This window comes from Pedobacter sp. N23S346, from assembly GCF_048515415.1.
Classification (GTDB): Bacteria; Bacteroidota; Bacteroidia; order Sphingobacteriales; family Sphingobacteriaceae; genus Pedobacter.
Genome location: NZ_JBLYEE010000020.1, coordinates 1 through 57671, shown reverse-complemented (window position 1 = coordinate 57671; position 57671 = coordinate 1). Strand labels below are relative to the sequence as shown.

Sequence of the window (57671 nt, the reverse complement as noted above, 5' to 3'; positions counted from 1 at the left end):
TTATAGCGATGCTCCTGTTGGCGTGAATCAGTCAGATCGTATATAATTTGCTGCATTTTGATCAGGCTGTTCTCTACTTTTACTATAAGTACTGGAAAACGCTTCATTCCCTTCTCTGGTAACTGTTTCAACATTTCTATAGTCAGGCCAAGGCTGGTTAGTGGTGTTTTGATATCATGAGAAATCGTATCCAGGAGAAGTTCATGCTCAGCAATTAGTTTCTCCTGTTCTTTCAGGTCGCGTATGCGCATGGTAATTTCTACAAAGGTAATGATCACCCCGTTTGTCTTTTTATTCTTTTGAACGATGTAAGGAAGAATGTTCATTTGGTACCAGCGGAGATCGGTGGTCTGGATTTCCTTTTCCAAAACCTCGCCGGTATCGATCACGTGATGTATATTCTCAATAATCGTCGGAAAGCGGAAATTTTCTTTGATATCTTCAATAGGCCTGCCCAGATCTGAGAGTTTGAGACTGAACTGACGCATGGCAGGCGGAGTAAACTTTCTTAAGATCAGGTGTGCATCGATGAAAAGTTGTGGTATGATCGTGTTTCTGAAATAATTCTCCAGTTCCTCATTCAGTTCAATCAGCGTACTGATCTTTTCGGTTTTGTTCTGCATACAAATTTGCCTACCGGATCAGTCCAGAGCGGCGGGTTACAAGGTACAGAATAAATCCGGCTCCTCACCAATACCTCAAGCTGGCTTTGTATTTAAGCAGTATGCATTTTTTATCGAAACCTTTTTTAAGCCATGAATGGCCTAAACTTAGATAATAAAAACAATGTATGATATATCTGGTTATGTCATTATACTTACTAACCATCTTTGATCATGGCCAAGCGCATCGTAATAATCGAAGATGATTTAAATATTATGGAACTTCTGGTCTACCTTTTCGAAAACGAGGGTTATCATGTTAGTTCTTTTACTAAAAGTCAAACAGCAGCTGATATTGGTCTGCTTTCTCCAGATGTGGTGCTGCTTGATGTTAATCTTGCCGGATCACCCAAACGCGGCGATGAAATTTGTGCAGAACTTAAAGGGTTGGCTTTAACTGAAAAATTGCCTGTATTCTTACTTTCAGCAGAAAAAAACCTGCAATCGATTGCTACAAATTGTCGTGCTGATGACTATTTATCTAAGCCTTTTGATATAGACAAACTACTTATGAAGGTGAAAAATGTACAATTATGATTTTTAATAGTGGTTATAAAAAAGGCGAAGAAGGCAAAAGGAATGGCTAGTGCAAATGACAAACCGCATACCAATTGAATTGGTTGGCAATCCTTTTAAGCTAAATGGAGAACTGCTCAAATTGGGCATCATTATAGCTAATATGTTTCAAAAACAGCGATTTGGCTCAACTGAATGATCAATACAAAATAAAAAAATGCAGGCAAAATGTAATTACCTGCATTTTAAAGATTAATGAAATGCTTACGCTATTGTAACATTCACCGCATTTTCACCTTTTTTTCCTTGTTGTACTTCGAAGTTCACAACGTCACCTTCTCTGATATCATTCTTCAACCCTGAAACATGAACGAAAATTTCTTTTTTACTACCATCTTCAACGATAAAACCAAAACCTTTTGATTCATTGAAGAATTTTACTGTACCTGTTGCCATTACTGATGTTTAATGTTTATAATAGATTATTTAATGCAATTTAAACAAATAAATCATTGAAATCACTTTTCATTAAATATTTCTAAGTTCAAAATGCGCACTATCTTTCGCTTCATTTAGAAGCATTAAAATATTCCGGCCAATTTTAATGGTAACGCAAACACATCAGCGATCAAATAACTTATCAATTTTACTATGAATCGAAACATCAATTACCCGATGCAACTCCATCAATAAATCAGTAGAAATTGGTGGTTGATTTGGATAGGCGTGTTTCTTTAAAAGGTTTCTTAATGCTAAATTGATCCTTTTCTCACCAATTAATTCATTTAATTTAGCCATCACCACCAGTCCCTTTGAATAATACAGATGGGTATCCTCTGGCCTGGCCCTAAATAGCGGCACCTCCTCCCCGAAACCACGTTCATTCAGATAAATCTGCTCGTGGATTTTGACTTTGTCCCTTACCGCATCAATGCCCAGATATCGATTAGCCAGCACCAACTCGGTGTACATGGCAAGCGTTTCGGTTAATACCTTCGAACCCTCCCGCTCATCTGGTGCCAGCTGCGCATTTCCCCACCACTGATGGGATAATTCATGTGCGGCAAGTTCATTGATCACATTCTGGCCTCGGTCAGTACGAAGATTATTATGAAAAATCAGTTGTTCAGTCATAAATATAGTAGCCGGATAAGCAGTTCCGGCGAAGCCATCTGTAAAAGAAGATACTTCTGCAAAGCGAATGGTCTTATATGGATATGGTCCAAAATTAGTCTGGCAATAATCTAGTGTTCTGGCCGCATTTTTAATGAGATGCGCAACATTCTCAAAATGTCGCTCATCATAATAAACCTCAATATTTATTCCCTTAAAGCGCATCTTCTTTAATTTATAGGCCGCAGCAGAAAGGCCAAATCGAAAAGGTATTGGACCCGCCGACTGATAATGAAAATAATTACGCCCATTTGATTTCCATTGCCCGGCCAGATTGCCTACACCTATTACCCTTTGACCTATGGGTACAGAAACCGTCATGTCCAGATTAATAAAATCATTCCGCCCCCGTGGTGCCTCGAGTTTTATTAATGGGGTAGGTTTAGGCAAACTCCTTTTTCGCCGCTCAGCAGCACTACTTATCTCTTTATCCGGTTGATAACCAAATCGTGGAAAATAATTGCTAATGCGTAAAAAGGTACCATTTTTAACGATTGCATTAAAGGGCTCATGACCAATGAAACCATTCCATCCAGATCCAAAAGAGAAGCTAAAAATAGCACTATCACCTGGCATCAGTGGTTGATGCAGTTGAACCATCCCATTTTTTTTACTTAAAACTTCGCTCCTGGCCCCAACCTGATAGACTACTTTCTCTACCTGGATCGCGTTATGAAAATCTAGTAGCAACTGGCTGATGGGCAGCTTCCACTTGTTCTTTAAAACATAAACGCCTGACACATGATAAGTATTTTCAGCTGGGTAAAGGTCTATTCTGGTCTTCACACTGGTGACCACCGGCTGAGCGATATTGCTAAATTTACGGTAGTTTCGTTCATAAGTTTCTAGCTTTCCCATTTCCTGATCGGCGCTAATCTTTGGGCTTTTCCTGTAGATGTAGATTCCGCTGAACAACATGATTAGTAAAGGTATGGCTAAACTAAACAGCTTTTTTAGTGATAACCTACTTAAGCTAAAAGCCTTAGCCATCCACAGTAAACTTATCAGGCCAATTCCAAAAAGCAATCTCCAGGAGAAGCTGACCAAATAGTTATCCCATCCATTCATCTCACTATACCTGGCCGAGTAGGATGCCGCAAAGCGCAGTAAAGGATTGGTTATTCCTAATGTTTTACCCAAAGAAGTAGCCAAAACTAATATAAAAACACTGCTGATGAGTAAGCCGGTCCACCTTAGGTTGATTATCTTTTGCAAGAGCAAGGTTATTCCAATACAAATCACCAGTGGAACATCAATCAGCCAATACAGGGTAAAATAGATTTGCCAATCTATCCTTACGTAGTCAAACAATACCTGAAAAGCAATGCCGGTGATGATAATAATAGTAGTTAGCAAAATAATTATAATGGAAAGCGAGATCCACTTGGAGAGCAGCAGCAGGATTGGTGGAGTAGGTGTACTGCATTCAATCAGATCAAACCTTGCTTCCTTGCTTTTCCAGTAAAGTTCATGCGCATAAAACAAGATGACCAGTATCAAAATACCTGGCAAATTGAACAGGATGCGATTGATCATCAAAGTGCTGGTTGCATATTGCTGAGGCAAGCGAATGCCCTGATCAATGCTTCCATAAAATTCCATGGATAAATAAAATACCAGGCCAAGAGAAATCAGCACAAAGGGAATACTTTTCACCAACACTTTAAATTCCATGTTCACCAGACTTTTCAGGGCTTGATAATTACATTTCCATCCATGGGGGTGGCTTATGAGATATTTGTAAGGCAGATTTAAAATCACTGCTTTATCCTCAACTGCCTTATTTCGCTGATCGCCACTGTTCTTAATCCTCAGCTGGAAGCGCAGAAAGACCACTGATAAAATCATTAATGATAGAAACAGATAGCCAATTCTATTCAATAGCAGATCTCCACTTAAGCCAAACACCTCATTATTTTTCTGCACCACCGTCCATAAATTGGTCTGCTCATAAAATGCCGAGAGACCAAAGGGATCCAGTTGGGCGGAAAGCCTGAGGGCTTCTTTGGATTGCGGAAGACCGGAAGCCATCATTGGCGAGCCGGAATAGGTCAGCATTACCAGGTAAATGATATAGATGAAGAGGCCCGTTAAATACACCATCAGCTTACTGCGCAAACTCCAGGCAACCGAGCTAACCAATACAGCGCAGAGTAAGAGATTCGGGAACCCCAATATTAAAACAGGCTGAAGGTAATACCAAAGATTAAATGCACGGTAAGAAGCACGATCAGTGTCGGCTAAATGCCCGGACAAATACCCGAATATGAGCAGGCTGAAACAAAGCAGGCCCAATAGCAGCACGGTAATGAAACGGCTCAACAGATATTCAAACCTGGTTATGGGTGTTGCATACAGGACCAGACTGAATCTGGAATCGTGTTCTTTAAAAAGAATCTGTGCAGCAAGCAGCGTAGTGATAAAGATGTTGCACAAACTCAACAGGCCAATCATATTGGCAATGGCATATGGAGAATTGCAGTAAATTTCACTACCTGGGCTGAAAGATAATTTAATGCCGATAAAAAATCCCAATGCAAACAGTAAAAAAAAGACAATATAAATGCCGGGCTGCTTTAAAAAAGCGCCCAATTCAAATTTCAGTAAAGCTATCATGCGTTAATTCGTTGATTGAAGCAAATGAAAATACACATCTTCTAAAGTTACTTTGGCAGGTTCAAATCCATGACCAGGATCTTTATCTGCATAAGTATGAACGAGCAGTTCCCCCATACTTAAATGGGCAGAAATGAGATCAAAGTTTTGCTCGTAAACAGCTCTTTGTATCTTAGGAATGGTTTTCTGCCAGAGTTTACCAGCCATACCTGAAATAAAATCAACTGGCTTTCCTTGTGCGATGATTCTCCCCTTGCTCATCACAGCCATTTGGGTACAGAGGTTCTTTACATCTTCCACTAAATGAGTGGACAGGATTACGATCTTTTCCTCTCCTATTTCACTCAGCAGATTGTTAAAACGGTTGCGCTCCTCAGGATCAAGGCCAGCGGTAGGCTCATCCACAATAATAAGTTGAGGATTTCCAAGCAATGCCTGGGCCACCCCAAAACGTTGTCGCATTCCCCCGGAAAAAGTGTGCACTTCCTTATTCCGCTGTGCATAAAGATTGGTCTGCTGTAGTAAGGCCAATACCTGCTCTTTCCGATCTGATCCATCTGCCAATCCTTTAAGTGTGGCAATATGGGTTAACAGATCATAGGCAGATACTTTTGGGTAAACGCCGAAGTCTTGCGGTAAAAAACCGAGGTCTTTTTTTACTGATCCGGGGTCATCTAAAATGCTGGTACCGTTAAAACAAACCTCTCCCCCGTCTGCCTGCTGCAGGCCTGCAAGGGTTTTCATTAACGATGACTTTCCCGCCCCATTTGGACCGAGCAGACCGAACATGCCGTTGCCAATTTCCAGCGACAAGCCATCCAAAGCCTTGACCCCATTTTTATAGGTCTTGGTTAGATTTTTAATAATAAGTGAATTCATATTTCTATAATTTTTGGGCAAAAGGGTGGCCCTCCCATCTTGCCGAGGGTTTAATAATTCATCATAAAAAGCTAAAAAATGCTAATCCGCTACATACTCCAGTACATCTCCAGGCTGGCAATCTAACGCCTTACAGATCGCCTGGAGCGTATCAAAGCGAATCCCCTTTGCCTTGCCGGTTTTTAATACCGACATATTGGCCTGGGTCATCCCGAGCAGTTCGGCCAGTTCTTTGCTCTGCATCTTCCTTTTGGCTAGCATCACATCTACATTTACAACAATCGCCATAATTAAAGAATCAGATCGTTTTCATTTTGCAATACAAAACCTTCCTTAAAAATAGCCGCCATAAAATAGGTGAACACACCCAGCAGCATATGTAAAACCACCAGAACTACCATAGGAGATTCGATTCCATAAAACAACGAAATTGCAAAGGCTGAACTTATGGGCAGCACCAGGTTACCGAGATAAAACCTTTTTAGCTGTCGGATACCATAAGCCGTAAACAGTTTAGGAAGCGTGAATACCTTAAATACATTCCCCACCAGAAAAAAGAAGAGCGCATAAAGTGCCAATAACAGCAAAAACATTAAGATATAATCCCGGTCATATGTACCTAACAGATAAGGAACACGGGTAAAGGGATAAAAAATCTCAAAGCGGTGATTCCCCTCGAGAAGATTCAGGGACCATCCGGTAGATAATGCAATCAGCGAGAGCAGAAAAGACAGCGCATAGCCTAAAGCTAAAATCCTGCTCAGGGCTAAAAGTATTCTGGCAACAAATCGAACAGTTTTCATACATTTTGAATTAATTACTGCAATTATACTATTAATTATCGTAAAACAATAATTAATCAAATATTTACTAATGATTTATTAAGTAGTAGTTATCTTAAATTTTCATATGCTCAAGCTTTCCATTATGCCTGTTAACGATGAAACCAATAGTTTTGAAAGACCATTTATAAATAGAAAAAATTTGTTATTGAAAATATTCAATTTATTTGCTATTTCGTACAACGCTGCATACGTTTGGAAGTACAATAATATAATGATGAAAGTAGTAACGATTTCCTCCCTAAGAACCAACATGAAAAACTATTTCGATGAGGTAAGCGCAACAGAAGACGTTCTGATTATTCCTCGTAATAATAATGAAGATGATGCAGTTGTTGTAATTTCGATCAAGGAGTATAATGCGCTTACTGAAACTTCCCACCTCATGTCAACTGTTGCAAATTGCAAACGCCTTGAAAGCGCTATCAACCACCTAAATCAAGGCAATACTAAATTATTTAATCTCGAAGGCTAACTATACTACAATAGTATGAACTTAGCTTTTACACCTGAGGCCTGGGAAGATTTTGAATATTGGATGGACAATGATCAAGAAGCTGTAAATTTATTCAATGTCGGTTTCACTATAGTGACAAATAAATACGCGGAAAGACTTCGACAGTTTTAAAATAAATCTCAAGAGACCTACGAAGTTTCCCCAACACACAAAGGCCAACTAAACTTCGTAAGTCAAATCAAATGCGAAGTCTCAAAGGCCCAGAGCGCTGAAAGACTTCGACAGTTTTAAAAATAAATCTCAAGAGACTGACGAAGTTTCTCCAACACAGAAAGGCCACCTAAACTTCGTAAGTCGAATCAAATGCGAAGTCTCAAAGGCCAAGAGCGCGGAAAGACTTCGACAGTTTTAAAATAAATCTCAAGAGACTGACGAAGTTTCTCCAACGCACAAAGGCCACCTAAACTTCGTAAGTCGAATCAAATGCGAAGTCTCAAAGGCCAGAAGCGCGGAAAGACTTCGACAGTTTTAAAATAAATCTCAAGAGACTGACGAAGTTTCTCCAACGCACAAAGGCCACCTAAACTTCGTAAATCAATTAACTTGCGAAGTCTCAAAGGCCAGAAGCGTTGAAAGACTTCGACAGTTTTAAAATAAATCTCAAGAGACTGACGAAGTTTCCCCAACATACAAAAGCCAACTAAACTTCGTAAGTCGAATCAAATGCGAAGTCTCAAAGGCCAAGAGCGCGGAAAGACTTCGACAGTTTTAAGAATAAATCTCAAGAGATTGACGAAGTTTCTCCAACACAGAAAGGCCAACTAAACTTCGTAAGTCGAATCACAGGTAATATTCTATTAAAACTATTGATAAGATTCAATTGTCATATAAAGGATGAATGATGTCGTATCTAAGCGAAGATCGGCAGGCCAGGTAAAATTCATTTTCTTAATCACAAATTCTAGATGCAAGATCAGTTTCAGGTACTACAAAATAAAATTAAAAATTTAGAGGAGCAATTGGCAATTATGGCCGATGCTCAGAAAGAAAAAGATAGTTTAGAAGAGGAATATCGAAGCAGCCAAAAACGTTTCAAAACGATTTTTGATGAATCTGTTATTGGTAATAAAATTATTGATGATACACTCAAGATTATCAAAATAAACGGAGCGCTACTGAATATGTTAGGTTATGAGGAGCATGAGATGCTGGGCAAACAAATAACTGCATTCTCCCATCCTGACTATCGCGAGCATTGGAAAGACCTACAGCATAGTATCTGGACCACTTCGATGGCATCTTTTTGCTTTGATACCTGCCTGTTGAAGAATGATGGAAGTACATTATGGGTTCACATTACAACGATACTGATTGAAGATGGTGGAGAAAATCTTGGATATACCATTATTGAGGACATTTCTGAAAGGAAAGAACTAGAGCGGCTTAAGGAAATCGTTAATGAACAAAAACAACGGCAGCAAATCGCTGAGACGATCTTAGAAACCCAGGAAACAGAACGCCGCCGTATCTCCGAAAGTTTGCACAATGGCCTGGGCCAGATGTTATACGGAATTCTGCTTAGTTTTAAGCAAATTAAAACCGTTCCGGAAACTGATGTACCAGGGAACGACGTAGCTAAAAATTACACACTTAAATTGATAAATGATTGCATAAAAGAATGCAGAAAAATCTCACATAATCTGGTACCAACCGTACTGGAACATTCGGGTTTAAAAGAGGCCATTACGAAGATTTGTACGGAGTTAAGTGGAGATGTAAAATTCATCTGCTACCTGAATTTATCACCAAAAAGGCTTAATAATATACTGGAAGTAGCCATATATCGCATTATTCAGGAACTGATGTTAAATGTTGTAAAGCATGCACAAGCTCAATTTGCCAAAGTAGTGCTGAATATTGAGGATACTACGATTCAAATAGCAGTAGAGGATAACGGAAAAGGATACAGAGAAAATGATTCTGGCAAAGTTGGAATCGGGCTTCAGATGATCAGAAGTAATATTGCCCTTCTTAGTGGAACAATGAGCATCTCCGCTCCAGATAACAACGGCACCAAAGTCAACATCCTGATTCCAAAAAGAGTGGATTAAAAATAAGACCTTCGCTTTTGCGTTCAGAATTGGAGATTGATCCTGGCTATGGTATATTAAGTTTTAATGACTCATTGCTAATAATTATTTTATGGACGTTGCCCATATCCAACTGCTTTATTTAATCAAGCGATCAGCTGATAGCGTTACTGTTCCTTTTAATTCCAGATGATCAGATGATCCACCAATCAAAAGCTGAAAATTACCTTTCTCTGCAACCTGCTGGTTATCTGAATTAAACAACCCAAAATCGTCAGCAGGGAGCTTAAATTGAATGGTCTTTTCCTCCCCTGCTTTTAAATGAATCCGTTTAAATTGCTTTAATAATTTATTCGGCACCACAACCGAACTGATTTCATCTTTAACGTACAATTGCACCACTTCATCTCCATCTCTATGGCCTGTATTTTTAACTTTAAAGGTTACCATTACTGAAAGTTGATCTTTATCTTCCGCTTTTGATACCTTTAAATCAGCATAACTGAAATTGGTGTAACTTAAGCCATATCCAAATGGAAAAAGCGGTTTTGCTGTCCCTTCTACATAATCATGCCGCGAAGAATTCTGGAAACTATAGTAAACGGGCAACTGCCCTACAGATTTAGGCACAGAAACAGGCAATCGTCCTGCCGGATTGTAATCACCAAAGAGTACATCTGCTATTGCATTACCGCCCTGCATACCTGGGTACCATGCGTTAATGATGGCGGGCACATTTTCTACAGGCCAGTTGATATTGAGCGGCCTGCCTTGAATTAAAACCAGCACTACTGGCTTACCTGTTTTAATTACAGCTTTAAGCAATGCCAGCTGTTTACCCATCAGGTCCAAAGATTCTCTGTCAAAACCTTCGCCACTTTCAATATCACTTTTATTTTTCTGGTCTATAGCCGCTGCCCCGGTTTCCAGGTATGATGTTTTAAAATCTCTGGCACTAGAACCGCCCAAAACAATAACTGTTACCTCAGCTTGTTGTGCGGCCAGAACGGCCTCATCAATATTGGTATTGTTGGTATCTCTAATGCCACAACCCTTCACGTAATTGATGATAACATCTTTGGGAAATTTATTTTTTATCCCGTCTAAAACCGTAACAATGTTCTCTCGTTTCTGCGTAGCGGTATAATCGCCCAATTGATTATACAGGTTATCTGCATTTGGGCCAATCACCGCAATACTTTTTAATTGTTTACTTAGAGGGAGTAACTGGTTTTGGTTTTTGAGTAGAATAATAGATTCTGAGGCGACCTGTCTTGCGAGTTTAATCGCCGCAGCATTATTCACCATTGTTCTGGCTAGTGCAGGATCGGTATATGGATTTTCAAACAAACCCATCTCAAATTTTTTAGTAAGCACACGTGTTACCGCTTCATCTATTCGTTCTATTTTTACCATACCAGATTTAACTGCAGCAATTAAGGGTTCAGAAAAAACCACTGCGCCTAAGTCTGCGTCTATCCCGGCATTCATCGCCAGTGCAGCAGCTTCGGTATAAGTAGGCGCCAGATGGTCTATATCCCTAAGCCCATTAATGCTATAAAGATCTGAAACAACCAAGCCTTTAAATCCCCATTGGTTTCTCAGCAAGGTTTTAAGCAATGCCGAATTGCTACTATTCGGAACGCCATCAATGGAATTATAAGCGGTCATGATTGAACTCACGTCAGCTTTTACGGCGGCTTTAAACGGCGGGAGATAACTTTGAAGCAATTCTCTTTTCCCTAAGTTTACAAAACCTCCGTTATGGCCACCTTCTGGTACGCCATAAGCAATAAAGTGTTTAAGCGTAGCCATGATATTTTCTCCACTTTTAAGGTTGTTATTTTGAAACCCCTGCACCATTGCAACCCCCATTTTGCTGGTGAGGTAGGTATCTTCACCATAGGTTTCTTCTACCCTAGACCACCGTAATTCTCTGGCCAAATCTATAACAGGACCATAACCAATGTGACCGCCCTGTAACCTGGTTTCCTTTGCAATCACACTCCCCATCTGCTGAATTAACTCTGGGTTCCAGGTACTGCCTTGCCCTATAGCGGTGGGGAAAACCGTTGCTCCAATGGCCATGTGTCCATGCGGACATTCTTCTGCAAAAAACAAAGGAATCTGCAACCTGCTGTTTTCAAGATTCCATTTCTGGAGCGCATTAGTTGCCAGCGAAGCGGAATAAGGATCAAGGCCGTTTTCCAAAGTTTTTTTGGTCCAGGGATCAGCACGTAAAGTTGCCCAAAGCATGCCAATGTGTTGCTTTTGGATCGCATCCTTAAACTTATCAGAAGGACTTATTGTTTCCTTTTTATCGTACATCTCCCAACCTAACAATACGTTAAGCTGCCCGATTTTTTCTTCCAGAGTCATTCTGGAAATTAAATCTTTCACCCTGATGGGGATGGCCAGTTTAGCATTTTTATAGGGTTTTACCGATTGTTGGGCATTAAGGGTTAAGACCAGAAAACAGATAAATGATATAGATAATGATAAACCTTTGAGGAACTTCATGATGTTGCTTGAATTTTGTTTTTTGTAAACTACAATAGTTGTCTGTAGAACGGTTGTGTTATAAGATATAAAAAATCGGGTAAATCAGTCATTAATATTTCCATCAAAATACACTCCTGCTCCCGCTCTTCCAGTTTGGGGCTAATCATACAAAAATGGCCGCCAGGTAGGCCGCCATTTTAAAAATATTGATAATGTTTTAGAAACTATTTAATAAATGAAGATCACTTGCGAAGTTTTGGTGGCCTTTGTTGTTGGAATAATATTTCGAAAGTTTCATATAATGTCATCAAAACTTACGAAATTCTTCAGCGCAAAGGCTTTGGAAATTTCGTAAGTTGATAACTTCTTAAAAATTACTTGTTGTGGTTGTATCCCACCATAAGCGTGAGGCAATATCGTCTCTCCCAGAGTTTAAAAAAGTAGCAGCCTCTGCAACTGCTGCAGTATTTCCTGTTCGCTCTGCAGGTACAAACACCAATCGTTTTATCCATTGATCAGATGCAACAACTCCCCAATCAGGGCTACTGTCGTTTTTAGCTATATGCGGAATTTTAGGATAACCTGTTCTTCTAAAATCTACCCAAGCCTCTAAAGTATTGGTAAAAGTAGCTAAGTATTTTTGCGTAATAATTTTTTCTAGTTTCAGTTCATTAGAATCTCCTGCATTCCAGGCTACTGTAATGCTAGAAAGTGCTGTAAAACTGTTTCTGCTATCTTTTGGATCAATATAGTTGATGGGTTTGCTTGTTGCATCAGCCAAATATGCGTCAACACCTGCTGCTCCCCAATCTGCAAAAGAAAGGCGTACGCCATCTTCATAATTTGTTTTAGCATCACCAGCATTTGCCCAGCCTCTTAATGCCGCTTCAGCTTTAAGAAAGGCTATTTCTGATGCAGTGAACCCTCTTCTTCTTTGTACCGATTTAAAATCTGCACTCACCGTAGAAAATGAAACCCTGTCATCTTTGGCATTTAAAAATGCTCCGCTACGAATCCCTTTATATTTGTAAGTAGGATGGTCAGTCACTAATGTGGCATCGCTCACTTCATTAAAATATTTAGAGATACGTCCATCTTTTAAACCCACCATGAAAGATTCCATAGTTGCGCCCATACGCGTATCGTTCCAGTCAAAACTAATCATGGAAACCGGCATTACATTGCCATTTAAAGGTATCAGGAAATTTTCGGCATTGGTACTTATTAAGCCGGCTGGATCTGCTAAGGCTTTTTCACCCTGTGTTTTAGCAACAGTTGGGCTAACCTTTACAATACGCATGGCCAAACGAAAACGTACTGAATTGATTAATTTTAACCAGGCAGCAATGTCGCCTCTGTAACTTGGGTCAAATTTAACAAATCCTGTGTATGTTGGGTTCGCTTTAAAATTTGTCTCTATCTGATCTAACTGGGTAAACATGTTATTATATAAATCAGACTCTTTATCGTATTTAATTGAGCCCAAGCCCGCAGTTCCATAGTTAGCATAAATTACGGGTCCATGTAAAGCTGTTAATTTAGAAATTGCTAAAATTCTAACCAACTTTGCCCAATCGCCAAACAATGGTAAGTTTTTTTCCTGAGCCAGTTCGATCACCTGTTTGGATGGAGACATTACGCTACCATAAATACGGTTCCAGTAGGCATCAATCCAACGCAAATAATAAGTCGTGTTGTTTACATTCCCAACATAAGGTGTTGGCGTGCCCATATAACCCATCCAGTTATCATAACACAAATCTTCTTCAATTTGATGCCCCATCAGGTTAAATAACATCACTGAAAAAGAAGAACCTACTAAATTAAAATCCTGCTCTAACAATTTATCTGTTATTTGATTGGGATTGGTGTTTATCTCTTCGAAATTCTTGGTGCAGGAATTGAATAAAATCAAGGCAAGCACCACTAAACATATTTTTTTCATCACTTTAAGATATTAAAAGTTCAACTTAAGATTAAAACCGTAAGAACGGGTAGCAGGAACTGCGAAAACATCATTTGCCTGGTTACTGTTGCTCGTACTCATGGCTTGCTCAGGGTCAAATGGTGCTTTTTTATAGAAGAAGAACAAGTTACGGCCTATTAACGAAACAGATGCCGACTTAATGGCCGAACCTTTGATTGGTATATTGTAAGCTAATGATACCTGCGCTAAACGAACATTGGTTCTGGAGAACACATAAGGTTCCATAATTCCATTTCGATCACCTACTACGTTATAATACACTTCCGGGTCGATTGAGGTAACGGGTGTATTTCCCTGAATAGCATTTATTGGCATCGTTGGTCCGGCATCGCGAATATCTCCGGTTCTTTTACTTACGCCGTATGAATCTAAGAAGGCTTCTGTTTTAGAAAAGGCAACACCACCAAACTTAGCCGTTACCAATGCACTTAAGCTTAGATCCTTGTAAGTAAAAGTATTATTCCAACCAGTGATAAAATTTGGGTTTAAATTCCCAACATATTCCTGATTAGCCGTTCTGGTTGGCTTTCCATCAGCATCTAATATGATTTGGCCGGCTGCATTACGGGCAAGCTTAAAAATATATAAATCATTAAAAGAACCACCAGATTTAATGATTGAATTAAATCCTTCATCATTACTACCTACCTGGTATTCTGGGTTTTCAGCAATAAGCTGTACAATTTTATTTTTGTTCTGCGATAAATTCAGTGTGGAATTCCACTTAAAGTTATCATTTTTTATAGGGTCTCCACCAAATGTCAGCTCAAAACCCTGGTTGGTTACTTTACCCGCATTTATATAATAAAAGGTATAACCAGAGCCCGAAGGAGCTGTTAATGATAAAAATTGACTGGTGCTTGTATTTTTATAATAGGTAAAATCAAGATTTAATCTGTCGTTTAAAAAACGGGTTTCTAAACCAATCTCATTACTGATTATTTTTTCAGGCACTAATGTTGCAAAAGGAGTTTGTGTATTCCTGTTAATGCCACCAATGCCATCTGGCCCACCTGCACCACCTATGACATTCCCTGGATTTACAATATTATAGGGTACTTCATTACCAACTTTTGAGGTTGATGCCCTTAATTTTAAGAAACTAATTTCTTTAGGCAGCGTAATCATCTGGCTTATTATTGCCGATAAACCAGCTGAATAATAAAAATAGGAATCATTTCCAGTAGTAGCCAGTGTAGAGGCATAATCATTACGACCAGCCAGATCCAAATAAATCATATCCTTAAACCCTAAAGAGGCATTTGCAAACAAACCTTGTTTTTGTACCCTGCTGTAAGTTTGGTTGATCACTAAATTATAGGGCAGGTTTGCAAAACTAAAGAAGTTAGGGTACTGAAGTGGTACGGTACCATTGCCAAAAGTCATCCCATCATTAAAGGTATAATCCTGGATGCTGGCACCCAATACACTATTTAAACTGAATTTACCAAAACTATTATCATAGCTTAAAATCGCATCACCATATAAGGCTTTATCATTATACTTGGCATAATTCCAGGTTCCATTGGAGCTTACACTTACAGAGTTACCGCCTGCAGCATAACGATAATCCAATAGTCTGTCATTGTAATCTATGTTTCCGCGTACATCAAACTTAAAGTGTGGTAAAAAGGCATAAGATGCTTTTGCCGTTGCGATCACCCTGCTGCTGGTGGTCAATTTTGGGTCGTTATTTAATTCCCAATAAGGATTGTTTTGTTTTTCTTCCGAAGAATACCAGTTTTGTCTGTTTAAATTCCGGGTGGCATCAAAAACCTGGTAATTCGTTTTATAATCCTCAAAGTTTCTTTCACGTGCAAATAAATATAATCCTGTTAATGGGTTGTTGTAGTAACCTGCACCAGGACGATTTTTCGACCTTTCATAAGAAAACCTTACATTTCCACTTAGTGTAAGCTTATCATCAAATAATTTTGTTTCCTGACTTAAAGTTACATTATGCTTGTTATAGGTACTGGTGGGTACAATACCTGTTGCGTAATTATTTCCATAAGAAAAATAAGTAGTTGTTCTTTCATTTCCGCCAGATACGGATACCGTGTTAATCGTGTTTACACCTGTTTGAAAAAAATCATTGATGTAATTACTCTGGTAATCTCCTTTTGTTTTAGACCAACTTCTGTCATTTCCGCCTACAGCTCCGTAATTAAACTGAAATTCTGGCATCGTTGCTGCACTGCTAAAATTTGTTGTAGAATTTAAAGCAATAGCAATTTTTCCTGCCTGGCCTTTTTTGGTGTTAATTAAAATTACACCATTTGCGCCCTGGCTACCATATAAAATGGCTCCGTTTGCCCCCCTTAAAATAGTTACTGATTCAAAATCATCCTGATTTAATGCAGAAAGACCATCTCCACTATCTGTTCCGCCGTAAGAACCGGGCTGCCCGCCTTTATTGTTCACCACCGGAACACCATCAATTACAAAAAGTGCTTCACTACTTCCAGCAATTGATTTAGAGCCCCTAAGCACTGTTTTAGTGGAACCACCTACACCAGAATTACTAATTCCAATATCAATACCGGCTGCCTTACCACTTAAGGCTTCCATAAAATTGGGGCTTCCAGCCTTGGTAAGTTCCGCACCACCAATTTGTTGTGCAGCAAAGGTTAGTGCCTTTTTCTCCCTTTTTACCCCTAAGGCAGTTACCACTACCTCTGATAAATTGCCGAATGATTTTAACTTAACAGTTACGGTACTTAAATTACTGATATTTACTTCCTGAGATTCCATTCCAACATACGAAACCACCAGAATGGTAGCGTCATCCGGAATATTTAAGGTAAACTTACCATCAGCTCCGGTAAGGGATTTAACATTAGTACCTTTAACCACAACGGTAGCGCCAGGAAGTGGGATTCCGGTATCATCGGTTACCAATCCAGTAATTGGTTTAAATGATTTGTGACTGAACTTTCCTAAATTATTTACAGTAGAGAACCGGGGTGGGATGACATTTGTATCGGTTACAAATCCCCCGGCGTTGGCTGCATTTTGTAAGCCTAGGGTAGCAACTCCAAGGAGTGCTAATCTTAATGCGCCTCTGGTCATGCTAGAAAATGTTATTTCTACGGCACCGATAGGGGAATAAATTTTCCTCATTTTCATACACTTTATTGGTTTAGTTTAGTTAATTCTTTTCTTTAATCCATTTAAAGGATCATCATCAAGCAATCCCCTTTATCAGGAGCAATCTTATGTTTATGAATAAAATTCATAAAACGTTTTACCTAATTATTCAAAATTTCACCCTTACTTGTAATTGACTTGGTTATGATCAATTAGAACAGTAATTTGAAATTTAAATTGGTAATAGTTGTTAATTCGCTGGTTAAAACGATATTTAATTTGGTTGGCACAATTTAGTAAAAATATAGATACATTGAAATTAATTTATTATTTATTTCTAATGTTTTAAAAGACGTCGTTTAACAACTAAAAAAACAACTTTCAGCGGGAAATTTTAAACGGAAAAAACTTGATATCTGGCTAATTAGAATTGGCTTTCTTAAACTCATTTTTGAATCATCATTTTTCTGTTATCAGATCTATAGATGTGAAACAAAAGAAATCACTAGTCCTGAAAAATTGATACAGGATTAATAATATGTACCATCCTGGCTTTATGATTTTATAAATTTCATAGCTCTAAATAAAAATTAATTACAGCTATAAAACACGTTATGAATGATTATTTTGGCACACGATGAGGAAAATCACACACTAAATTGGTTTGAATTTCTAACAAACATCTGGATATCGCTTTTTAAAGGAAATGCAGCAATGATGCAAGCACTCTAAAATTAAAATTTGCAAATAAAGATTAAAAACTATTGATTAATTGATCAGTAACCTGAGTTAAAAATCCCTCCAGACTCAAATTTATTTCAATAAGCGACTAATCCTGCCCAAGCATTTTTCTAATCTCATGCTTATCTTCCCCAGATGGAAAAGCACGTAGCTTACCACCCCGCAAGGTTGCTCCGATAACAATGCCACCGGATATGAGCACAAAGTTCTTGATAATATATTGCCCCAGTAAAGTTGGCACTAATAAGGAGTGATTGAAGGTTTCGTGAGGGAAAAATACGAGTGGAAGAAATGTGCCGGCCATTTGCAAATAAAGCAAAATCAATGTAAGGCGGAACCAGGCCCTGGATATCAGTCCTAGTCCGATGATACATTCCCATACCGCAAGTACAGGCATTGAAACGGCCGGCTTTATGGTACCAAAGGTGAGTTTCAGTATTGTCCTTCCTGCAATCTCCTCTGCAGAGCTTAATCCGGGGAAAAATTTCAGTACACCAAACCAAATGAAAATTATACCAAGGCAAATGCGTAGAATATTCATTCCATTTCTAACCTTCCATGCTACAATTCTCGATTCTGATAGTGATTTTATTCCTAACATAACTGATTGGTGTTTTAAGGAATATACGAGGCTACAATTGTTCTGGTTTACTCTTAAAAAGCGTTTCCCAAAACTTTAGGGATAACTGAAACCAACAGCCGCATGATGTATTTATACTCTTAATCAGATTTCCCGTGGTTTAACATTGAAGGCTATGTTTATAATGACTACCTTACATCAAACCTGTTCTACCTATGAAAATTGCTGTTTTTAGTACCTGTGTATATGATAAAGACTTTTTAGAAAAATATAATACCGGCCATGAGCTTGTCTATTTTGAGCAAGCATTAAATTTTGAGAATGTGGGCTTAACGAAAGGCTTTGATGCCGTTTGCCTGTTCGTAAATGATAAGGCTAACGCTAAAGTGCTGGATGAGTTAAAAGAAAATGGCGTAGCATTGGTACTTTTACGTTGTGCTGGATTTAATAACATAGACCTTGAGGCTGCAGAGGAAGTAGGCATACGGATTTTGAGGGTTCCTGCTTATTCTCCGGAAGCGGTTGCCGAGCATACTTTAGCCATGATTCTTACCTTAAATCGTAAAACGCATAAGGCCTATAACAGGATCAGGGAAGGCAATTTTTCGCTGGAATCGTTAATGGGATTTAATTTAAATGGGTGCAAAGTTGCATTGATTGGCACCGGAAATATCGGTAAAGCATTTTACAAAATCCTTAAAGGTTTTGGTTGCAATGTTGTAGCCTTTGATCCTTATCCAGACCAACATCTTATTGCAGAAGGATTAAGCTATGCCAGCCTTGAAGATACACTTTGCGAAGCAGAAATCGTTTCCCTGCATTGCCCACTCTCCGATCATTCATTTCACATGATCAATGAGCAAACCTTAAAATTTTTCAAAAAAGGTGCTATGCTCATCAATACCAGCAGAGGTGGACTTGTAAATACACCGGACGTAATCCAGGCCTTAAAATCAGGGCAGTTAGGTTATCTTGGGCTTGATGTATATGAACAGGAATCTGCGTTGTTCTTTCTGGATCTTTCCGGAGAGGTTATTCAGGATGATCTGATTACCCGCCTGATTTCTTTTCCAAATGTACTGATTACCTCTCATCAGGGCTTTTTTACGCGAGAAGCCATGCAGCAGATTGCCGAGATCACTTTCGCTAACGCCGATGCGTTTGTTAAAGGCGCAGCTATGCCTAATGAAATTAAGCCATAATTAAATCAGTAGGATGCCCAATAGATGGCAAAACAGCGCGCTTATAAAATGGATCTACCATAAATTACGATAACTTAGAAACTGTCTAAATTTCATGAGTGAAGATCAACTTGCAAAGTTGTTGTGGGAAATACTTCGAAAGTTTTATGATAATCTCATCAAAACTTACGAAATTCTTTAGCGCACAGGCTTTTGAAATTTCGTAAGTTGATAATTATAATTTTTAGACAGCTTCTTAAATTCATTCATATCTTTTACTTTCTTAAAACCAACGCTTTATTAAACTCATAGTTCATCCGCCCGATATGGATGGAGGATATTTCCTGCGGGCATTCTACCTCACAAGCCTCAGTATTGGAACAATGCCCAAAACCTTCTTTATCCATCTGGTTAACCATTTGGATAACCCGATCTGCAGATTCCATTTTTCCCTGTGGCAAAAGGGCCAGGTGAACGATTTTTGCTGAAGTAAATAGTGCAGCACTCGAATTTTTACAAGTTGCTACGCAGGCCCCACAGCCAATACATGCCGCAGCATCAAATGCCGCTTCGGTAATATCATGGGCTATTGGAATGCTGTTGGCTTCGGGCGCCTGCCCGGTAGCGGCCGAAATATACCCTCCAGACTGGATAATGTGGTCAAACGCAGAACGATCTATTTTAAGATCCCTCAAAACAGGAAAGGCAGCAGCTCTAAATGGCTCAATATAAACCGTTTCTCCATCTTTAAAACTTCTCATGTGCAACTGGCAGGTTGTGGTTCCACTTAGCGGACCATGCGCCCGGCCGTTAATCATCATTCCGCAAGCACCGCAAATACCTTCCCTGCAATCATGATCAAATTCGATAACCCTTTCCCCTTTTTTTATCAGGCGTTCATTTAAAAGATCGAGCATTTCTAAAAAAGACATGTGTTCAGAAATTCCATCCACATCATAGCTCACCATGTTGCCTTTTGATTCCCTTTGCTCCTGTCGCCATACTTTCAGGTATAATTTCATAATAAAATCCAGATTAAATACTATTTATAACTTCTTACGGTAAGTTTTACCGTTTCAAACACCAGTGGTTCTTTATGTAATGCTGGCTCACTGTCTTCACCCTTCCATTCCCATGCAGATACATAACAGAAATCTTCATCATTACGAACGGCTTCTCCATCTGCACTCTGAAATTCTTCCCTGAAATGCGCACCACAGGATTCTTCCCGTTGCAGGGCATCGTAACACATTAGTTCTCCCAGTTCCAGAAAATCTGATACTCTTCCTGCTTTTTCAAGTTCGGAATTTACCTGATCATCACCTGTAATTTTAAGGTCGTGATCAAATGATTTTTTAAGTGCTTTAATTTCAATAATGGCCTGTTCTAAACCTTCCTTCGTTCTGGAAAGGCCACATTTATCATACAGCAACTTACCCAGTGTTTTATGAAAATGATCTGCAGAAAGATGCCCCTGAACATTTAAAAACCTATTCAGTTGGTCCGTGACCTCGTTTTCAGCTTTAGCAAATGCCGGATGATCTGTGGTCACCTTTTCTGCTTTAATTTCTGCTGAAAGATAATTCGGAATGGTGTAAGGGGCTATAAAATAACCATCTACGCAAGATTGCAAAAGTGAATTTGCACCCAGACGGTTGGCGCCATGATCAGAAAAGTTAGCTTCCCCCAGAGCAAACAGCCCGGGAATGGTGGTCATCAGATCATAATCCACCCAAAGCCCGCCCATAGTAAAATGTGCCGCCGGAGAAATCAGCATCGGCTCCTTATAAGCATCCACCCCATTAATTTTATCGTACATCCGGAAAAGATTGCCGTATTTTTCTTCGATTTTATCTAATCCCTGTTCTTTGATGGCTTTAGAAAAATCAAGACAAACGGCATTTTTCATGGGGCCAACACCGCAGCCGGCATCAATTCGTTCTTTTGCTGCCCTCGATGAAATATCTCTCGGCGAAAGGTTCCCAAAAGTGGGATAACGCCGCTCCAGGTAATAATCTCTTTCTTCCTCGGGTATTTCATTTGGTACCCGGTCATCCCCGGCTTTCTTTGGAACCCAGATTCTGCCGTCGTTACGCAGCGATTCAGACATGAGCGTGAGCTTAGATTGCGTTTCCCCAATCTGTGGCAGGCAAGTGGGGTGAAACTGAATCCAGCTTACGCCCGACATAAAAGCACCTTTTTTATGTGCTCTCCAGATGGCTGAAGTATTGCAGCCCATAGCAAGGGTTGACAGGTAGTAAACCTTTCCGTAGCCGCCTGTTGCCAGTACCACTGCATTTGCCGCATGCCGCTCAATTTTCCCTGTCTCCAGATTACGGGCAATAATGCCACGAGCCTTACCATCCACGAGGACTAAATCCAGCATTTCATGGCGAGTGTAGGTTTTAACTTTGCCAGCTGATTCTTGCCTCATCAGTGCCTGATAAGCGCCAACCATAAGTTGTTGGCCCGTTTGCCCACGAGCGTAAAATGTTCTGGAAACCTGCACCCCTCCAAATGAGCGGTTGTTCAGATACCCTCCATATTCCCTGGCAAATGGTACACCCTGTGCCACAGCCTGATCAATAAGTGCAAGCGAACATTCTGCCAAACGGTAAACATTGGCCTCCCGGGAGCGAAAATCTCCTCCCTTTATGGTATCGTAAAACATGCGGTAAACGCTATCGCCATCATTTTTGTAATTTTTAGCAGCGTTTACCCCACCCTGAGCGGCCACTGAGTGTGCCCTCCGTGCCGAATCCTGAAAGCAAAATGATTTTACATTGTATCCTTGTTCGGCCAGTGTTGCTGCGCAGGATGAGCCTGCAAGACCAGTTCCCACCACAATGATATCGAGTTTTTTTCGGTTGGCAGGATTGATGAGTTTTGAGCTATCCTTATAATTGCTCCATTTATCAGCAAGATTTCCCGCAGGAATTTTAGCGTTTATCATCAGGAATTAAGATTAAAATAAATGTATATGGGTATGAGCATAAAACCCATGGTAATGGCTAAAGAATAGATCCATCCAACCACCCGGATCGCCACAGCGTATTTTGGATGATATAAGCCAAGGGTTCTCGAAGCACTGAAAAAGCCATGAAGTAAGTGAAATCCAAGAGCAATGAAAGAGAGTTCATAGATGATCACATACCAGCCTTGCTGAAAGGAACTGATTACGAGCGTATACAAATCTTTATTGCCCTTTGCATCCAGCGGCAGGCTTCCGAACTTGTAAACATACCAGTAATCCTTAAAATGGATAATCAGAAAGATGAGGATTATGGTACCCAAAACCCCCATGTTCCGGCTGTTCCATAAACTCACTTTACTCCGCTGATCATAAACATACTTACTCCCATTGGCTTTAACATTTATCCTGGTGATGACAAGTGCGTACACCGCATGCCCAATTAAGGAAAGATAAAGCACATAAGAAATGATCTTGATTAAGATATTCCCTGAAAGCAAATGCGAATACCAGTTGAACTGTTCCCTGGCAACGGAAGGAGGCGATAATAACTGAAGGTTTCCCAGTAAATGGATGATGAGAAAGAAACACAGGAATAGCCCTGTGGCTGCCATAATCAGTTTATAAATTAATGTGGTTTGTTTCATAGTTAATTATTTTTCATAGCGATGCGTTGAATTTTTATTACCAAAGGCCAATAACTTTCCACCACAAACCGCCGATAATGAACCAGACCAGGAGAAATAAAACACTCATGAAAAACCCCTGTTTCCACCAGTCTTTTAAATCCACATAAGTACTTCCAAAAAATATTGGAGCCGGGCCATGACCATAATGCGTAAGTGATCCCATTAATGATGCACAGGCACCCAGGAAGATAGCGAGCATAGTTCCCGGAACGCCCACAGCAATACCGACAGCCAGAAATACAGAATACATGGCAGCAACTTGTGCTGTTGCACTCGCAAATAGGTAATGACAATAAGAATAAACTAAAATAATAACCGGAAAGGCCAGTTGCCAGCTTAAGTTAGCCATTTGACCACCTACCAATTGCCCGAACCAGCCGATGAAGCCTAAGGAGTTTAAAAAAGACCCCATCATCACCAATGAAGAGAACCAAACGATGGTATCCCATGCACCTTTTTCTGATTTCACATCTTCCCAGGTCAGCACGCCACATAACAATAAAATGCACAGGCCGATTAAGGCTCCGGTTGTCGCATCAATGGCAAACAGGTTTCCAAAAATCCAGAGCACAAGCAGAATGATGAAGGTGGCCACCATCAGCCATTCTTTTATACTCATCGGCCCCATTTCCTTTAGCTGTTTTGCTGCAATGGCCGGCGCTTCTTTGGTTTCCTTCAATTCAGGTGGAAAAACTTTATATAAAAACAAAGGGACAAGAAGAAAGCAAACCAATCCGGGTACCAGTGCTGCAATGGCCCAGCTTCCCCAGGTAATGGTTACGCCAAGATCATGGGCAAACTTTTGCGCCATGGGGTTACTGGCTGTTGCAGTCAAAAACATAACCGAAGTAATCATATTTGCATTGTAACTGCTCAAAGTAAGAAAAGCGCCAATTTTTCTGTGCGTTTCTGCCTTCTCGGGGATTGATCCCATATTTACTGCAATGGATTTCATGATGGGAAAAATCACTCCCCCTGCCCTTGCGGTATTGCTGGGAATGGCAGGTGCCAGAATAAGATCTGCTGTATTTAATCCGTAAGCTAAACCTAAAGGGCTTTTACCAAAAATTTTGATAAAACTATAGGCAATCCTTGTTCCTAATCCGGTTTTGATAAATCCCCTGGCAATAAAAAAAGCCAGACCGATAAGCCAAATAGTTGAATTACCAAAACCGCTAAGTGCATTAAGGATAGATTTACTTGGATCACCAGGTGCTAAAACCTGCGTAGCAGCACAAAGGGTAATGCCGATAATGGCCATTGTACCCATAGATGCCGCTTTAGAAATGATGCCTACTATGGTTGCCACAAAAATAGCCAGTAAATGCCAGGCATTGGGTTTCACCCCATCGGGCACCGGAACCAGCCAGATTGCTACGCCTACAATAATGGTTATCAGCAGCGATTTTAAATTAATTTCTTTCATGATAGTTTAGTTAAAAGCGTATTTGCAACTGAACATAGCCCAGGTTACGGTTGTAAGTGGTAGTTAATGGCACCTGATTTTTAAAGCGATCAATCGCTACACCTATTTGCAGGGCAGCATAAAAGTCATCAGCAAAAATCAGCGACATATTAGGGATCAGGGTTTGGCGGGGATTACTGGCCAGCTTATTATTTTCATCAAAATATTCATACCTGCAAGAGAATTCCATGGCACGCAGCCTACGGCTTTGGTGATTATACCGTAGCGTTGGGAATAAATAAAAGCCCTGCATCTGGTATTCACTTAACGCTGGACGAAGCGTCTGTTTATCGGCATTATAGGCTAAAAAATTAGCGCCTTTTTTATATTCGGCCATCAGTAACAGATCAATTTTTTTTGATAAAGGGATTTTCACCGTTGCATCTGCTCCGTAAGCCTGACCAACGCCGCTGGCTGCCAAGCTGCCCGTTCCTGCATTCACACCAATGGTAAAATCTTTCAAAAAATCGGCTTCCAATCTTCCATACAGGTTTTTGGTATTGTTATCATCCGAAGGTTGGTTCTTATTGTTTCCGTTGTACACGCCGGCAAAATAGCGGAGCTTACCTCCGGGAATTACATTACCCAGAACGGAAAGTCCGGTTTGGAAACTTTGCCATCCATTTTTACCAAAGGCATAATATTGATTGGAAAAATCAAGCGTTCGAATAATATCAACAGCCATAATATCTTCTATCCCGAAAAAGGGACGAAACTGTCCGGCCTGAATATGAAAGTATTGGTTGAGCGTATATTTGATGTACGCATTTTCAAGCACCTTATTGGTGGGATCACTACTAAATTCGGCAAGGTTAGCCAAAATGTTTGCAGAGAAATGGTCGTTTATATCGCCCTTTACCATGATCCTCGCCCGTTTAACCAGAAAGGAATTTGTTACCGCTTTGGAAGCATCGGGGTCAAAGTTTTTACCATTGATATCGATATTTTTATCAAGTGCCAGTACATACCTGGTTTGCAGTACCCCCGCAAAAGATAGCTTTCTTTTGTAAGCTGAATAGTTTTTGAGGGTGTCGCTCAATCGGGTTCGGTCCTTCTGCTGCGCAAATGCTATAAATGGACTGATCAAAAGGATGATCAAAAAGAAGTAGAAGTATTTCACGATATGGCGTTTGCAGTTTGTACTGTTATTTTATTGGTATAAAGGTGCGGCGATTTTAAGTGCTAAACTGTGATGGCTATCAAATTGAATGGTGATGTGAATCAGTAATAATATAGCGTGGATAATCCTATCTTGAAGTGGATACAACACCAATTCAGGTCTGTATCTTTTAATTAAATTATTATGCCTTATTTACAGCTGGAAGTAATCAGAAATTATCCTTTTGCGACCAAGAAATTGCTGGCAAAACGCATTGGCGAAACTTACTCCCGAATTATGAAGGCTGATGCGAATCGAACTACCATTAGCATTCGTGAACTGGGTGAAGGTTCTATCTGGAGATGTGGCGATAATGAACCCATGCCCGCCGCAATTATGATGTGTGACATCCGCAAGGGCCGCGATCCAAATATCAGAACTGAACTTTCGCGGGCACTTATTGAAATGTGTAATGAAGTTTTAGGACTGGAGACTGGTCAGCTTAACATCGAATTTACGCAGCACAGCGGAGATGAAATGTACCACCAACGTTTGGGAAGCTTCAGTTCAGAATGGTCACCAGATGAGGGTGCGATGTAAATAGCCAAATTTAATTTAACGATCGCCATTCCCCTCCTTTTGGGGAATGCCCAAAGGGCGGGTTGGTTAAAAACAAAAATAACCGTTCAAATGGTATTCTAATACATATTAACAATCTAACTCCGTTTTCTAAAGTTTTGAACTTATTTTCAAATCAGATGCGAGTAACCGTTCATAACCATACATGGCCATTTCCAGTGCACGGTCTTGCAAATAGAGGTCTGGATAGATCATCAGTTGGCTATCAATCATTTCACAGGTGATGTAATTAACCAATAAGGGAAATGGAGTTTTAAGTACAAAATCCTTTTTCTGATAGGCGGCAATCGCTTTTCTCATCGGTAGAATTTTGGCTTTGCTCCCATCTGCAGCTAAAATCAGTGCGACAAGTTTTTCTGCTTTTTCTACACGAATGCAATTCTGACTGGAGGCCCTGTTTTTTGAGCGGAACAGTTTAAGCTGAGGCGTATCATGCAAGATGACCTGGTATGGGTTTTCAAATTGAAATACCAGGTTTCCCATCGGATGATCACATCCTGATGATTGCCTTGCATAATAATTTTTTGGATGTGCCCTGATGTACTGTAACTTCTTAGTGCTTAAGGCTACAAAATTTCCTTTTGCATCATAGATGGTGAAATGATTATTTCTCAGGTAGCTTGCATTTTTTATTGCTTTTGGCAATAATTCATTTACGAAAATATGATGGGGCACCTTCCATTCCGGTGCGGTGGTAAAATGGGTAATAAAACTTTCTAATGTTGGCGTAGGCGATGAGGCTTGTCCAACGACAGCGGGGAATAGATACACCGAATCGCCTAAATTCAGTTTAGCCATTTGTGCCGGAATATTAATGGTTAAGCTGGAAGACTGATTATTCACAGTCCAACGCAGCCGTTCCATGTTGATCGTCATTTTCCGAACGCTTTTTTCTGGAAATTCATAGCTGTCTTCCAGGTATTGGCCCCGAACCAGGTGCATGTATTTTTGCAGGTCATCATATTCTTTGGATGATGGCTGCACCCCGGCTATCTCATTATAAAAATCTTTACTCTCCATTAATTTTGCTAATTTGAGTACGGCATTAAAATCACCTGATTTGCCTTCGTCAATTATTGTTGGAGTGAATGCGGTATTAAACTTTCCATAATGTAAATGATTCATAAAGGTGATCATGGCATCAGTCATTAATACATCAAAAATTGCCCGCTGACCACCGCTTAACATTTCTGGCTCTTCAGCCAACACTTCTATTTGTTTATAAAGCAGGTTATTGCCATGAAAATTATCCTGGTTTAGACCAAACTGCTTTACACAATCCAATATCAGCATGGCTGGAGCCAGCTGCCGGTTATGATTTAGCTTGGTTACCCATGCTAACTGATAAGCATTATCCTTGTAAAACCGTTCTACCGATTTTGGATAATTAAGCATATTCTTACATTCCAATAGCTGCACTTTTGTTTCCTGCGTAATTAATTCCTTCTCTCTCTCACCCTCTTTAGTAAAAGAGATAACCGGATTTTGAGCCAGCGCATTGAAAGATACATGCAACAAAAGGCAAACCAACCAAATGATAAATACTGTCTGCTTATTTTTTGACTGACGATTGGATTTGAAGTAATTTTCCATTTTTTGATTATTAAAAACAGTAGAAGATTATGATGGAAAAACAAGTAATGGAACAGGTTTATATAGTGCACACTTATCCTTAAAATACTGTTCAGTAAGGGAATTAAAATGAAAATGCTGGTTCACCAGTATCAACAGATCGGCTTGCATCTCATTCACCACAACTTCAATGGTATCTACGGATTTGCCTTGATCGAGCATATTTAGAAAGAGCTTCTTGTAGCCAACATTTAAACTAATCTCTTCATTAAATACTTCTTTTGCCTGGTTAAGTTCCATCTGGGGAAGACCACTTGCCGATGAGTGTGCAATAACCAGGTTGGCATCCCAGCATGCTGCAAGGTTTGCAAGAAATTTTAAAGTGCCGATGCAGCAGAACCGCAGGTCTGTCAGATACACCATCCGTTTGAGTTCATTTTCAGACCAGGAGGATGGAACAATTAATAATGGAACGTGAAGTTTATTTAATAGATTGTTGATGGCCAGATTTACATTCAGCAAAGCATGTGGAAGAAATTCATCCAAACCCTTTATAACCATTAAAATTTCGTTTTCGGAGGTTAGTGTAAACAGGTCTTCTTTCTCGGCAGAAAAATTCATTTCCCGGATTACTGGTTTAAATCCGGGATTAATCATCTTTCTTTCAAGAAGATTTCTCATCAATTCGGAATGCACTGTTCCTGATAAATCTTCCTCAGGAGGCGTTTCTGTCCACCCATACGTAGCTGCTGCAGACAATTTTAGCTCCGGCAGATTGGCCAGGATAATATTTGCACCAATACGTTGTGCAAGCACAAGCGCAAATACAGCTGCATGTTCAGATTCTGAACTATGATCGTTAACGATTAAAATAGATTTCATTTCAATTTTCTTTAAGCTATGTGCTGATCATAAATGTAGGCACAGACTTAAGCTAATAAAATGATGGCAGTCACCTTAATGACTGCCGTTGCTCATCATACCCGATAATTGCAGGTGTGAATAAAAGCATATTTAAAGAAACCGTCTATATCAAAGGGATATGAAATGTTAAGTAATCTAGATTTTCTAATCGACCTTCCGATACATTTGCTTATAGTAAGCTTCTGCCATCCTCGCTGACTCGAATTCAGGGATGACTCCTTTGATCCCTTCTCGAACTATGTTAAACCATGTTGATGGATGATCGTAGTAAGTAGGTAATACCGTATTTTCCAAAACATCCATCAAGTTAGCATTCTCCTTTCTATCTTTTTGCTCCTCGGGTAGCGCATCCTGAGCGGGCTCGATCAGGAAACAGTTTTCACTATTAATGGCGAACTCTGGAATCCAACCATCTGGGATAGACAAGTTGATCGCTCCATTCATTGCTGCAGTCATGCCGCTGGTACCTGAAGCTTCGCGATACATTTTTGGATTATTAAGCCATACATCAGCACCCTTTTTTAGCAATGACGACAAACCTAGTTCGTAACCAACCAATACTGCGCAGTTGGCTAAAGTTTTTGTTTTAGCAATAATATCATTAAAGATCTGATTGGCGCCGGTATCTTCGGGGTAAGGTTTACCTGCCCAAATAATTTGTATTGGATATTTTGAATTTTTTAGTAAATGTTCGAAACGCTGCCAGTCATGCATTAACAGATCTGCTCTTTTGTAACCTGCAAAACGCCTGGCCCACACCAGGGTAAGCACATTTTCATCAAATAGTTTTCCTGTTTGATTGGCTACTTCCTGAAAAAGGAGTGATTTCAATTCCTTTTTTTTGGCTAAAAATGCCTGTTGATTATTATCATTTACGCTTTGGGCTATCGCCTGATCTTGCCAATACTTTTGATTCTGGGCATTGGTGATTGAAATAATCTCACAGGTGCCATCATAACTTCCCCACATTTCTCGCGCCACCTCGCCATGAAGTTTAGAGACACCATTTGCCTTGCCTGAAAACTTCAGTGCTGCCAGCGTATAATTAAACTTATCGCCTTCCAGGCCAAGCACAAATTTCACTTCATGTTCCTGCATGTGGTAAAAGAAAGACATTTCTTTCAGCAACGAAAAGTCATGCTCTTCATTACCTGCCAGTTCTGGCGTATGGGTGGTGAATACTACTCTTTTTTTAATTTCATCAAGATTTTTATACTTGGCATACAAATAAAAATTTAAAGGAACCGCATGTCCTTCATTCATATGATAAATATCAGGCTGGAGATTGAGCTGATCTAAGAGCATCCCTCCACCAATCCCCAAAATAATTGATTGCGCAATTCTAGTGGCCTCGTTAGGGTCATATAATCGATGCGTAATGCTTCTGCTTACCTCATCATTTTCAGGAAGATCAGTACTCAACAAGAATAATGGAGCGGTACCAAATGTATTAGGCCGCAATAAAAATGCTTTAACTTTTACGTTGGCACTATGCACCGGAACAGAGAAAACGATTCCGGTATCTTCCAGAAATGAATATTCTTTTTGGATGAAGGCCGAAACCATCTGGTTATCCTTATCCCTCACCTGGTCATAATACCCATATTTCCATAGCATACCAATGCCTAACAAATTTTGTTTCAGTTCAAAAGCACTCCGAAGATGAGAACCGGAGAGAAACCCCAGGCCTCCGCTATAAATCTTTAGCGATTGATCAATGGCGAATTCCATTGAAAAATAGGCTACACTGGTTTGATATTCTGGTTCAGGATGATACCCAAAGATTTCGGTTCTGGTCATGGAAAAATTATTTATTTTATTAATACCAACAGGTTAATACAGACAATGTTTGCCAGCAAAGATTAATTAATGTTGATGATCAATTACTGATGATCTATGATTTCAAAGCATAACTCTGAACAACGTGTGTTCGATTAACAATATTTATTAGAATGCCATTTGAATGGTTTATTTCTAACTATCCGCCCTTTGGGCTCCCCTCCAAAGGACTATCGTGTGGACATAACTAATTTGTAAATATCTTTTATCCGCTCTTTGCCGCGGGGGGCATGGTACTTTGGAGCGCCAAAGTACCCAAAGCGCTTTGTCAATCCAACTATGGGCCTTTCACACAACCCCACGCACATCAAAAAAACAGCAGCACTTCGTTTTGTGTTCAATACTTTTTAAAAATTGAATCTGCATTAATGAACACAAAACCACTGCGTTTAAGGTTTGTTAGTGCTGGATATACTATTATGCATCTGTTTTTTTGATTTCTCCGGCCCTTGGGATTGACGGCGTACTTCGGTAAAGGCTGTGTTTTATTAAAGTTGGTTAGCAAAATGCATAAAAACTACGCCCAGAAGATGTATACACACAATAGTCTATAGGAAGGGGAATCGATCGCTATAACTAATTAGCAAGGCCAAACCACTGTTTCTTCGTTCCGCTTTTCGACCGGCATGGTCAATTTTTCGGGATGGCATTGACCAAGCCTACCTACTGACTTTAACAAAAAAACGGCGCAGCCCTCATGAATGCAATTAAAAACATAAAGACTATAGGAATAATTGCAAGCCGGCAACTTTGGGTTTTCACTTGTGTTTATTGGTTATTTTGTGTTCAAGCTAGCTCCGCTGGTATTTGGTTGTACAAAGAAGAGAGCCCGTCCGGCTAGGACTGGATAAAATCTCCTTAATTAGAAATTAATACCATCTTCTTTATCTTGGCCAGACGGTCATTTTCTGCAAGTTCATGAATGCCGCTAAACTTGTACTTTATTAAAGTTGGTTAGCAAATTAGATAGGAAACATGCCCAGAGTATGTATCTACACGATAGTCCAACAGAAGTTTGGTTACAAGCCGCTTCGAAAATGCAGTATTCCCTTCCTTTTCACCAAGATTCCCTCCCACTCCTTTGATGGTGAAAATCCGGACGCACCGGCCCCACATGGTTCATAGGTTGGTCGCTGTCATTTTTATAAGAATGCCTGCTATTTAAAACCAGATTCGTTCCCATAAAAATGATCAGGTTGCTTTTAAATGAAAACCAGACATCTATTTTCTGGATGATTTTTTTTACGTCCTTTACAGATTTTGCTGCATGTTCGGCAGCAAGTTTTTTCGCATAACTATCCACTAATCCGGTAAGCGTTACTACACCATCTTCCACTAAAACCTCTATGTTCTCCACTTTTATAAGGGAGTCGTTTATGATGGCTGATCTAACATTTTGCTCCAGTTTTTTATTCTTTTTTTTCATGATAATATCCATTATTAACGGGCTGAATACGCTTCTCTTCATCATAATCATTTTTCATTAATGCTCGATCAACGGTGAAAACAGTCCGTTATTTAACCTTTAAATTTCCAGTCTTTTATCTCGGGCATATCATCAAGATGAATGCGTATATATTCTTTGTGGATAGACAATTTTTCTTCGCAAGTGCGGATAAATTCATCGGCCTTTTGCTGAAACCTGGGAACATGTTTAACTGCCTCCATGGCCAGATGGTACCGGCTCATTTGATTTAACACCACCATATCAAACGGTGTAGTGGTGGTACCTTCTTCCATAAAACCACGAACGTGGAAACGTGCAGAATCTGGTCTTCCATGAACCAAATCATGAATAATGCGCACATAACCATGAAAAGCGAAAATTACGGGAGCTGCATCTGTAAATAGGTCATTAAAATACTCCTCGCTCATTCCATGTGCATGGTAAGCTTTTGGAGATAAAGACATCAGATCAACAACATTAACCACCCTTACCTGTAACCCGGGCAAATAAGTATGCAACATTTCTGCTGCTGCAATCGTTTCCAGCGTAGGTACATCACCAGCGCAGGCCAGTATTACATCTGGCTTGCCTGAATCATTCCCGGCCCATTCCCAAACAGAAGCACCCTTTTCACAATGCGCTACCGCTTCATCCATGCCTAACCATTGCAACTCGGGCTGTTTGCCCGCTACCACAACATTAACATAGTTTTTACTTCTCAGGCAATGATCCATCACCGAAAGCAGGGTATTGGCATCAGGTGGTAAATAAATTCTAATCACGCTGCTTTTTTTATTTACCACCGTATCAATAAAGCCAGGGCCCTGATGGCTATATCCGTTATTATCCTGTCTCCAAACATGTGAGGTTAGCAGATAATTCAGAGAAGCTATTGGCTTACGCCAGGGGATTTCCTGGGTCGTTTTTAACCATTTTGCATGCTGGCTAACCATCGAATCAACAATGGTTACAAAAGCCTCGTAACATGGAAATAGTCCATGCCTACCTGTTAACAAATATCCTTCCAGCCAGCCCTCACAAAGGTGTTCACTCAACACTTCCATCACGCGCCCATCTGGAGATAATTGATCATCAGTATCAATTATTTTCTCCATAAAACAGCGATCTGTTACCTGAAATACAGCTTCAAGCCTGTTGGAGTTAGTTTCATCCGGACAGAATAATCTGAAGTTTTTATTCGCGGCATTCATGGTAAATATTTCCCGCAAAAACTTACCCAGATTTCTGGTACTTTCTGCTTCAGTAACACCCGGATGCTTAATTTTGATACCATAGTTTTTAAAGTCTGGCAAAATAAGATCCTTTAATAATACGCCCCCGTTTGCATAAGGTAGTGCGCTCATTCTCTTATTTCCAGCGGGAGACATGCTACGCAGTTCTGCATTTAGTTTGCCCTGCTCATCAAACAGCTTCTCGGGTTCATAGCTACGCATCCATAGCTCGAGGGCTTGCAATTTCTCAGGGTTTTCCTTAACTCCAGCCAATGGAACCTGGTGCGAACGAAAGGACCCTTCGATGGGTAAATTGTTCCATGATTTAGGTCCGGTCCATCCCTTAGGTGTTCTTAATATGATCATAGGCCACTTTCTTTGGTGAATCATACCTTCTGCCCTGGCATTGTATTGGATTTTCCTAATCTTATCGTAAACAATATCCAAAGTGGAAGACATCTGGCGATGCACGTGATGAGGATCTTCTCCTTCTACAAAAAACACCTCATAACCATAACCTCGGAACAATTCGTTTAGTGCGGTATCATCCATACGGGAAAATATGGTAGGGCTTGCTATTTTATATCCGTTTAAATGAAGTATTGGCAATACGGCACCATCTCTGGCAGGATTTAAAAAAACGACAGAATTCCAGCTGGCTGCCAGAGGCCCCGTTTCTGCCTCTCCGTCTCCAATCACACAAGCAGCAATCAGATTCGGGTGATCAAACACAGCACCGAATGCATGCATCAGCGAATAACCTAATTCACCTCCTTCGTTGATTGATCCTGGTGTATGGGCACTTACATGACTGGGAATTCCTCCAGGGGTAGAAAACTGCCTGAAAAGTTTGAGCATCCCCTCTTCATCCATCGTTATTTCGGGAAACAATTCTGTATAAGTTCCTTCCAGATAGGTATGGGCAACAATGGCAGGCGCGCCATGGCCCGGACCGCAAACATATAAAATATCTGCATTGGTATCTTTAATTAACCGGTTAAGGTGTACATAAACCAGGTTTAGGCCGGGAGAAGTTCCCCAATGTCCCAATAGCCTCGGTTTAATATCCGCTGGGATAAGTGGGTTTTTTAACAAAGGATTAGCTTGTAAATAAATCTGACCTGCTGAAAGGTAATTTACGGCCTGCCAGTAGCTGTTTATTTTTTCGATGGTTTTCTCTGAAATTTCTTGCATAATATTTTATTTTAAACTTCACAACAGGCTCGCTGTCAAAAGCGTAGTAGAAAATGAATTAATAAATGCCGTTTTTATTGAGTATATATTTAAGATAATAATCAATATCCAGACTATATGTAAATAGGTTTTACTTCAAATCATCATGTGATTTGCACGTTCAACGTGGTGAACAAATATCTATAGATCTTCTTAATGTTGAAATGACGGTGGTCACTGCTATTTTAGATGTTAATCTGCAAACTGCTCATCTGGGCTTGCTGGTTAAAACTCTTATTTGTTTCATTAAAAATGAGCATTGGAGCGCTTAGTGCTCCAGCCAGTTTTTTGGTCATACTACCGTTTAATAGCCTGCTGAAAAAGCCATGATCCCGATGAACCACCACCAATAGGTCCATACTTTTTTCAATCATCAATTTTTCAAAAGTAGATACTTCGCTATCTCCAATAATTTCACGAAAATATATACCCGGATAACCCAGTTCTTTTCTTAATTTAATTAGCATAGCATCAATATTTTCTTTTAATGCAACAGTTATTTTTGTTCGGGAAATATGGATTACGAATATTTCTGACTTAAATGACCTGGATATTGGAACAATTTGGCTCAGAAATTCCAGATCTCCTGAAAAGTCGGTGAGATCAGATGCGAAATAAATGTTGCGGATCGGTTCAAACTTTAATTTAAGCGGAATTAATAAAGCAGGCGCCTGCAAGGCATCAATCATTTTACGAACCTGGTTCATTTTTAAAAAGCTATCCATATGGTTATCATGAGTACCCATGGCGAGTAAATCTATTGGCCTTTCTGAAATAATTTCAGCAACAACATCCTGAAGGCTTCCAGACTGATTTAGAACAGTAATTAGTGGCTTTTGATTATGGGATTGATCTCGTTTCTGCAAATGCATTCTCAGTTTATTAAGATTATGTTCGCTCTGTTCAATCATCACAGCCGGTGATTCCATTGGCCAGATGATCAGGCCTGCATTTGGAAGTTCCGATGGAATAGTGATGGCATTACAAATGGTCATACTGGCTTGGATCCTTTTTGCAAAATCATAAGCATATGCTGCAACGTGACTTGCATTAGCGGAAAAATCCGTCAGTAATAGTATATTTTTCATAGCAGGTATTTTATTTTTTCAGATAATGAGTTATTTTTTCAGGATGCGGACTATATGCGACTAATCATTTTTTATTGCCTTTACCTAAAATCAACTTGTATAATTGAACCAAAATTAATGGCAGCGTACCTGCACAAATTGCGGTGAGCCATGCTTGCAATGGTATGATATTGAGATTGAGAACCTGACGGCTTTGGGGGAATAGGTATACCAGCGCGATAAGTGAAAAGCAAAATATGATTGCCATCCATACAAATTTGTTTTTAGTGACTTCATTTTTAATGATTCCGGATTGCAAAGAAGACATATTGAAAACATGAAATAACTGTGCAGCAGCCAGGGTAATAAAAGCAACGTTATTAATAACCTCTACATCCTTACTAATATATTTCATACATATAAATATGCCGAGTAAAACAGAAAGTGTCATCAGCACTGCATAAACTAAAATAACCAACCAGTTTCGATTGGAGATGATCTCTAGTCGTGGATCTCTTGGGGCCTTTAACATAATTGATTTATCACCTTTTCCAAGTCCCAGCGCCAGGGCAGGAAAAACATCAGTTACCATATTCAAAAACAGAATCTGTAAAGGAAGGAGGATGGCACCAGTTGCAAAAAAGCCCAACAGCGTCACAATTATGATTTCACTTAGGTTACACGATATCAGATAGATCACAAAACGCTGGATATTCTGAAAGATTTCTCTTCCATTAGCAACGGCACGCGTGATGGACACAAAAGAATCATCTTTAAGCACAATATTAGCAGTTTCTTTTGCTACTTGTGTACCTCTTAGGCCCATGGCAATACCCACATCAGCCTTTTTAATGGCTGGTGCATCATTTACACCATCTCCGGTCATCGCCACCAGAAATCCTGCTTTCTGATAGGTATCTACAATTTCTAGTTTTTGTTTAGGGGAAGTTCTGGCGAAAACGGTAGTAGAAAGAATCTTCTTTTTCCACTCCTGATCCAACAATCCCCCCTCAGGAAGCGCATTTCCCAATATCACCTGATGATCATCTGCTTCGGTGATACCGACCTGTTTGGCAATACTTAAAGCAGTAAGCGGGTGGTCACCAGTGATCATAACGATTTTTATGCCGGCTGTACGGCAGGCAGAAATAGCGCCTTTAATATCGCTTCTTGGCGGATCTAAAAATCCAACCATACCTACATAGGTTAGTTCCTCCAAAAAATCTCCATCTGGAAGTTCTTCCAGGCTTTTAAAGGCGAAAGCCAATACCCTTAAGCCTCCTGCTGAAAGGGTTTCTGCACTGGCAAGAATTTTTTTCCGATCAATTTCTGTGATTTCGTTTATAGTATTCCCCAATTGGATCATTGTGCATTTTAAGATCAAACTTTCAACTGCTCCTTTTACAGAAATGAAACAATCCTGATCATTTTGATCGGCAGTTGCCATCAGTTTAGTTTCTGCACTGAAGGGAATCTCTGATATTCTTTTGTAACTTTCTGCTGAGTCCTCTCCGGGAAACCCCGCGGCTTGATCTAAAAGCAAGAGTGCTATTTCAATAGGATCACCAGATATTTTAGATTTCTGGTTTTGATCAGCCGATGCATTATTACAAAGGGTGCCAATTTTAACCAATAGTTTAAAATTTTCCTGGCTTTTATTAATGCCCCTATCATCATATACCAGATGCCCTTTTTCCATAGATACATGTACTTCTTCTTCGGGAAAGGATAAGACTTTTACAAAAATCTTATTTTCTGTCAGGGTTCCGGTTTTGTCTGTAAGGATCACGTTTACCCCACCAAGTGTCTCTACTGAAGAAAGCCTTTTTACAATAGCATCTCTTCTGGCCATGCGCAACATGCCAAAAGCAAGTGCAACAGTAGCCACGATAGGGAGGCCTTCAGGAAAAGCTGCGACAGCAAGCGCTATGGAAGTTTCCAAAATCTGTAACCAGGGCTTACCTTCTATAAAAGCGGTGAGCGCAAAGAAAGCCGTCATAAAGAGCGTAATGTAAATTAGTTTTTTTGTCAGGTTGCCGATCTTAATATCCAAAGGGGATTTACTCGCCGTTGAACGTCCAACCATTTCGCTGATCTTACCAAGTTCGGTGTGGGCTGCAATGCCTGTAATAATTACCCGGGCATTCCCATTCATTACCGCTGTTCCTTTGTAAACCATATTTACTGCAGCTGATGCATCGGTATCTTTGCCCTGTGTATCATTTGTTTTCAGGATAGGAAATGATTCTCCGGTAAGCGCAGATTCGTCTACCTGCAGACCGTTTGATTGAATAATCCTGCCATCACCAGATACCATATCACCCGATTCTAAGCGCAACAGATCTCCGGGAGTTAACTGTTCTGAAAGAATTTCAATAGTTTTTCCACCTCTGATTACTTTAGAGATGCTCTGGTCCATATCTTTCAAAGCCCGCATAGAACTCCTTGCCTGAAGTTCCATAAAAAAACCGATCAGGGCATTCACTAAAATGACGATAAATATAGCTATGGCTTCTAATGAGTTTTTAAAATATAACGAGGCAAATGCCGCAACAAATAGCAGGTAAACGATTGGACTATTAAACTGTTCAAAAAACATCTGCCAGATACTTTTCACTTTTTGGCTCAGGTTAACATTGAGCCCAAATTGTGCTGTACGTAATATCGACTCTTCATCGCTGATTCCCTGCTGCCCATCTGTTGCAAAGGCTTTTAATAACTCATCAACACTTAAAGCGGGAACGGCCTCAATCGGATACTGCTTTAATTTTGGATCTGTCTGCATCATACACTGATTGGCAATTTGGTGAGTGTTTCTTTAGCGCCCGCTGAATAAAGTTCGCCCCTGGTATGGATGGCAATCATCATTGCTTCATCAGTAGCCATAACGCGGACAATTACGCCGGCATTTCTGCCAGAGATTAACTTTTCTGAATGCAGGTTCTGCATATGGTCTATATTTATGCCCAGAAAGGAAAGGCTGCTGCAGATTCTTTCCCTGATTTGTGGGGAGTTCTCCCCTATCCCACCCGTAAAGATAAGCAGGTCTAGCCCTCCAAGCCCTGCTGCAAGTGCGCCAATAAACTTTTGTGCCTGGTAGCAATACCTGTTTATCGCTTCTTCTGCTCGCTTATCCTGCGCTGCAGATTTCAAAAGTTGAATGATATCGCCTGTACCAGCAAGCGCTTTCAATCCGGATTCACTACCCAATTCAACGTCCAGTTCTTCCGGTGTGAGGTCATTTTTTTGGAGAATAAAGAGAATAGCGCCGGGATCGAGATCGCCACTACCGCTGCCCATCACCATACCGCCGTAAGTACTAACCCCACATGTGGTGTCGAAACATTTTCCATCCTTAACCGATGTTAGGCTAGACCTGCTACCCAAATGGGCAATGATGATTTTCTTTTGGTTAATAAAAGCATGGCAACTGTTAAGTTTTTGCATGATATATTCACAAGATAATCCGTGAGCACCATTGCGCATCAGTCCCTGAGCCCGGTATTTAGCAGGGAGGGCGTAATATTTGTTCGTCTCTGACATATCCTGATGGAAATTGGTATCAAAGCAGGCCACATGAAGCAGTTTGGGGTACTCATCCATAAAAGTTGTGATCATCATGATTTCCAGCCTCATCTGATTCGGATCGGGATAAGTCAGCAATTTTAAGTCCTGTAAAAGATGCTGATCAATCACCTCAGGTTTTCGGTGAACCGTTCCGCCCTGGGTAACACGGTAGCCAATAGATGATATCTGGCATTGCTTTATGTTATCCTGTAACCAGGATATTATGGCAAAGGAGGCATCTTCCATATTTCTGTAATGCGCTTCCTTTTGCTGTTGAACACGGCCATGGCTATCTGTAAGTTCCATATAACCTAATGTTTCTCCAATCCCTGATATTAGCCCAGACCATTGTTTATGCAAACTTTCCTGATGAAACAGACTGAATTTTAAGGTTGATGTTCCGGAATTCAATGCCAGCACAAAAGACTGGGCGTTGATAGGTGATTTATTGTTCATCCTTTTTTCTCTGAGTCTAAGCCCGAATTGGTTGTTGACTTGTCTTTAAACAAAAGTATCAGACTCTACCTTAAGAAAAATGATAGCAGCTGAAGAGATTCATGATGCTCATCACTAAACAAGTTTTATTGTAAGTTCAACTACAACATGCCTTGCAATGATTCATTCTTTAAAAGAATAAAATCAAAACAATCACCCCTGGCAATGGTTCTCTAAAATAGAAGCAGATAAAACATATCTGTTAACCAACAATTTATGGAAAACACCGTATTGCTAAAAGCAATTATTGACAACGCAATAGACGGACTCATAACCATTGATAATATGGGAATAGTAGAATCCATTAACCCCTCGGCCTGCAGGCTTTTCGATTATTCTGCTGAAGAGGTTATAGGAAGAAATATCTCCATTCTGATGCCTCAGCCAGATAGATCAAGCCATGATCATTACCTATATGAATACAAAAAGACGGGGAATGCTAACATCATCGGAATTGGCAGGGAGCTGATCGGCATGAAGAAAAATGGAAGTTACTTTCCATTTCGATTGGGTGTAAGTGAAGTGAAGTATTCAGGCAGAATGATTTATGCAGGCTTCATTCACGATCTTACCAGGGAAAAAGAGGCGGAAGGGAAGTTACAAAATTATGCGGCACAATTGGAAGTTCAGGTAGAAGAAAGAACCCACTCATTGAGAATGAGTGTAAATGAACTCCAAAAAACCCAGGATGAATTGAACCATTCCTTAGATAAGGAAAAAGAACTCGGCCAGCTTAAAAGCCGGTTCGTCTCTATCGCCTCTCATGAATTTAGAACCCCGCTAAGTATGGTTCAATTATCTGCATCTTTAATAGACCGATATTCAGAAAATAATGAGAGGCAACATATTGGCAAACATGTTGGTAAAATAAAGGATGCAGTACTTAACATCACTGCCATCCTCAATGACTTTTTATCTCTGGAAAAATTAGATTCGGGAATGGTTAAACCATCATTAAGCCATTTTAATTTATCGGAGATGGCGGAAGAGATTACCAATGAGATGAAGGTTGTTTTAAGGGGGAAACAAAAAATCATCTTTAAACATAGGGGTGCCAGCCATAAAATAAAACTCGATCAGAATCTTTTGAAAAACTGCATCATCATTTTAATAGACAATGCAATTAAATATTCTGGCGATGAAAGTCAGATTCAGTTTTATACCAAAATAAATGACCATAATTGTACCATCAGGATTTGCGATGATGGAATTGGTATTCCTGAAAGTGATCATAAGCATCTTTTTGAGGCCTTTTTCAGGGCACATAATACCGGGAATATTTCAGGTAACGGATTAGGGTTAAGTATCTTATCCAGATATACAGGATTAATGAACGGGCATATCAGTTTTAAAAGCAGGCTGAACAGGGGAACAATATTTACCTTAACGTTTCCACAAAAAGATAACCATGGATAAAAAAGTATTAATTATTGAAGATCATGATGAGATCCGTGCAAACCTGGTCGAAATTCTCGAGATGGCCTGTTACGAGGTTTATCAGGCAGAAAATGGAAAGATTGGTGTAGATCTGGCTATTCAACATATGCCAGACATCATACTTTGCGACATCATGATGCCTGAACTTGATGGCTATGGCGTACTCTATATGCTTAATAGACACGAGGAAACCAATGGAATTCCCTTTATTTTTCTAACGGCTAAGGCAGAACATGCAGATCTGCGAAAAGGCATGGAATTGGGTGCAGATGATTATTTAGTTAAGCCCTTTGATGATATGGAACTGCTTAATGCCATCGATATCCGCCTTAGAAAAAAAGCAATTAATGTGCTTTCCCATCAGAATAAAACAGCAGATTTTAAAGTTCTAGTCGAAAAAACAGACGGCCTTGCCGAATTTAATAAAATCATTGACGAAAAAAAAAGCAGAGACTTTAAAAAAAACCAGGTGATCTATTACGAAGATGATCATGGCAAAGGTTTGTTTCTGGTTACTCAGGGAAGGATTAAAACAATTAAACTTGCACAGGATGGCAGGGAACTAATGACGGGGATATATAGTAAGGGTGATTACCTTGGGATAAATGCCGCATTAAGTAATAGCAGTTATGCGGATACGGCTACGGCCCTGGAAGACAGCAAGGTATCTCTCATTCCCATTGAGCAAATGGAAACGATGCTTAATCTGTATCCGGAGGTGGCTAGAAAATTTATTCACCTGCTCTCCAGAGATAATAGAGCAAAAGAAAATCAGCTTTTAGCATTAGCGTATCATTCGGTACGTAAAAAAATGGCTGGTACCATCCTCAAACTTTATGGGCAAGCAAAGGCAGACGATCATTTAATTAACATTACCAGGGAAGACCTTGCTGCAATGGCTTGTATGGCATCAGAGACGGTAAGCCGCACCCTGTCTGATTTCAAGGATGAGCAGCTTATCGATAGAATCGGAACAAAGATTGCCGTACTTAACCATGAAGCACTTTCCAAGATGAAAAATTAATAATAAATAGCTCAACTGAATAATATCTTTTTTTTGAATAAAAATGCGCCTTTTTTGAGTATTGCATTCCAACTTTAGAAGAGCGTACTCTTATAGCCTTCGGGAATGATCAGTAGAGGGAGGTTGGTTTCTCTCGCTAATTTTTGTGAGTGGCTGCCGTGTAAAATATCACTTGTGAAGCTATGCTTACGATGAATAAGGGCCAACATATCTGTACCCCCATGATCGCTTAACCAGTTTAATCCATCTTCAATTTTAGGTTGATAAACGTTTTTGTAATAAAGTTTACCATAACTTACTTTCGAATTAAGTTCTTTCATAAAGGTATCGATGCGATGGGTCACTAACCTATCTTCACGATCAGTAATAACATGTACGATAAGCAATTCTGCATTGAGCTTAGCTGCGAATAATGCCAGTATCTGAATCATTTCCATATCGGCGGTACTCAAATCGGTTGCAAAGGCGATCTTTTTTATGGGAACAAAATCTGCACCTTGTGGGATAAGCAAGGCTGGATATTCTGCAAAGTCTATAACATCCCGGCTACAGCTACCATGCACTAAGCGCTTCAGATCACCATTACCGGAAAGCCCAAGAATTACCAAACCGATATGATCATGCTGAATGGTTTCTCGCAAAAGGTTGGCTATTGAATCAAAAGATGATTTTGCAGAAATTTTAGGGATTTTCTTATTTGTATCCAAATAATCGACAGCACTTTTCATTAGTAAGTCGGCATGCCGCTCCAACAGGTCGTTAGTACGTTTAACCATGATCTCATAATCTTCTGATGGTAAAATAATCTGTAAGGGAGAGTCAGGTCTTTCTGATGCGGCGTGAATAAGCATGATGTCTAAACCCAACTGGCTGGCCAGACTAATCGAATATCTTGCTGCATGATCGGCTGTGTTTGAAAAATCGGTTGCAATGAGTATCTTTTTCATCATTCATTTATATAGCACAAATGTTGATAAACTCGATCAGGTTCACAATGATTACCGTCACATCATTGAATGATTAAATCGGTTTTTATTTTAATGATCAGTTAATTAGTCCGTCTTTTAGGCACTTTTTCCGAAGGACTGTTGTTTGTACACCTCTTGTCGGAGTAATTTTCTATGCATTTTGCTAACCAACTTTAATAAAGCACAGGCTTTACCGAAGAACGCCGTCAATCCCAAGGGCCGGAGAAATCAAAAAAACAGATGTACAATAGCATAAATAGCACTAACAAACTTTAAACGCAGTGGTTTTGTGTTCATAAATGATAGTTCGAAGTTTAAAAGAATTTTGAACACAAAACCAAGTGCTGCTGTTTTTTTGATGTGTGTTGATCGTGCAAAAGGCCCATAGTTGGATTGACGAAGCGCTTTGGGTAATTGGCGTTCCAAAATGCGCAGCATTCTTGAACACCGCTAAAAACAATATTAACTGTGAAAAATTACCATGCCTCCGCGGCAAAGAGCGGAAAAAAGAATCTTTACAAATTAATGATGTCCACATGATAGTCCAAAGAAGGGGAATGGTCGCAGACCATGATATTACACAGTAAATAATTATCGAATCAAGCTAATCCCACTTTAATGCTTATTTTCGAAATTGCAAAACCTTTCGCCAGCTAGTCATCTCACTATTGGAAGAAATTATAGATTTTTTCCAGATACAAGATTATACATAAAGGATTGTACGCAGCAATGGAATGCAAATAAAAAACAAGGATCGTGTAGCATTTGGATATGATTCATCGTTTCAGCAATAAAATCAAAAATGAAAAATATTTATTTAATGCTCTGTATTGTATTACTACTCTCTTCAAGCTGTAAAAAAAACGAGAATACTTCTAAAGAAATTTATGGCACCTGGCGACTTACAGAGGCGTTAGCTGACATCGGTAATGGGACAGGAAAATACCAAACCGTTACAGGAAAACCAAAATATTTAATTCTTAGTCGTTCTGGTGAAGTAAGTGGCGAGGCAATTAACGGTTTGGTATCTTTTAAGGTGCTTGACAGTGTTAAAATGGAAACATACTCCAAAACCTATAATCAAACGGTGGTCTATCGCTACACCCTGTCAGGCAATTCATTAACATTAAATCCGCCCTGCATTGAGGGATGTGGTTTCAGGTTTGTACGTAAGTGATGCAGTTTTTTTAAACAAGTCCATGCACACACCCATCTCATAAACACTTGAAAAACAAAACACTACAATAAAACAAAACTAATATTCTGCAATTATTATTTCGATAAAATGCACCGTAAATTAATATATTAAAAAGAAATGAAACAATTTATCATTTACTCCGTTATATAATCGAGAGCGTTAATTTAGATTAAACGGGAACTAATCTTCGGATTAGGTCCCGTTTTTCATTTAAACTAAGTTTCGCAAAGGTTATTAACCTAACCCACTGGTTGGTGGCTCACCAACCATCCAAAGTTTTACCTCGTTAATCAGTTAATAATAAATTAAAAGCATAGCGGATTATACACAAAATGCTTGATCAGGAAAAAATATCCTATAATCAAACTCAATTACTATGGCCGCAGGGTAAAAATAATCTCATTTTTCCGGTTTAAAAATTGCTGGCTGTAAGTCTTACTTTCCTTCGAAGTCATTTTTGATAATTCCTCAGGATACTGATAGATACTGCCCAGCGGCTCCTCTTCTTTCAGGCTATTTTCCAGGTAGCTTGTCCAAAACTGATTGGATCTTAAATTCAATTCGTTTGCCCTGGTTTGCTCCATAATAAATTTCTGTAGTTCTTCATTTGAAACACCGCTTTTAGCCAGGTTATCCATTTCATCATTGGCAGCCTGAATCAGTTTCTCCATTCTTAACGGATCACATTCAAAAGAGACCGACATGGAGTAAAAATTAACCGGCCATTTATCTTTGGTTAGGTATACACCTGGCGAATAGGTGCCACCTTCTACTTCTCTTAAGCGGGTAGTTAGCCGAAGCTGTAAAGTAGACTTTAGTAATTCTAAATACCGGTTCGCCTCATTCGCATACTTATACGTTCCGCTAATCACCATCTGCACGGTTGCTTTATTGGATTTATCTCCCCTTAAGTCTTTTCGAAGGTATCCTCGTGGAACACGAATCTTTAAATCTACCGGTACCTCCGGTTTTCCTTTTGGCGGAAGAGCACCCAGGTATTGTTGGGTAAACATTTTCAAGGAATCAACATTAAAATTACCAGTAAAAACAAAGGTGAAATCTGCCGGATTAGCAAATCGCTCTAAAAAAATAGCGCGAACCTTTACCGGATCAATTTTATCGAAATCTGTAATGGAGATTGGTTTACGCCTTGGATGATAGCTGGAGAGTACATAGGTGATGGTATCAGTAAGGTCTTGCTGGGCATTTGGTGTGCGGTTTCTGAAAGCAGATTTTGATTTCGCAATAATGGTGTTAAACCTTGCGGTATCTAACCTCGGCGCACTCATATATAAATAAACCATTTCTAATGCAGTTGATAAATCTTTCGATGCGCTATATCCTGAAAAGCCTTCAGTTGAAGATTCGATATATGGATCAACGTTAATCGCTTTCTTATTTAAAACATTATCCAGCTGATTGGCATCAAAATCACCCAGGCCACTGTTTACAATAAAGGTGGTAGCATATTTCGCTGAATAATAATCTGCCTGATGATAAAGGGAAATCCCTCCTTTGCTAAATCCAGAGAACAATACTTCGCTGTTTTTAAATTCGGTAGGTTTAGCATAAATATTTATACCATTAGATAGTTTCCAATGATAGGTATTTACTTCCTTTATTTGCTCTTCCTGAATAATTTTGCCACTGGCAGGTTTGTTTTTTAACAAAGTGGTAGCCACAACTTCTGATTTGTAGGGTTGCAATGCTGCTTTTTCGGCAGTTTCTATCCAATTGTTTAGCTGCTGCTGATCGGGTAAAGCCTTTCCCTTTTCCGGGCCGAAAACCAGCATCGTATTGCTGCTACTGCCTAGAAATGTGCTGAGATATTGTTGTGTTTCCTGCTCAGTAATGCTGCCAATGTACTTGTTAAATAAACGATTCCGATCTTCAACACTTAAAAAAACATCGCCTTTAAGGAAATGATCAAGGTATTCATCTGCATAAATGGAAGATTTTACTTTATTTTTTTCGGCCATTTGAAGTTCCATCGATCGTGCGAGTCTGTCTTTTACCGATTGGAGCTCTTCAACAGTAAAGCCAAACCGCTTCATTTGTGTTACTTCTTGCCAGAAAACATTAAAGCCTGCCTTTAATTTCTCGGGGTCTAAAGAAACGGTCAGCGCCAATGCATCTATATTGGCAATCAGCGGACTGATCCCGCCACTGGCTTGCAGGTAAGGTGGCTTATCTTTATTAAAGAGTTCCCTCATCCTGTTTTGAAAGAGCATGTTTGTTAACTGCCGCACCAGACTTTCCTTAAAATCTTCATCGGTTTTCATTGAAAGGGCCGGGCGTTTAAAATAAAACCGGAAATAATATTGTCCGAGTTCCGGATCCGTCAGTTTCATAAAATCTTTAGCGTTTTTTAACGTGATTGTTTGTTGCGGCCGCGGAACAAGCGGTGCAGGCTGTTTCAAATCAGAGAACAAACCGACAACCTGCTTTTCTACTTCCTCTACATTAATATCGCCAACAATAATTAAGGCCTGTAAATCTGGTCTGTACCATCTCTTATAAAAATTTCTGGCCAGATCAACATCAGCATGCTGAATCACTTCGGTTTTCCCGATAGGCATTCGTGCTGCATATAAAGACTGATCAAAAAGAATAGGTTGATATTGCGCTGCCAGCCGGCTCGCAGCATCGGTACGTTGCCTTTTTTCTTCCAGTATTACGCCACGTTCCTGATTAAACGCTTCGGCATCTATTGTCGCATCAGCCGCCCAGTCGCGCATAATCTGCAGGCCGTTTTTCCAAAGCTCAGCGTTATCTGTAGGGATGGGGAGCTGGTAAATGGTTTCATCGTAAGAAGTAAAGGCATTCAGGTCTGCCCCAAACTTTACCCCGGAACGCTCGAGATAGCCAATAAGCTCATTTTTAGGAAAATGTTTTGTTCCATTAAAATTCATATGCTCAATAAAATGAGCAATCCCCTGTTCTTCAGGCTGTTCTAAAATCGATCCAACCTTATTGGCCAGGTAAATGGTAGCACGCTTTGCCGGCTCCTGATTTCGCTTAATATAATAGCGAAACCCATTGTTTAAAATACCTGTTTTTACAGAAGGATCATTGTTCAACGGTGATTGTTGTGCCGGGGAAACCAGCGGGATTATCATGATCAGGCTCAAAAGCAGCCAGTTTCTTGTTTTCATATTAATTCGGGGTCTTAACGTCTTTTTCTTCTGATTAACATCCAGGATACTGATAAGGCAATCAATGCAGGCAAAAACCCTAGAAAGGTCCATCGCATCCAGGCAATCTGAACATTATTTAACAGAATTTTATTATCTATCGGCTCCTCACGTGTGGTATCTATCGGGAATTCTCCATTACTAAACCACCCGAACAATTCGGTAACAAATGAGAAGTTAATGGCTTTAGAATTAGACCTGGTTGTTTCCTTGTTGCTCATAAAATCTGCATCTCCAATTAAGAGCATCCGTTGTTCGGCACTTTGCTGTTTCCTGCGCAAGGCAAATGCAACAGGATACGACTTTTTATCCTGATTTTGCCTTACATCTTTCAACGCAGCCGATGGATCAACACTGTTTTCTGAAATCTGCCAGGTGTTTGCGGCCTGGGTAACCAAAACCGGAAGCGCATTGAAAGCAGATAGTGAATCAATTTTAATGGGCGTAGCAGTTGGTGTGATTACGAATGGGCTATCCAAATTAATAAAGCTGCTGGCAGCCCTTAATTGCTTCCAGTTTCTGCCCGATAAACCACTAACTACAAACGAAGGCTCATAATCTTTACTTTTTTGTACCAGCATGCCCTCTCCTATCGATGCCCCGACAAGAGATAAGATGGGATTAGCGATTGCACTGTTCCCTGGCTCTACTGCCAGCATCAGCTTTCCACCATCCTTGATGTAGGCCGTTAGGTTTTCCAGTTCCTGTGCGGTATATTTAATTTTCGGATCTGCTATCACCAAAACATCAACCTTCTTTTTAAGCGCAGACTGATCTAATTTTATCGTACTTACCTCAAAGCCCTGGTTAATTAGCGAATACCGGAAGGAAATTTCATTAGTAGCAATCTGATAATCCCGATCACCAGACCGATCGATACTGCGCTCTGCATGGCTGCCTACAAAACCTATTTTAGGTGCATGGGCAATAAGCTTTTTCATGGCTGCCGTAATCTCTTTTTCTCTAGGATTTTTAAAGAAGTCATCATACATCCTTAGCATTACCTTTTTGCCTTTATAAGAGATGATCCGTACTAACCTGTTGCGCTCAGATTTAAGATCAACTATCTTTTTGATCTGCTCTGGGCGAAGAAATTTTTCAAAATCTATTTTGGCCATCTTTGCCATTTTTTTGGCAATCTGTTCGTCATTAAGGCCGGGGTTTTCCTGGTATAACCGCTCATTCTGTGAATGATCCCAGTAAAAAACGTATTTGAATTTCATATAGGGCATAAACCGCGAATACATATCGAAATGCTTTTTATCATCATTCTGATACGCAGGGAGGCCCATATAATAATTTTCATCCAACAGATTTACATAAGTAGTAATCAGCACTGGTTCGGTAAACTTATCAATCACCTTTTTACTCGAAGCAGTTAGTGTACGCCTGCTATTCCGGGTCATATCTACATAGCCAATAAACTGTGGCATTGAACTCACATAGCCGGCCAGTAACATTACCGAAACGAACAATGTATAGCGAATCAATTTTCCGGAAAGCGATATGGTTCTGCGTTCAAACTGGAGTTTAAGGATCGTAAGGCCAAGAAAAAGCAAGATCACAATGACGAAATAAAGTATATCATTGGTTCCTATCAAACCATTTATCGATTCTTCTGCCCTACCTGAAATAGAAAGGAAATAAGTAATATCACGAACAAAATCTATATCCTGCCAAAGCCCGCCAATAAAGTTAAGCGCAGCCAATACCACCAGGGTACTAATGGCTGCAACCACCTGGTAGCTGGTTAAACTAGACATAAATAAACCGATTGCCGAATAAGCACAGGTAAGCAGAAAAAGGCCTATTGTGCCGGAAAGCACAAACAGAAAATCTACCTGATCGATGGTAAAAAGAGATACCAAACCCGTGCACAGCAATACACTCATCAAAATTAAACAGTAGGTAATCATGGCCAGGTACTTTCCAGCTACAATATCAATCATCCGGATGGGCGATGAATACAAAAGTTTAATGGAGCCACTATGTGTTTCCCTACTGATTAACCCCATGGTTAACAGGGGAATATACAGGTAAAGATATTCCTGCATTTTTGGAAAAAGGGAGAAAAATCCTGAATAAACGGTGCTTGTAAGATCATTTACCTCCTGCCCCACTTGCTGGGCTTGTTCCATTCGTTCAATTAGCGAGGTGTATTGCCATCCAGCCTGGACAACGAATACAATTAAGACGATCCAGGCAACCGGAGAATAGAATAGCAGGCTTAATTCGATCCTGGCAATTCTGAGTATATTTTTCATTAGTATTTATATTGGGGTTAACAAAGCCTCAACTGGCTCTTTTATTAATAATTTTTATAGCCAACGGCCTTATTTTACTGGTGATTTCTGATTGGAAAGCTGTGCAAAAATCTGATCAAGGGAACTTTTCTCTAAGGTAATCTCCCGCATACGCCATCCTTCAGCGCTGCTGATCTGGATAAGGCGCTCGCTGATTTCTTCTCCCGGAGCAAAGTGCACCCTAAACTTGGTCGGACTGATTAAATCAACCTTTTTTACCCCCATTAAAATTTCCATCTCCTGAATTGGCGGCGGGTTTAAGAGAGACATAATCAAGCTATCGGGTTCTATATAATTATTAAAGGCATCCATCGTATCAGAGAAAACCATATTGCCGTTCTCAATCATTTTAACCTGCGAACAAGTGGCCTGTATTTCTGAAAGAATATGAGATGAAAAAATCACGGCCTTTTCATCACCAACTTCCTTAATCAGCTTGCGTACCTCGTAAATCTGATTAGGATCCAAACCATTGGTAGGCTCATCAAGCACCACCAGCTTTGGTTCGTGGATAATGGCTTGCGCAATACCTACTCTTTGCTTGTACCCACCAGAAAGATTGGAGATTAACCGGTTTTTGAAATGCGATACCCCACATTTCGCCATTGCCTTATCCACTGCGGCCGATATTTTCTTACCATCAATTAGCCTGAGGTGAGCACATTGGGTAAGGTATTCCTTCACCGTTAACTCCATATAAAGCGGCGCATTTTGCGGAAGGAAACCAATCAGTTTTTTGGCTGCTATGGGATCTTGCCCCATGATGTAGCCCCCTATTTCAACCCTGCCTTCAGTTTGGTTTAATACCCCGCACATGATATTCATGGTGGTTGATTTACCGGCACCATTTGATCCCAGTAAACCCATTACACCCAGTTCACTGATTTCGAAATTGATATCCCTTATTGCCCAGGCTGTTCCGTAGCGATGCGAGAGGTTAGTGATTTTTACAATATTGTTATTCATTAATTTATAGTGTTTAATGAGAGGCTGTATCATAATCCATTTATGTTTCACATAAGGATCGTCAAAATGCTATACAAGGTTTTTTATTAGCTTTTCGGAAAGGCTTTGCTTAACATTTCATAATCAGGATACAGTCTCTTAAATTGGTTTATGATCAGTATCCCTGATTTTGAATGAGGTTAGGGTTTGAATCCATTGCGGTTTGCGGTATCGGAAAGAACTGGGCAAAAGACCGCCAGGTATCAGGCTTTGCAGCACTCATTACAGTATTTACCCTACCAGTTCTTTTCAACGTTAACCATCGGTCTCCGCGTTCGCAAAACAGTTCGATCTGCCGCTCATGTTCTATAGCCAGCGCTACATTAATCGATGATGTTAAAGGCGTAGATAATCCGGCACGGCGGCGGATCAGGTTAAGATCATCCAAGGCAGCCTGCACATTTCCAAGGCCCAGGTTTGCTTCGGCACGAACAAGATACATATCGGCTAAACGGAGTATGGTTGGCAATTCCTCACGCCCTGCTGCGGTGGCGGCATCTGTATCTACATTGCGGTATTTATAAGGTTCATAAGCTGTAATTCCGCGGATGGTAACGGTTCTTACCCAAGCCTCTCGGCGAAGATCGCCAGCTTCAAATGAGGCTAGCAGGTTTTGCGTTAAACTGAACGGAGATGCAGAAGAAAAAGGTCCACTTTGCAAGCTTTGTCCTTCGTTCGTGTAACCACTGGTTGCATTGAGTGCAGATCCTAACTGCAGAATAGCCTCCGTAGAATTAGCCAGAAAAACGTCAGACAATCGATCGCCAGGCAATAAACGGTATAACCCTGTATTGGCAATAACTTCAGCTGCATTTCTCGAGGCTTCCTGCCAGTTGCCTGTTGCTAAATAGGCTTTTGCCAACATTGCTGTTGCTGCAGCCTTATTTACCTGTTGCCTGTTGCTCACGCCTGCATTGGATGGATAAGCATCGCTCAGAGCGGCCTTGGCTTCAGTCAAGTCCTGAATAATCTGAGCATATACCGAGGTTGCAGCAGTGCGGGGAAGTGTTGCAGTTATTTCTACGTTAGTGGTGAGTACTAATGGGGCATCACCAAAAAGCGCAACCAGTTGCATATAAAGGTACCCACGCATCGCTTTTGCTTCTGCAATTAATTGTCTTGAAACAGATTCGCTAATGGCGGTATTGTTACTCAAACCTGCTATTATCGCATTAAAGCGGTAAATCGACACATACGAATCATTCCACATATCTGCCGTAGAAGAGCTTGTAATTGCGTTATAGGAATTGGTAAACAGTGGTGCATAACGTGCAGGAGAGGCAACTGCCCGAAGTTCATCTGCAGCAAGTGCATTTGCCACCGTCATATTAAGCGCATATGTTTGTGAAGATGAAAGATTACTATAGGCACCAGAAAGTGCAGCTCTGGCTGTTTCAGGTGAAGAAAATACAACTGAAGTAGGCCGTTCATTTACTGGTGAATCTATATCGAGTATTTTTTTACAACCGGAATTGACCACTCCAACGGCCAGAAGACACGCTGCGGTAAAAAGTTTTGCTATGTTATTCATTTCTGATCTGTTAAAAAGTAAATTGAAGTGCACCAACGATTGTTCTCAGCGGCGGAAGGTTTACGCCCTGAGATTCAGGATCAAAACCCAGGTAATTGGTTATCGTAAATAAATTTTGCGCCTGAAGCTGGATTCTTAGCCGCTGTAACTTAATCCGCTTTAGCCAGTTTCCATCAAAATCATAGGAAAGATTTACATTTTTTAGTCTGATGAAAGAAGCATCTGTTAATACAGCATCAGAACTGATATAATCAGAATAAGCATCATATGCATCATTGAAACTACTGGTTACCTGAGGCTGTGTCGGCAATCCCGCATTGATATAGGCTAAAATTGGTTCAGCTGCACTGTTATACATGTAACCTGGAGGATAGAAGGACTGTGAAAGAATATTCCTGCCTTTTTGCTTAACAAACTGAAACAAGAAGTCTAACGTTATTTTTTTGTAGCTTACCGTATTGGAAAGTCCACCATAATATTTCGGCTGGGTAGCGCCGGCAAAATAACGGTCGCCACGTCCGGTATCTAGAAATCCGAAGTTCACGGCCCCGTTTCCGTTCAAGTCTGCAACTGTAGGCAAACCAGTTTGAGGATTAAAGCCCGTGTATTGAAATGTATAAAAGCTACTTAATGGTCTGCCGATCTGATACTGAGAATAGTAGGAGGTTTTTTCGATACCGGGAAATTCCTTCAATTTGTTTTGGTTCAGGGAAATATTAAAATTGGTAGACCAGCTGAAATTCTTGTTTTTAATATTCTGTGAATTCAGCGTGAATTCCCAACCTTTATTTTCAACTTTTGCCGGAAGATTTGCCTGATAGCTGGTAAAACCCGTTTGAATACTTAGCGGAAAGCTCACCAACTGGTTGCCAGAAACATTGCGATAAAAAGCAACGGATAGTGATAACCTATCTTTAAAAAAGCCCAGATCTATTGCAGCTTCCATTTTTTTGGTTTCTTCCCAGCGATAATTCTGGTTGGCAATGCGGATGGCATCCAGGCCATTTACGCCATTATATACGTATGGAATTGATACATAAGAATCAAGATATTGATAGTCGCCTATCTGATCGCTGCCTACAACTCCATAACTGCCCCTGAGTTTTCCAAAACTTAAAAAGCTGCTATTTTTAGCGAAATCTTCTTCGGAGAATACCCATGCTGCACCGGCAGATCCAAAATTACCATACCTGGAATTAAGCCCAAACCGCGAAGATCCATCCCTCCTGAAATTCAGGTTTAAGATGTACTTACTTTCCCAGTTATAATTTAACCGACCGAACACAGACACATATTTATATTGGCTGGAGCTGCTGCTGGTTGTTACATCCCTGGCCGATCTTAAATCTTCTAAAAAGTCATCAGATGGAAAGGCATTGGCTAAAGTATAAAATGGCTGTTTTGATTTTTGGGATTGCCAGGTTCCACCAATTAATGCACTTAGCTGGCCCTTTGCTATATTTTTAGTGTAGGATAATTGCGGCTCTACGATGTAATTGGTACTTACATCATAAGCAAATATACTTCTTGATTCATTATAAACCACCCCCGGATCCATTGATGACATGGGATAAAACCTGGACTGGTCCATATCAGAACGGCTAAAACCCAGCGATGTTTTGAAAGTTAGGCCCTGCAGAATGTTATAGCTCATGACCAAATTGGTAATCAGGCTGGTTGATACATTGTTTTGTCTCTGATTTAGCTGTGCCAGCGGATTTGTAGGAATTCCGAAATCGACCCCACTCCAGTACAGGCTTCCATCCGGATTGTAAAGGGGATAATTCGGTGGCAGGTTATAGGCTGCCGAAGTTTGATCCAACACCGATACATTATTTTTTTCGGAGCTGTAAATGGCAGAAAGGTTAATTTCAAATTTTTGATCTAAAGTTTTATGACCGATGTTGAAGTTGGCAGCAGATCGCTGATAGCCCTGTTGCTTCGTAAATACATTTCCCTGATCAAGATAGGTACCACTCAACCGGAAGTTGGTGCGTTCATCTCCACCGCTCAGGGCCAAATTGGCATCAGTCATTTTTGCAGTATTTCCAATCAGTAATTTTTGAAAATCGGTATAGGCATTCTGATCCCAGTTAGTAAGGTCATAAGCCTGGTCACTTACCGGATCATCACCTGTATTTTCATAACCTTTTCTGCGGATGGCCAGGTACTCCGCTGTGCTGAGGGTTCTCACAAAATGGTTCACTTCAGATACACCATGTTTAACGGAGCCCTCGAGGCTTGTTTTTCCGGCCTTACCTTTTTTGGTGGTAATTAACACTACGCCATTTGCACCACGGGAACCATAAATGGCAGTTGCATCCGCATCCTTAAGTATATTAATACTTTCAATATCTGCCGGATTAAGGCTATTTAGCGGACTGGTTGATCCGTTTGCGGCATCAAGCGGCGTTCCTGATTGTGCGTTGATCGCTTCTGCCAGATAAGGCACACCATCAACAATAAACAACGGATTGTTTCTTCCCGCCAGCGAATTTGTACCCCTGATGGTAAAATTCATAGGGCTTCCGGGCAGTCCGTTGCCCTGCTGAACGTATACACCAGCCACCCTGCCCTGAAGTGCAGCGGCCGGGTTTGCAGCGGGTGTGTTAAATAAATCTTTATCCGTAATACCCATTTCTGATCCCGTACTGGTTCTTTTTGTGGAAGTTCCATAGCCAATTACATTTACCTCATCCAAGCGGCCCGGATCTGGCTCCAGAGCCAGGAAAAGTTCCCGACTTCTTGATGCCCGGCGCTGGGCATTTTTATACCCTACATAAGTAAAAATCAGTGTGGTTTCATCCCGGTGGATTCCAATCTGAAACCTGCCCTCGCGATCGGTAGTGGCAAGATTAGAGGCATTGTTAAGCCGAACCGAAACGCCCGGAAGTGGGTTTCCGGATTCATCGGTTACCGTTCCATACTGCACAAAGCCAATATTGTTTAGCTTTTGCGATTGCAAATCTTCCATTTCTGGTACGGATTGACCTGAAATACTTTTTAGAATGATATATTTATCATCTACAATTTCATAACTGAGGCTATAATCACTTAAAATCTGATGCAGTATCTCGTTCAGTTCTTTAGCCTTGAAATTACGGTTAAGCTTTTTTGATTTGTCGAGCAAAGCCTCATTGTAAATAAATTTAACTTTGGCTTTAGATTCGAGCAACCGGATAGATTCTTCGAGCGAAGAATTAGTGAACACAATGTCAATCTTTAGTTCATTTGCAGATTGAGCATGCGTAGAATTACCAGCAAGGATTAGTATAGTGGTCATACAAATCCATATTGCTTTTATGCTTCTGGAGCGCATATGAGCACAGCCTGAGGTAGTTTGGTTCAGTAAGACATGGAAATCCCATGTCAAATATTTTTTATACATTTGATAGGTTTAATTATTGAGAAATGAAAATTTTAAAACCGTAAATCGGGGGTGTTAGCGCACCTCCGATCTTAGTTATGGAAGTAGATTTATATCTTCATCAAAAACAGCCTCCTCCCGTTAGTTTAATTTTATTCTGGTCGATTTTGTAGGTAGCATTAATAGAAAGACAAAGCAATTGCAGCGACTTTTCTAATGGAAGATTGGTTAGATCGGCCGTAATCAGACAGGCATTATATTCCCCGGTATAACCCTCAAACCTGACATCAAATTTTTCTTCAAAGCGTTCCATTATTTCCTCAAAAGGCACTTTTGAAAATGACATATCATATTGAGTGCCCTCCAGAAGCTGAAGAATTTGTGTATCGTTATTTTTTGAAACAAAAGACTCCACTTTCTGAGCAGTTCCATGGAAAGAATGGTTAGCAGCAACCAGAATTTTTTGTGGCCCTAAAGACTGGTCTTTCCTGAGCACTTCTACTTTTCCCGTCAGCACAGTAATGGAGAAATCTTTATCCTGTGCACCAGTTTTGAGGTTGAAACTAGTACCTAATACGGTAGTAATATAATTACCTGATCTGATCTTGAAAGGCCAATTCTTGTTGTGGGCAATTTCAAATAAAGCTTCTCCTGTTAGTTCCACTTCTCGGGAGCGACTTCCGAAAGTCTCTGGATAAGAGAGTTGGCTATTTTTCTTCAGCCAGACAATACTACTGTCCGGAAGGATAACTCTTCTAATCTGTTCCTTGCTCTGAACGGAATGGATCAATACCGGGCTAGTTACTCCTTGAAAATATTGGTAGGATAGCAAACTAATCCCCATAAAAAGCAGAACCGCAGCGGCTATTTTGATCCAGGCAGGAAACAGCTTAATAGTCTTTTGTTTGGGCTGCCCCAGTTCGGTTTTAATATTATCCAGTAAAAGGTTTTTTACCTGTTCACGTCCATCAGCATCCATATAAAGCTCCTCTGGTAGAGGGGATTCATACCAGGCATCAAGTTCTGCCTCTTCAGCTTTAGATAAGTTTTGGTTCCGCCATTTGATAATGAGGGATTTTATGTATTCAGGGACCTCCATTATTAATAATATCTAATTACCATAACATAATAGAGTATCTTTTTAAGATGATTACGTACGCTAACTGAAAATAAATAATATTTATTGCTTTATTTTATCGCAATAAGCCGGAAGACAGTAAAAAAAAGGTGAGTTCCTTAAGCACATTTTTAAGCACCCGAAGTGCTTTTCCAATTTGCGTATCTACAGTTCTTGGAGATAAATTTAACTGATCTGCAATATTCTTCGAACTCAAACCCTCATTCCGACTCATTTTGAAGATAATTTTACACTTTTCAGGCAAACTATCAACAATTAAATCAACTCGAGACTGTAATTCTTTCATTTCTATGGAATGAAACTCGTCATCCTGTGCCCATAACTCAAAATATTCTGACGATTCTAAAGAGATATCATCCTTGCGAAATTGATGTTTGCCTATGAAGTGATAGACTTCATATCTAAGGGCAGCATAGATGTAAGTTTTGAAAGTGTACTGGAGTTCTATGTACGGACTGCGCTTCCATATTTTGATAAAAAGCTCCTGAACAATCTCCTGCGCATCCTCTCTGCTTTTTACCCGATCAAATGCTTTTGCCAGCAATGCTTCCCAGTAACGATTATAGAGCTCATCAAAGGCTGATACTGCACCGTTTTTTAACATAGTGATCAGCGCTTCATCTGTATGGCTTTTTAGGTTAGGCATTAAAACAGCTAGTTGGAAAAAACACTAATATAGAAAACAATATTGAATTCAACTAGCTGGCTAATCCACAGCAACCGCTTTATTGATCTGTTGGGGTCTCACCAACCGAAAAACTCATACCTATAAAACTCAACTGCATGAATACATTGAGGAGATAAACTTAGGATGGTTGGTGAGACACCAATGCTATTAACTTAAGCTATTTATATGTCTGGTGCAGTCTGTTTTTTCTTTTTTTAAACGTTATTCTAGGAAAGCTTCTGTCCGGTTTTATTGGAATTTTAGAAGATGCTATTAGTTTAATA

At 40.0% G+C, this 57671-nt stretch carries 39 protein-coding genes (1 of these 39 running past the window's edge); 8 read left to right on the top strand and 31 right to left on the bottom strand.

Annotated elements, in window-relative coordinates:
• On the bottom strand, positions 1 to 623 hold the 5' portion of the coding sequence (locus ACN1CD_RS22600; protein WP_419132691.1) for a sensor histidine kinase. The gene continues 457 nt to the left of window position 1, outside the view; 623 of the gene's 1080 nt are visible here — the first part of the coding sequence; its start codon is at positions 621 to 623; its stop codon lies off the left edge, out of view.
• Between the two features lie 213 nt (positions 624 to 836).
• Here ACN1CD_RS22600 and ACN1CD_RS22595 point away from each other — a divergent pair, with 213 nt between their 5' ends.
• A complete protein-coding gene (locus ACN1CD_RS22595; protein ID WP_419132690.1) occupies positions 837 to 1199 on the top strand; it encodes a response regulator transcription factor in 363 nt (120 codons plus the stop codon).
• Positions 1200 to 1442: 243 nt separating this feature from the next.
• Here the strand turns inward: ACN1CD_RS22595 and ACN1CD_RS22590 are convergent, their stop codons facing one another.
• The 5 genes from ACN1CD_RS22590 to ACN1CD_RS22570 all read right to left on the bottom strand — a co-directional run bounded on the left by ACN1CD_RS22590 (position 1443) and on the right by ACN1CD_RS22570 (position 6649).
• On the bottom strand, positions 1443 to 1634 hold the full coding sequence (locus tag ACN1CD_RS22590) for a cold shock domain-containing protein (protein WP_320463465.1): 192 nt from the start codon (positions 1632 to 1634) through the stop codon (positions 1443 to 1445).
• 165 nt (positions 1635 to 1799) lie between these two features.
• Positions 1800 to 4967, bottom strand: a complete 3168-nt coding sequence (locus ACN1CD_RS22585; RefSeq protein ID WP_419132689.1) for a M1 family aminopeptidase — start codon at positions 4965 to 4967, stop codon at positions 1800 to 1802.
• Between the two features lie 3 nt (positions 4968 to 4970).
• Positions 4971 to 5846, bottom strand: coding sequence for an ABC transporter ATP-binding protein (locus tag ACN1CD_RS22580; RefSeq protein WP_419132688.1), 876 nt, complete (start codon positions 5844 to 5846; stop codon positions 4971 to 4973).
• 81 nt (positions 5847 to 5927) lie between these two features.
• Positions 5928 to 6134 (bottom strand): helix-turn-helix transcriptional regulator, encoded by a 207-nt coding sequence (locus ACN1CD_RS22575; protein ID WP_320463462.1) that lies wholly within the window; start codon positions 6132 to 6134, stop codon positions 5928 to 5930.
• Between the two features lie 2 nt (positions 6135 to 6136).
• A complete protein-coding gene (locus ACN1CD_RS22570) occupies positions 6137 to 6649 on the bottom strand; it encodes a hypothetical protein (RefSeq protein ID WP_419132687.1) in 513 nt (170 codons plus the stop codon).
• Positions 6650 to 6755: 106 nt separating this feature from the next.
• Here ACN1CD_RS22570 and ACN1CD_RS22565 point away from each other — a divergent pair, with 106 nt between their 5' ends.
• Both ACN1CD_RS22565 and ACN1CD_RS22560 read left to right on the top strand, forming a co-directional pair.
• Complete coding sequence (locus ACN1CD_RS22565) at positions 6756 to 7163, top strand: type II toxin-antitoxin system Phd/YefM family antitoxin (RefSeq protein WP_419132686.1); 408 nt, start codon at positions 6756 to 6758, stop codon at positions 7161 to 7163.
• Between the two features lie 947 nt (positions 7164 to 8110).
• Positions 8111 to 9256 carry a PAS domain-containing sensor histidine kinase gene (locus ACN1CD_RS22560; protein ID WP_419132685.1) on the top strand — a complete coding sequence of 382 codons (1146 nt, stop codon included), beginning with the start codon at positions 8111 to 8113 and terminating at the stop codon, positions 9254 to 9256.
• Between the two features lie 117 nt (positions 9257 to 9373).
• Here ACN1CD_RS22560 and ACN1CD_RS22555 read toward each other — a convergent pair whose 3' ends face one another.
• The 4 genes from ACN1CD_RS22555 to ACN1CD_RS22540 all read right to left on the bottom strand — a co-directional run bounded on the left by ACN1CD_RS22555 (position 9374) and on the right by ACN1CD_RS22540 (position 18156).
• Positions 9374 to 11755 (bottom strand): glycoside hydrolase family 3 N-terminal domain-containing protein, encoded by a 2382-nt coding sequence (locus ACN1CD_RS22555; protein WP_419132684.1) that lies wholly within the window; start codon positions 11753 to 11755, stop codon positions 9374 to 9376.
• Between the two features lie 349 nt (positions 11756 to 12104).
• The gene (locus ACN1CD_RS22550; protein WP_419132683.1) at positions 12105 to 13682 is read right to left on the bottom strand and encodes a SusD/RagB family nutrient-binding outer membrane lipoprotein; all 1578 of its coding nucleotides are present in this window, start codon (positions 13680 to 13682) and stop codon (positions 12105 to 12107) included.
• 12 nt (positions 13683 to 13694) lie between these two features.
• Positions 13695 to 16847 (bottom strand): SusC/RagA family TonB-linked outer membrane protein, encoded by a 3153-nt coding sequence (locus ACN1CD_RS22545; RefSeq protein WP_419132682.1) that lies wholly within the window; start codon positions 16845 to 16847, stop codon positions 13695 to 13697.
• Positions 16848 to 17643: 796 nt separating this feature from the next.
• Complete coding sequence (locus ACN1CD_RS22540; RefSeq protein ID WP_419132681.1) at positions 17644 to 18156, bottom strand: DoxX family membrane protein; 513 nt, start codon at positions 18154 to 18156, stop codon at positions 17644 to 17646.
• 194 nt (positions 18157 to 18350) lie between these two features.
• Here ACN1CD_RS22540 and ACN1CD_RS22535 point away from each other — a divergent pair, with 194 nt between their 5' ends.
• Positions 18351 to 19337: a 2-hydroxyacid dehydrogenase gene (locus ACN1CD_RS22535; RefSeq protein ID WP_419132680.1), complete on the top strand. Its 987-nt coding sequence runs from the start codon at positions 18351 to 18353 to the stop codon at positions 19335 to 19337.
• Between the two features lie 254 nt (positions 19338 to 19591).
• Here ACN1CD_RS22535 and ACN1CD_RS22530 read toward each other — a convergent pair whose 3' ends face one another.
• The 5 genes from ACN1CD_RS22530 to ACN1CD_RS22510 are packed head-to-tail and all read right to left on the bottom strand — an operon-like array spanning position 19592 to position 25561.
• Positions 19592 to 20338, bottom strand: coding sequence for a succinate dehydrogenase/fumarate reductase iron-sulfur subunit (locus tag ACN1CD_RS22530; RefSeq protein WP_419132679.1), 747 nt, complete (start codon positions 20336 to 20338; stop codon positions 19592 to 19594).
• 20 nt (positions 20339 to 20358) lie between these two features.
• Positions 20359 to 22269, bottom strand: a complete 1911-nt coding sequence (locus tag ACN1CD_RS22525; RefSeq protein ID WP_419132678.1) for a fumarate reductase/succinate dehydrogenase flavoprotein subunit — start codon at positions 22267 to 22269, stop codon at positions 20359 to 20361.
• A complete protein-coding gene (locus tag ACN1CD_RS22520; protein WP_419132677.1) occupies positions 22269 to 22934 on the bottom strand; it encodes a succinate dehydrogenase cytochrome b subunit in 666 nt (221 codons plus the stop codon). The genes ACN1CD_RS22525 and ACN1CD_RS22520 overlap by 1 nt, the downstream gene beginning before the upstream one ends.
• A 37-nt stretch (positions 22935 to 22971) precedes the next feature.
• Positions 22972 to 24402, bottom strand: a complete 1431-nt coding sequence (locus tag ACN1CD_RS22515; RefSeq protein WP_419132676.1) for an anion permease — start codon at positions 24400 to 24402, stop codon at positions 22972 to 22974.
• A gap of 10 nt (positions 24403 to 24412) precedes the next feature.
• Positions 24413 to 25561, bottom strand: coding sequence for a porin (locus ACN1CD_RS22510; RefSeq protein WP_419132675.1), 1149 nt, complete (start codon positions 25559 to 25561; stop codon positions 24413 to 24415).
• A gap of 183 nt (positions 25562 to 25744) precedes the next feature.
• Between ACN1CD_RS22510 and ACN1CD_RS22505 the strand changes: the two genes are divergently transcribed.
• Complete coding sequence (locus ACN1CD_RS22505) at positions 25745 to 26140, top strand: tautomerase family protein (protein WP_419132674.1); 396 nt, start codon at positions 25745 to 25747, stop codon at positions 26138 to 26140.
• A 129-nt stretch (positions 26141 to 26269) separates the two neighbouring features.
• Here the strand turns inward: ACN1CD_RS22505 and ACN1CD_RS22500 are convergent, their stop codons facing one another.
• The 8 genes from ACN1CD_RS22500 to ACN1CD_RS22465 all read right to left on the bottom strand — a co-directional run bounded on the left by ACN1CD_RS22500 (position 26270) and on the right by ACN1CD_RS22465 (position 39516).
• Positions 26270 to 27772 (bottom strand): L,D-transpeptidase family protein, encoded by a 1503-nt coding sequence (locus ACN1CD_RS22500; RefSeq protein ID WP_419132673.1) that lies wholly within the window; start codon positions 27770 to 27772, stop codon positions 26270 to 26272.
• A gap of 27 nt (positions 27773 to 27799) precedes the next feature.
• Entirely contained in the window at positions 27800 to 28633 is an 834-nt protein-coding gene (locus ACN1CD_RS22495; protein ID WP_419132672.1) for a hypothetical protein, read from the bottom strand.
• 186 nt (positions 28634 to 28819) lie between these two features.
• Positions 28820 to 30475: an alpha-glucan family phosphorylase gene (glgP, locus tag ACN1CD_RS22490; protein ID WP_419132671.1), complete on the bottom strand. Its 1656-nt coding sequence runs from the start codon at positions 30473 to 30475 to the stop codon at positions 28820 to 28822.
• A gap of 1096 nt (positions 30476 to 31571) precedes the next feature.
• Complete coding sequence (locus tag ACN1CD_RS22485) at positions 31572 to 31940, bottom strand: BON domain-containing protein (protein WP_419132670.1); 369 nt, start codon at positions 31938 to 31940, stop codon at positions 31572 to 31574.
• Between the two features lie 92 nt (positions 31941 to 32032).
• Positions 32033 to 34387, bottom strand: a complete 2355-nt coding sequence (locus ACN1CD_RS22480) for a phosphoketolase (protein ID WP_419132669.1) — start codon at positions 34385 to 34387, stop codon at positions 32033 to 32035.
• Positions 34388 to 34611: 224 nt separating this feature from the next.
• Positions 34612 to 35514 (bottom strand): universal stress protein, encoded by a 903-nt coding sequence (locus ACN1CD_RS22475; protein WP_419132668.1) that lies wholly within the window; start codon positions 35512 to 35514, stop codon positions 34612 to 34614.
• 64 nt (positions 35515 to 35578) lie between these two features.
• Positions 35579 to 38281 carry a cation-translocating P-type ATPase gene (locus ACN1CD_RS22470; RefSeq protein ID WP_419132667.1) on the bottom strand — a complete coding sequence of 901 codons (2703 nt, stop codon included), beginning with the start codon at positions 38279 to 38281 and terminating at the stop codon, positions 35579 to 35581.
• Positions 38278 to 39516: an acetate/propionate family kinase gene (locus tag ACN1CD_RS22465; RefSeq protein ID WP_419132666.1), complete on the bottom strand. Its 1239-nt coding sequence runs from the start codon at positions 39514 to 39516 to the stop codon at positions 38278 to 38280. Before ACN1CD_RS22465 ends, ACN1CD_RS22470 begins: the two co-directional genes overlap by 4 nt.
• A 255-nt stretch (positions 39517 to 39771) precedes the next feature.
• Between ACN1CD_RS22465 and ACN1CD_RS22460 the strand changes: the two genes are divergently transcribed.
• Together ACN1CD_RS22460 and ACN1CD_RS22455 are read left to right on the top strand one after the other, a co-directional pair.
• Entirely contained in the window at positions 39772 to 40971 is a 1200-nt protein-coding gene (locus tag ACN1CD_RS22460) for a PAS domain S-box protein (protein WP_419132665.1), read from the top strand.
• The gene (locus ACN1CD_RS22455; protein ID WP_419132664.1) at positions 40964 to 42016 is read left to right on the top strand and encodes a response regulator; all 1053 of its coding nucleotides are present in this window, start codon (positions 40964 to 40966) and stop codon (positions 42014 to 42016) included. The genes ACN1CD_RS22460 and ACN1CD_RS22455 overlap by 8 nt, the downstream gene beginning before the upstream one ends.
• A gap of 74 nt (positions 42017 to 42090) precedes the next feature.
• Here the strand turns inward: ACN1CD_RS22455 and ACN1CD_RS22450 are convergent, their stop codons facing one another.
• Positions 42091 to 42966 (bottom strand): universal stress protein, encoded by an 876-nt coding sequence (locus ACN1CD_RS22450; protein ID WP_419132663.1) that lies wholly within the window; start codon positions 42964 to 42966, stop codon positions 42091 to 42093.
• Between the two features lie 820 nt (positions 42967 to 43786).
• On the opposite strand from ACN1CD_RS22450, the gene ACN1CD_RS22445 reads away from it, so the two are divergent.
• Positions 43787 to 44161, top strand: coding sequence for a hypothetical protein (locus tag ACN1CD_RS22445; RefSeq protein ID WP_419132662.1), 375 nt, complete (start codon positions 43787 to 43789; stop codon positions 44159 to 44161).
• Positions 44162 to 44556: 395 nt separating this feature from the next.
• On the opposite strand, the gene ACN1CD_RS22440 is transcribed toward ACN1CD_RS22445, so the two are convergent.
• The 7 genes from ACN1CD_RS22440 to ACN1CD_RS22410 all read right to left on the bottom strand — a co-directional run bounded on the left by ACN1CD_RS22440 (position 44557) and on the right by ACN1CD_RS22410 (position 57366).
• Positions 44557 to 47337, bottom strand: a complete 2781-nt coding sequence (locus tag ACN1CD_RS22440; RefSeq protein WP_419132661.1) for a M16 family metallopeptidase — start codon at positions 47335 to 47337, stop codon at positions 44557 to 44559.
• A gap of 14 nt (positions 47338 to 47351) precedes the next feature.
• On the bottom strand, positions 47352 to 49640 hold the full coding sequence (locus ACN1CD_RS22435) for a Gldg family protein (RefSeq protein ID WP_419132660.1): 2289 nt from the start codon (positions 49638 to 49640) through the stop codon (positions 47352 to 47354).
• Positions 49641 to 49709: 69 nt separating this feature from the next.
• The gene (locus ACN1CD_RS22430; RefSeq protein WP_419132659.1) at positions 49710 to 50645 is read right to left on the bottom strand and encodes an ABC transporter ATP-binding protein; all 936 of its coding nucleotides are present in this window, start codon (positions 50643 to 50645) and stop codon (positions 49710 to 49712) included.
• A gap of 154 nt (positions 50646 to 50799) precedes the next feature.
• Positions 50800 to 52215, bottom strand: a complete 1416-nt coding sequence (locus tag ACN1CD_RS22425; protein ID WP_419132657.1) for a RagB/SusD family nutrient uptake outer membrane protein — start codon at positions 52213 to 52215, stop codon at positions 50800 to 50802.
• 10 nt (positions 52216 to 52225) lie between these two features.
• On the bottom strand, positions 52226 to 55498 hold the full coding sequence (locus tag ACN1CD_RS22420; protein ID WP_419132656.1) for a SusC/RagA family TonB-linked outer membrane protein: 3273 nt from the start codon (positions 55496 to 55498) through the stop codon (positions 52226 to 52228).
• Positions 55499 to 55703: 205 nt separating this feature from the next.
• A complete protein-coding gene (locus tag ACN1CD_RS22415) occupies positions 55704 to 56681 on the bottom strand; it encodes a FecR family protein (RefSeq protein WP_419132655.1) in 978 nt (325 codons plus the stop codon).
• Positions 56682 to 56775: 94 nt separating this feature from the next.
• A complete protein-coding gene (locus ACN1CD_RS22410) occupies positions 56776 to 57366 on the bottom strand; it encodes an RNA polymerase sigma-70 factor (protein ID WP_419132654.1) in 591 nt (196 codons plus the stop codon).
• Positions 57367 to 57671 lie beyond the last annotated feature (305 nt).

Coding starts and splice junctions, on each gene's coding strand:
- ACN1CD_RS22580 (WP_419132688.1), bottom strand. CDS start 5,846: ATGAATTCACTTATTATTAAAAATCTAACCAAGACCTATAAAAATGGG.
- ACN1CD_RS22460 (WP_419132665.1), top strand. CDS start 39,772: ATGGAAAACACCGTATTGCTAAAAGCAATTATTGACAACGCAATAGAC.
- ACN1CD_RS22560 (WP_419132685.1), top strand. CDS start 8,111: ATGCAAGATCAGTTTCAGGTACTACAAAATAAAATTAAAAATTTAGAG.
- ACN1CD_RS22535 (WP_419132680.1), top strand. CDS start 18,351: ATGAAAATTGCTGTTTTTAGTACCTGTGTATATGATAAAGACTTTTTA.
- ACN1CD_RS22555 (WP_419132684.1), bottom strand. CDS start 11,755: ATGAAGTTCCTCAAAGGTTTATCATTATCTATATCATTTATCTGTTTT.
- ACN1CD_RS22565 (WP_419132686.1), top strand. CDS start 6,756: ATGCTCAAGCTTTCCATTATGCCTGTTAACGATGAAACCAATAGTTTT.
- ACN1CD_RS22500 (WP_419132673.1), bottom strand. CDS start 27,772: ATGGAAAATTACTTCAAATCCAATCGTCAGTCAAAAAATAAGCAGACA.
- ACN1CD_RS22445 (WP_419132662.1), top strand. CDS start 43,787: ATGAAAAATATTTATTTAATGCTCTGTATTGTATTACTACTCTCTTCA.
- ACN1CD_RS22410 (WP_419132654.1), bottom strand. CDS start 57,366: ATGCCTAACCTAAAAAGCCATACAGATGAAGCGCTGATCACTATGTTA.
- ACN1CD_RS22420 (WP_419132656.1), bottom strand. CDS start 55,498: ATGACCACTATACTAATCCTTGCTGGTAATTCTACGCATGCTCAATCT.
- ACN1CD_RS22525 (WP_419132678.1), bottom strand. CDS start 22,269: ATGATAAACGCTAAAATTCCTGCGGGAAATCTTGCTGATAAATGGAGC.
- ACN1CD_RS22435 (WP_419132660.1), bottom strand. CDS start 49,640: ATGAAAAATATACTCAGAATTGCCAGGATCGAATTAAGCCTGCTATTC.
- ACN1CD_RS22585 (WP_419132689.1), bottom strand. CDS start 4,967: ATGATAGCTTTACTGAAATTTGAATTGGGCGCTTTTTTAAAGCAGCCC.
- ACN1CD_RS22530 (WP_419132679.1), bottom strand. CDS start 20,338: ATGAAATTATACCTGAAAGTATGGCGACAGGAGCAAAGGGAATCAAAA.
- ACN1CD_RS22590 (WP_320463465.1), bottom strand. CDS start 1,634: ATGGCAACAGGTACAGTAAAATTCTTCAATGAATCAAAAGGTTTTGGT.
- ACN1CD_RS22570 (WP_419132687.1), bottom strand. CDS start 6,649: ATGAAAACTGTTCGATTTGTTGCCAGAATACTTTTAGCCCTGAGCAGG.
- ACN1CD_RS22520 (WP_419132677.1), bottom strand. CDS start 22,934: ATGAAACAAACCACATTAATTTATAAACTGATTATGGCAGCCACAGGG.
- ACN1CD_RS22425 (WP_419132657.1), bottom strand. CDS start 52,215: ATGAATAACATAGCAAAACTTTTTACCGCAGCGTGTCTTCTGGCCGTT.
- ACN1CD_RS22545 (WP_419132682.1), bottom strand. CDS start 16,847: ATGAGGAAAATTTATTCCCCTATCGGTGCCGTAGAAATAACATTTTCT.
- ACN1CD_RS22475 (WP_419132668.1), bottom strand. CDS start 35,514: ATGAAAAATATACTATTACTGACGGATTTTTCCGCTAATGCAAGTCAC.
- ACN1CD_RS22455 (WP_419132664.1), top strand. CDS start 40,964: ATGGATAAAAAAGTATTAATTATTGAAGATCATGATGAGATCCGTGCA.
- ACN1CD_RS22495 (WP_419132672.1), bottom strand. CDS start 28,633: ATGAAATCTATTTTAATCGTTAACGATCATAGTTCAGAATCTGAACAT.
- ACN1CD_RS22595 (WP_419132690.1), top strand. CDS start 837: ATGGCCAAGCGCATCGTAATAATCGAAGATGATTTAAATATTATGGAA.
- ACN1CD_RS22440 (WP_419132661.1), bottom strand. CDS start 47,337: ATGAAAACAAGAAACTGGCTGCTTTTGAGCCTGATCATGATAATCCCG.
- ACN1CD_RS22515 (WP_419132676.1), bottom strand. CDS start 24,402: ATGAAAGAAATTAATTTAAAATCGCTGCTGATAACCATTATTGTAGGC.
- ACN1CD_RS22450 (WP_419132663.1), bottom strand. CDS start 42,966: ATGATGAAAAAGATACTCATTGCAACCGATTTTTCAAACACAGCCGAT.
- ACN1CD_RS22485 (WP_419132670.1), bottom strand. CDS start 31,940: ATGAAAAAAAAGAATAAAAAACTGGAGCAAAATGTTAGATCAGCCATC.
- glgP (WP_419132671.1), bottom strand. CDS start 30,475: ATGACCAGAACCGAAATCTTTGGGTATCATCCTGAACCAGAATATCAA.
- ACN1CD_RS22470 (WP_419132667.1), bottom strand. CDS start 38,281: ATGATGCAGACAGATCCAAAATTAAAGCAGTATCCGATTGAGGCCGTT.
- ACN1CD_RS22430 (WP_419132659.1), bottom strand. CDS start 50,645: ATGAATAACAATATTGTAAAAATCACTAACCTCTCGCATCGCTACGGA.
- ACN1CD_RS22575 (WP_320463462.1), bottom strand. CDS start 6,134: ATGGCGATTGTTGTAAATGTAGATGTGATGCTAGCCAAAAGGAAGATG.
- ACN1CD_RS22465 (WP_419132666.1), bottom strand. CDS start 39,516: ATGAACAATAAATCACCTATCAACGCCCAGTCTTTTGTGCTGGCATTG.
- ACN1CD_RS22550 (WP_419132683.1), bottom strand. CDS start 13,682: ATGAAAAAAATATGTTTAGTGGTGCTTGCCTTGATTTTATTCAATTCC.
- ACN1CD_RS22540 (WP_419132681.1), bottom strand. CDS start 18,156: ATGTTAGGAATAAAATCACTATCAGAATCGAGAATTGTAGCATGGAAG.
- ACN1CD_RS22505 (WP_419132674.1), top strand. CDS start 25,745: ATGCCTTATTTACAGCTGGAAGTAATCAGAAATTATCCTTTTGCGACC.
- ACN1CD_RS22480 (WP_419132669.1), bottom strand. CDS start 34,387: ATGCAAGAAATTTCAGAGAAAACCATCGAAAAAATAAACAGCTACTGG.
- ACN1CD_RS22415 (WP_419132655.1), bottom strand. CDS start 56,681: ATGGAGGTCCCTGAATACATAAAATCCCTCATTATCAAATGGCGGAAC.